This is a genomic window from Chryseobacterium gwangjuense (genome assembly GCF_021311115.1).
In the GTDB taxonomy this organism is placed as follows: domain Bacteria; phylum Bacteroidota; class Bacteroidia; order Flavobacteriales; family Weeksellaceae; genus Chryseobacterium; species Chryseobacterium gwangjuense.
In genome coordinates this window covers 1-57,671 of the sequence record NZ_JAJTNP010000007.1, presented here as the reverse complement: position 1 = coordinate 57,671, position 57,671 = coordinate 1, and the positions used below count along the sequence as shown (strand labels likewise).

Annotated in this window: 57 protein-coding genes and 2 tRNA genes (1 of these 59 running past the window's edge); 47 read left to right on the top strand and 12 right to left on the bottom strand. The window is 34.7% G+C overall.

What is annotated here, in order from left to right; genetic code table 11:
* Both LV842_RS14350 and LV842_RS14345 read right to left on the bottom strand, forming a co-directional pair.
* Positions 1–396 carry the 5' portion of a hypothetical protein gene (locus LV842_RS14350; RefSeq protein WP_233112130.1) on the bottom strand. It extends 252 nt beyond the left edge of the window, so the window shows 396 of its 648 coding nt (coding positions 1–396); it begins with the start codon at positions 394–396; its stop codon lies beyond the left edge, outside the window.
* A gap of 25 nt (positions 397–421) precedes the next feature.
* The gene (locus tag LV842_RS14345) at positions 422–886 is read right to left on the bottom strand and encodes a hypothetical protein (protein ID WP_233112129.1); all 465 of its coding nucleotides are present in this window, start codon (positions 884–886) and stop codon (positions 422–424) included.
* 368 nt (positions 887–1,254) lie between these two features.
* On the opposite strand from LV842_RS14345, the gene LV842_RS14340 reads away from it, so the two are divergent.
* Positions 1,255–1,959, top strand: a complete 705-nt coding sequence (locus LV842_RS14340) for an FKBP-type peptidyl-prolyl cis-trans isomerase (RefSeq protein WP_233112128.1) — start codon at positions 1,255–1,257, stop codon at positions 1,957–1,959.
* A gap of 130 nt (positions 1,960–2,089) precedes the next feature.
* On the opposite strand, the gene clpB is transcribed toward LV842_RS14340, so the two are convergent.
* Positions 2,090–4,684, bottom strand: coding sequence for an ATP-dependent chaperone ClpB (clpB, locus tag LV842_RS14335; protein ID WP_233112127.1), 2,595 nt, complete (start codon positions 4,682–4,684; stop codon positions 2,090–2,092).
* A 579-nt stretch (positions 4,685–5,263) separates the two neighbouring features.
* On the opposite strand from clpB, the gene LV842_RS14330 reads away from it, so the two are divergent.
* The 17 genes from LV842_RS14330 (at position 5,264) to LV842_RS14250 (ending at position 21,354) form a co-directional block, all read left to right on the top strand.
* Complete coding sequence (locus tag LV842_RS14330) at positions 5,264–5,842, top strand: TetR/AcrR family transcriptional regulator (protein ID WP_233112126.1); 579 nt, start codon at positions 5,264–5,266, stop codon at positions 5,840–5,842.
* 413 nt (positions 5,843–6,255) lie between these two features.
* The gene (locus LV842_RS14325) at positions 6,256–7,572 is read left to right on the top strand and encodes a phenylacetate--CoA ligase family protein (RefSeq protein WP_233112125.1); all 1,317 of its coding nucleotides are present in this window, start codon (positions 6,256–6,258) and stop codon (positions 7,570–7,572) included.
* Positions 7,572–8,657 (top strand): 2Fe-2S iron-sulfur cluster-binding protein, encoded by a 1,086-nt coding sequence (locus LV842_RS14320; protein WP_233112124.1) that lies wholly within the window; start codon positions 7,572–7,574, stop codon positions 8,655–8,657. The genes LV842_RS14325 and LV842_RS14320 overlap by 1 nt, the downstream gene beginning before the upstream one ends.
* Positions 8,658–8,732: 75 nt before the next feature.
* Entirely contained in the window at positions 8,733–9,671 is a 939-nt protein-coding gene (paaA, locus tag LV842_RS14315) for a 1,2-phenylacetyl-CoA epoxidase subunit PaaA (protein WP_233112123.1), read from the top strand.
* Positions 9,672–9,750: 79 nt separating this feature from the next.
* A complete protein-coding gene (locus LV842_RS14310; protein ID WP_233112122.1) occupies positions 9,751–10,281 on the top strand; it encodes a hypothetical protein in 531 nt (176 codons plus the stop codon).
* An 18-nt stretch (positions 10,282–10,299) separates the two neighbouring features.
* The gene (gene paaB / locus LV842_RS14305; RefSeq protein ID WP_062672207.1) at positions 10,300–10,581 is read left to right on the top strand and encodes a 1,2-phenylacetyl-CoA epoxidase subunit PaaB; all 282 of its coding nucleotides are present in this window, start codon (positions 10,300–10,302) and stop codon (positions 10,579–10,581) included.
* A gap of 72 nt (positions 10,582–10,653) precedes the next feature.
* A complete protein-coding gene (paaC, locus tag LV842_RS14300; protein ID WP_233112121.1) occupies positions 10,654–11,403 on the top strand; it encodes a 1,2-phenylacetyl-CoA epoxidase subunit PaaC in 750 nt (249 codons plus the stop codon).
* Between the two features lie 113 nt (positions 11,404–11,516).
* Positions 11,517–11,981 carry a 1,2-phenylacetyl-CoA epoxidase subunit PaaD gene (gene paaD / locus LV842_RS14295; RefSeq protein ID WP_233112120.1) on the top strand — a complete coding sequence of 155 codons (465 nt, stop codon included), beginning with the start codon at positions 11,517–11,519 and terminating at the stop codon, positions 11,979–11,981.
* A 61-nt stretch (positions 11,982–12,042) separates the two neighbouring features.
* Positions 12,043–12,843: an enoyl-CoA hydratase-related protein gene (locus LV842_RS14290; RefSeq protein ID WP_233112119.1), complete on the top strand. Its 801-nt coding sequence runs from the start codon at positions 12,043–12,045 to the stop codon at positions 12,841–12,843.
* A 76-nt stretch (positions 12,844–12,919) separates the two neighbouring features.
* A complete protein-coding gene (locus LV842_RS14285; protein ID WP_233112118.1) occupies positions 12,920–14,050 on the top strand; it encodes a 3-hydroxyacyl-CoA dehydrogenase NAD-binding domain-containing protein in 1,131 nt (376 codons plus the stop codon).
* 2 nt (positions 14,051–14,052) lie between these two features.
* Positions 14,053–14,364, top strand: coding sequence for a hypothetical protein (locus LV842_RS14280; protein WP_233112117.1), 312 nt, complete (start codon positions 14,053–14,055; stop codon positions 14,362–14,364).
* A gap of 291 nt (positions 14,365–14,655) precedes the next feature.
* A complete protein-coding gene (locus LV842_RS14275) occupies positions 14,656–15,069 on the top strand; it encodes a PaaI family thioesterase (protein WP_233112116.1) in 414 nt (137 codons plus the stop codon).
* Between the two features lie 91 nt (positions 15,070–15,160).
* Positions 15,161–16,366, top strand: a complete 1,206-nt coding sequence (gene pcaF / locus LV842_RS14270; protein ID WP_233112115.1) for a 3-oxoadipyl-CoA thiolase — start codon at positions 15,161–15,163, stop codon at positions 16,364–16,366.
* Positions 16,367–16,499: 133 nt separating this feature from the next.
* A complete protein-coding gene (locus LV842_RS14265; RefSeq protein WP_233112114.1) occupies positions 16,500–17,093 on the top strand; it encodes an acyltransferase in 594 nt (197 codons plus the stop codon).
* A 22-nt stretch (positions 17,094–17,115) separates the two neighbouring features.
* Positions 17,116–17,943, top strand: coding sequence for an alpha/beta hydrolase (locus LV842_RS14260; protein ID WP_233112113.1), 828 nt, complete (start codon positions 17,116–17,118; stop codon positions 17,941–17,943).
* An 87-nt stretch (positions 17,944–18,030) separates the two neighbouring features.
* Positions 18,031–20,526, top strand: a complete 2,496-nt coding sequence (paaZ, locus tag LV842_RS14255) for a phenylacetic acid degradation bifunctional protein PaaZ (RefSeq protein WP_233112112.1) — start codon at positions 18,031–18,033, stop codon at positions 20,524–20,526.
* Between the two features lie 102 nt (positions 20,527–20,628).
* On the top strand, positions 20,629–21,354 hold the full coding sequence (locus LV842_RS14250) for an XAC2610-related protein (RefSeq protein ID WP_233112111.1): 726 nt from the start codon (positions 20,629–20,631) through the stop codon (positions 21,352–21,354).
* On the opposite strand, the gene LV842_RS14245 is transcribed toward LV842_RS14250, so the two are convergent.
* Complete coding sequence (locus LV842_RS14245; protein ID WP_233112110.1) at positions 21,351–22,034, bottom strand: CPBP family intramembrane glutamic endopeptidase; 684 nt, start codon at positions 22,032–22,034, stop codon at positions 21,351–21,353. The two genes, LV842_RS14250 and LV842_RS14245, sit on opposite strands and share 4 nt — an antisense overlap.
* Before the next feature lie 268 nt (positions 22,035–22,302).
* Here LV842_RS14245 and LV842_RS14240 point away from each other — a divergent pair, with 268 nt between their 5' ends.
* The 4 genes from LV842_RS14240 (at position 22,303) to LV842_RS14225 (ending at position 25,184) form a co-directional block, all read left to right on the top strand.
* Positions 22,303–22,833 (top strand): SMI1/KNR4 family protein, encoded by a 531-nt coding sequence (locus LV842_RS14240; RefSeq protein ID WP_233112109.1) that lies wholly within the window; start codon positions 22,303–22,305, stop codon positions 22,831–22,833.
* 13 nt (positions 22,834–22,846) lie between these two features.
* On the top strand, positions 22,847–23,539 hold the full coding sequence (locus tag LV842_RS14235) for an SMUG2 DNA glycosylase family protein (RefSeq protein ID WP_233112108.1): 693 nt from the start codon (positions 22,847–22,849) through the stop codon (positions 23,537–23,539).
* 21 nt (positions 23,540–23,560) lie between these two features.
* Positions 23,561–24,325 (top strand): methyltransferase domain-containing protein, encoded by a 765-nt coding sequence (locus LV842_RS14230; protein WP_233112107.1) that lies wholly within the window; start codon positions 23,561–23,563, stop codon positions 24,323–24,325.
* 94 nt (positions 24,326–24,419) lie between these two features.
* Entirely contained in the window at positions 24,420–25,184 is a 765-nt protein-coding gene (locus tag LV842_RS14225) for an enoyl-CoA hydratase/isomerase family protein (protein WP_233112106.1), read from the top strand.
* A 66-nt stretch (positions 25,185–25,250) separates the two neighbouring features.
* On the opposite strand, the gene LV842_RS14220 is transcribed toward LV842_RS14225, so the two are convergent.
* On the bottom strand, positions 25,251–26,852 hold the full coding sequence (locus LV842_RS14220; protein WP_233112105.1) for a class I SAM-dependent methyltransferase: 1,602 nt from the start codon (positions 26,850–26,852) through the stop codon (positions 25,251–25,253).
* A gap of 129 nt (positions 26,853–26,981) precedes the next feature.
* Between LV842_RS14220 and LV842_RS14215 the strand changes: the two genes are divergently transcribed.
* From LV842_RS14215 to LV842_RS14175, 9 genes are all read left to right on the top strand, one after another.
* Positions 26,982–27,599, top strand: coding sequence for a hypothetical protein (locus tag LV842_RS14215; protein ID WP_233112104.1), 618 nt, complete (start codon positions 26,982–26,984; stop codon positions 27,597–27,599).
* Positions 27,599–28,237 (top strand): hypothetical protein, encoded by a 639-nt coding sequence (locus LV842_RS14210; protein WP_233112103.1) that lies wholly within the window; start codon positions 27,599–27,601, stop codon positions 28,235–28,237. The genes LV842_RS14215 and LV842_RS14210 overlap by 1 nt, the downstream gene beginning before the upstream one ends.
* Positions 28,238–28,247: 10 nt before the next feature.
* Positions 28,248–28,538 (top strand): winged helix-turn-helix domain-containing protein, encoded by a 291-nt coding sequence (locus LV842_RS14205; protein ID WP_233112102.1) that lies wholly within the window; start codon positions 28,248–28,250, stop codon positions 28,536–28,538.
* A gap of 66 nt (positions 28,539–28,604) precedes the next feature.
* Positions 28,605–28,895 carry a hypothetical protein gene (locus tag LV842_RS14200; protein WP_233112101.1) on the top strand — a complete coding sequence of 97 codons (291 nt, stop codon included), beginning with the start codon at positions 28,605–28,607 and terminating at the stop codon, positions 28,893–28,895.
* 9 nt (positions 28,896–28,904) lie between these two features.
* Positions 28,905–29,189: a hypothetical protein gene (locus LV842_RS14195; RefSeq protein ID WP_233112100.1), complete on the top strand. Its 285-nt coding sequence runs from the start codon at positions 28,905–28,907 to the stop codon at positions 29,187–29,189.
* Positions 29,190–29,200: 11 nt separating this feature from the next.
* Positions 29,201–29,686: a ubiquinone biosynthesis protein COQ4 gene (locus LV842_RS14190; protein WP_233112099.1), complete on the top strand. Its 486-nt coding sequence runs from the start codon at positions 29,201–29,203 to the stop codon at positions 29,684–29,686.
* A 24-nt stretch (positions 29,687–29,710) separates the two neighbouring features.
* Entirely contained in the window at positions 29,711–31,069 is a 1,359-nt protein-coding gene (locus tag LV842_RS14185) for a DUF4153 domain-containing protein (RefSeq protein WP_233112098.1), read from the top strand.
* 3 nt (positions 31,070–31,072) lie between these two features.
* Positions 31,073–31,591 (top strand): hypothetical protein, encoded by a 519-nt coding sequence (locus tag LV842_RS14180; protein WP_233112097.1) that lies wholly within the window; start codon positions 31,073–31,075, stop codon positions 31,589–31,591.
* Positions 31,592–31,633: 42 nt separating this feature from the next.
* Positions 31,634–32,146: a hypothetical protein gene (locus tag LV842_RS14175; RefSeq protein WP_233112096.1), complete on the top strand. Its 513-nt coding sequence runs from the start codon at positions 31,634–31,636 to the stop codon at positions 32,144–32,146.
* 60 nt (positions 32,147–32,206) lie between these two features.
* Here LV842_RS14175 and LV842_RS14170 read toward each other — a convergent pair whose 3' ends face one another.
* Genes LV842_RS14170 through LV842_RS14160 form a run of 3 tightly spaced genes read right to left on the bottom strand, consistent with a single transcriptional unit; the run spans position 32,207 to position 33,828 of the window.
* Positions 32,207–32,890, bottom strand: coding sequence for an FKBP-type peptidyl-prolyl cis-trans isomerase (locus tag LV842_RS14170; protein WP_233112095.1), 684 nt, complete (start codon positions 32,888–32,890; stop codon positions 32,207–32,209).
* 31 nt (positions 32,891–32,921) lie between these two features.
* Complete coding sequence (gene dtd, locus LV842_RS14165; protein WP_233112094.1) at positions 32,922–33,371, bottom strand: D-aminoacyl-tRNA deacylase; 450 nt, start codon at positions 33,369–33,371, stop codon at positions 32,922–32,924.
* A gap of 1 nt (position 33,372) precedes the next feature.
* Complete coding sequence (locus LV842_RS14160; protein ID WP_233112093.1) at positions 33,373–33,828, bottom strand: hypothetical protein; 456 nt, start codon at positions 33,826–33,828, stop codon at positions 33,373–33,375.
* A gap of 108 nt (positions 33,829–33,936) precedes the next feature.
* Between LV842_RS14160 and greA the strand changes: the two genes are divergently transcribed.
* The 8 genes from greA to LV842_RS14120 all read left to right on the top strand — a co-directional run bounded on the left by greA (position 33,937) and on the right by LV842_RS14120 (position 39,916).
* The gene (gene greA, locus LV842_RS14155) at positions 33,937–34,407 is read left to right on the top strand and encodes a transcription elongation factor GreA (RefSeq protein WP_233112092.1); all 471 of its coding nucleotides are present in this window, start codon (positions 33,937–33,939) and stop codon (positions 34,405–34,407) included.
* 21 nt (positions 34,408–34,428) lie between these two features.
* On the top strand, positions 34,429–34,818 hold the full coding sequence (locus LV842_RS14150) for an HIT family protein (protein WP_233112091.1): 390 nt from the start codon (positions 34,429–34,431) through the stop codon (positions 34,816–34,818).
* Between the two features lie 63 nt (positions 34,819–34,881).
* Positions 34,882–36,069 (top strand): ATP-dependent Clp protease ATP-binding subunit ClpX, encoded by a 1,188-nt coding sequence (gene clpX / locus LV842_RS14145; protein WP_233112090.1) that lies wholly within the window; start codon positions 34,882–34,884, stop codon positions 36,067–36,069.
* 79 nt (positions 36,070–36,148) lie between these two features.
* Entirely contained in the window at positions 36,149–38,122 is a 1,974-nt protein-coding gene (locus LV842_RS14140; RefSeq protein ID WP_233112089.1) for a T9SS type A sorting domain-containing protein, read from the top strand.
* 1 nt (position 38,123) lies between these two features.
* The gene (locus LV842_RS14135) at positions 38,124–38,345 is read left to right on the top strand and encodes a signal peptidase (RefSeq protein WP_233112088.1); all 222 of its coding nucleotides are present in this window, start codon (positions 38,124–38,126) and stop codon (positions 38,343–38,345) included.
* 61 nt (positions 38,346–38,406) lie between these two features.
* Entirely contained in the window at positions 38,407–39,690 is a 1,284-nt protein-coding gene (locus tag LV842_RS14130) for a TlpA family protein disulfide reductase (RefSeq protein ID WP_233112087.1), read from the top strand.
* Positions 39,691–39,734: 44 nt separating this feature from the next.
* Positions 39,735–39,808, top strand: a tRNA-Met gene (locus LV842_RS14125).
* A gap of 35 nt (positions 39,809–39,843) precedes the next feature.
* Positions 39,844–39,916: transfer RNA gene (locus tag LV842_RS14120), tRNA-Met, on the top strand.
* A 460-nt stretch (positions 39,917–40,376) separates the two neighbouring features.
* On the opposite strand, the gene LV842_RS14115 is transcribed toward LV842_RS14120, so the two are convergent.
* The 4 genes from LV842_RS14115 to LV842_RS14100 form a co-directional block, all read right to left on the bottom strand.
* Entirely contained in the window at positions 40,377–41,333 is a 957-nt protein-coding gene (locus LV842_RS14115; RefSeq protein ID WP_262909434.1) for a DUF3810 domain-containing protein, read from the bottom strand.
* A gap of 91 nt (positions 41,334–41,424) precedes the next feature.
* Positions 41,425–42,870, bottom strand: a complete 1,446-nt coding sequence (locus LV842_RS14110) for a sugar MFS transporter (RefSeq protein ID WP_233112086.1) — start codon at positions 42,868–42,870, stop codon at positions 41,425–41,427.
* Between the two features lie 48 nt (positions 42,871–42,918).
* Positions 42,919–43,644 carry a lysophospholipid acyltransferase family protein gene (locus LV842_RS14105; RefSeq protein WP_233112085.1) on the bottom strand — a complete coding sequence of 242 codons (726 nt, stop codon included), beginning with the start codon at positions 43,642–43,644 and terminating at the stop codon, positions 42,919–42,921.
* 3 nt (positions 43,645–43,647) lie between these two features.
* Entirely contained in the window at positions 43,648–44,106 is a 459-nt protein-coding gene (locus tag LV842_RS14100; protein ID WP_233112084.1) for a GtrA family protein, read from the bottom strand.
* A 231-nt stretch (positions 44,107–44,337) separates the two neighbouring features.
* On the opposite strand from LV842_RS14100, the gene LV842_RS14095 reads away from it, so the two are divergent.
* The 8 genes from LV842_RS14095 to LV842_RS14060 all read left to right on the top strand — a co-directional run bounded on the left by LV842_RS14095 (position 44,338) and on the right by LV842_RS14060 (position 56,943).
* Positions 44,338–44,601 (top strand): hypothetical protein, encoded by a 264-nt coding sequence (locus tag LV842_RS14095; protein WP_233112083.1) that lies wholly within the window; start codon positions 44,338–44,340, stop codon positions 44,599–44,601.
* Positions 44,602–44,686: 85 nt separating this feature from the next.
* Positions 44,687–45,538, top strand: a complete 852-nt coding sequence (locus tag LV842_RS14090) for an ATPase (protein ID WP_233112082.1) — start codon at positions 44,687–44,689, stop codon at positions 45,536–45,538.
* A gap of 17 nt (positions 45,539–45,555) precedes the next feature.
* Complete coding sequence (locus tag LV842_RS14085) at positions 45,556–47,850, top strand: NADP-dependent malic enzyme (RefSeq protein WP_233112081.1); 2,295 nt, start codon at positions 45,556–45,558, stop codon at positions 47,848–47,850.
* A gap of 80 nt (positions 47,851–47,930) precedes the next feature.
* On the top strand, positions 47,931–48,239 hold the full coding sequence (locus tag LV842_RS14080; RefSeq protein WP_233112080.1) for a hypothetical protein: 309 nt from the start codon (positions 47,931–47,933) through the stop codon (positions 48,237–48,239).
* A 175-nt stretch (positions 48,240–48,414) separates the two neighbouring features.
* Positions 48,415–48,999 (top strand): Holliday junction branch migration protein RuvA, encoded by a 585-nt coding sequence (ruvA, locus tag LV842_RS14075; protein ID WP_233112079.1) that lies wholly within the window; start codon positions 48,415–48,417, stop codon positions 48,997–48,999.
* 6 nt (positions 49,000–49,005) lie between these two features.
* A complete protein-coding gene (sov, locus tag LV842_RS14070) occupies positions 49,006–56,046 on the top strand; it encodes a T9SS outer membrane translocon Sov/SprA (protein WP_449508549.1) in 7,041 nt (2,346 codons plus the stop codon).
* Positions 56,047–56,213: 167 nt separating this feature from the next.
* Positions 56,214–56,591, top strand: a complete 378-nt coding sequence (gcvH, locus tag LV842_RS14065) for a glycine cleavage system protein GcvH (protein ID WP_233112078.1) — start codon at positions 56,214–56,216, stop codon at positions 56,589–56,591.
* Between the two features lie 25 nt (positions 56,592–56,616).
* The gene (locus LV842_RS14060) at positions 56,617–56,943 is read left to right on the top strand and encodes a VanZ family protein (RefSeq protein WP_233112077.1); all 327 of its coding nucleotides are present in this window, start codon (positions 56,617–56,619) and stop codon (positions 56,941–56,943) included.
* Positions 56,944–57,671 lie beyond the last annotated feature (728 nt).

Here is a 57,671-nt window from a genome sequence, read left to right as displayed (position 1 = left end):
CAAAAGCATCAACATGAAACAGCCGAGTGTATAGTTGAATGCAAATACTATTTTACCTCTCGAAAAATATAATTCATTGGGAATGAATGAAAGTAAATATAAAATAGATAATATCCAAAATAGTTTAGGCTTTCCTAAAGACTTTGCTGCATACAGCCAGTAAAAAAATATAAACTGTACTGGCATCATGAAATAGTTAAAATACTGTGCTTTGGTAAAATGGGTAAAGTTGCCCCATTTGCCATATGCCTCTCCTAGAAAAATGAAAATCAGGTAGAACACAAAAAATTTCCAATATTGTTCTTTTAAACGATTGTAATGGAAAAGAGCAATGAGAGCTGCAAATCCTTCAGCCCAAACCATGCTACTTTGTGCAAATTCCTGAAATTCCGTCATATTGTGTTAGTGAGTTGAATTATAATTAAAAAGATTCTCCAAAAGATAGTGATGGTGGAATAAGTGTTCCATTATTCTCTCCAAGACATGTTCCGTCGGTGCTGACTGCGTTAAAGTCATAATCGCAAATTTCACCATTTTCATTTGGCCCTTTTGAGGTTGGTACCATTACCAGCGTGTGTTTCCCTGCGTATTCCATCGGAACAGGATGGGATTCCATAATATTCCAGTCTGCGTTGCTAGGATAAGATGCATAATAGAATCTGATTCCTAAATCTCTTTCTGAACAGTCAGGATTTACTCTTTTAGCTTCTTCTTCAATGGTAGCAATGAAATTTTTCAATTTTGGAAGATCAAACCAAATGGAATGAGCATCATCAATACCTAAAGTGCTATTAATTGCGTTCAGATGATTTTGTCGGTAGTTCTCTATCATTTGTCTGATAAGATCGTTTGACATTTGTGCTGAATTGTTTGATTCTGTATTCATAGCTTAGTTGTTTATAATATACTCCTCAGTTATTATGCAAATTTCGTAAAAAAATGTATTAGAAGAGGCATGGATAAAGCAGGAATTATACTGTTTATTTTACCGTGTATTTACGGATTGTGTGGCATTATCACGAATATATGAAAAATAAGTGCCGCAGATCAGATCTACAGCACTTATTGCAAATATATATTTACAAAATTTCTAAAATTTGATGTCAGAAAAAATAAAAAATAAAATATGGATGATGGATTTTCAACGAATTACAACCTACATGACAATTTGAAAAATTTATACGAGGAAAAACTCTATAATTAATGATAGATTTGCAGCGATTATTTAATCGGTTAAACATAAAAAATTATAAAATGAAAAGACAGACTATTGCATTATTTTGCATAGCAGTATTTAGTATTTCATGTGCTAAGAAAGATGAGACTAAGGTGGATAGCAAATATACGGATGACCAAAAGGCTTCTTATTATATAGGTTTAAGTATTGCTCAAAACATGAAAAAAGAAGGCTTCAAAGTAGATGCAGATCTTTTGGCTCAGGCTATTAAAGAAGAAATGGATGGAGGTGAAAAGTTGATGCCGGCTGAAGAAATGGATGCCTTTATGCAGGAGTTTATGCAGAAGCAACATGAAAAAAAGCAAGCAGCAGCGGGATTACAAGCAGATGAAAATAAGAAAAAAGGTCTGGATTTTCTTACAAAAAATAAAAGTAATCCTAAAGTAAAAACCACAGCTTCAGGTTTACAATATGAAGTGTTGCAGGAAGGCGATGGTAAAACAAAACCAAAAGCGTCGGATGTTGTACAAGTAAAATATACTGGAAAGCTTCTGGATGGAACTGTTTTCGACTCTACTGACAAAAATGGAGGCGCACCAATGGATATCAATCTAGGCGCGGTAATCAAAGGATGGACAGAAGGTATCCAACTCATGAGCAAAGGATCTAAATACAGATTTTACATTCCTTCAGAGCTGGCTTATGGAGATAACGGTGCTGGACCAGCAATTCCTGCAGGCGCTACCATCATTTTTGATGTAGAATTAGTGAGTATAAAATAGAAATATTGTTGATTGTAAGGTCGGCGAAAATGAAATTTGCTTATTTTACAGCTGGATTTATTACAAATAAAATTTCCGCAGATTTTGTCTGCGGAAATTTTTTTAAAATAATATATATGAAAAAAACTACTTATTGCTCAGTAGGTCTGAAAACCAAACCTGTTTCCTCGAAATAGTCTAAAGTGATTCTGTCGCCGTCATTTACCGTTCCTGCCAGAATCTCTCTGGATAATTTATTTAAAACTTCCTGTTGAATAACCCTTTTCAAAGGTCTTGCACCGAAAGCCGGATCGTACCCTTTGTTCATTAGATAATCCACAGCGTCTTGTGTTGCTGTCATAATGATATTTCGTTTTGCTAGCATATCATTGAATCCTCTCAACTGATACGTAACAATTTTTCCGATTTCTTTTTTTCTTAAAGGCTGGAATAATACCACCTCGTCAATTCGGTTTAAGAATTCCGGACGCAATGTCTGTTTCAATAAATCGAAAACTTCATCTTTTGTTTTATCTACAATCTCATCCTGGTTTTCATCTGTAATGTTCTCAAAATTTTCCTGTATCAGGTGTGAACCTAAATTCGAAGTCATAATGATAATCGAGTTTTTAAAATTCACCACTCTGCCTTTGTTGTCCGTCAAACGACCGTCATCCAAAACCTGTAATAAGGTGTTGAAAACATCAGGATGTGCTTTTTCAATTTCATCTAAAAGCACTACAGAATAAGGTCTTCTTCTCACAGCTTCCGTTAATTGTCCGCCTTCATCATATCCAACATATCCGGGAGGCGCACCCATCAATCTTGAAACCGAATGACGTTCTTGATATTCACTCATATCGATTCTCGTCATATTGTTTTCATCATCAAATAAAAACTCAGCCAAAGCTTTTGCCAGCTCGGTTTTTCCGACACCTGTTGTTCCCAGGAATAAGAAAGATCCGATTGGTTTTTTATCGTCGCTCAGTCCCGCTCTATTTCTTCTGATCGCATCTGCAACTGCTTGGATGGCTTCATCTTGTCCGACAACTCTGTGATGGAGCTCGGTTTCAAGATGTAATAACTTCTCTCTTTCGGATTGTAATAGTTTGGTAACAGGAATTCCTGTCCATTTTGCAATGACTTCAGAAATGTTTTCAGAAGTTACTTCTTCTTTAATCAATTCATTCTGATGGTTTTGCATTTCCAGTTCCAGTTTCTGCAAAGCATCCTCCTTCTCTTTTATTTTTCCATACTGAATTTCAGCAACTTTTGCGTAATCTCCTGCTCTTGAAGCTCTTTCAGCTTCCAGTTTCAAAGACTCAATATCTTTTTTAATCTGGGTTAAATCCTCAGATTTTTGTTTCTCTTTCAACCATTTTGCATTAATTTCATTTCTTTCTTCCGAAATTTTTGAAATATCTTCTTTTATATGATCAATTTTTGTTTGATTGCCTTCTCTTGAGATAGCTGCCAATTCAATTTCCAGCTGCATTAACCTTCTGTCTAAAACATCCAGTTCCTCCGGTTTTGAATTGATTTCCATTCTCAATTTAGCGGAAGCTTCATCAATAAGGTCAATTGCTTTATCCGGTAAAAATCTGTCTGAAATATATCGTTGAGACATTTCTACTGCTGCAATGATCGCTTCGTCTTTGATTCTTACCTTATGATGCGCTTCATATTTATCCTTAATTCCACGAAGAATAGAAATTGCGGATTCAGTATCCGGTTCTTCCACCATTACTTTCTGGAAACGTCTTTCTAATGCTTTATCTTTTTCAAAATATTTTTGATATTCATTTAAAGTGGTAGCACCAATTGCTCTTAATTCTCCTCTTGCCAAAGCAGGTTTCAAAATATTGGCTGCATCCATGGCGCCTTCTCCACCTCCGGCTCCCACCAACGTGTGGATTTCATCAATGAAAAGAATGATTTGTCCGTCTGATTTGATCACTTCATTCACCACCGATTTCAAACGCTCTTCAAATTCACCTTTATATTTTGCACCGGCGATCAAAGCACCCATATCCAATGAATACAAAGTTTTATCCATTAAATTCTCCGGAATATCTCCGGAAATGATACGGTGAGCAATTCCTTCTGCAATAGCTGTTTTACCAACTCCCGGTTCACCAATCAGAATCGGGTTGTTTTTCGTTCTTCTTGAAAGGATTTGCAAAACTCTTCTGATTTCCTCATCACGACCGATTACAGGATCTAATTTCCCTTCGGCAGCAAGTTCGTTGAAGTTTTTAGCATATTTATTTAAAGATTGATAAGTCTCTTCCGAGCTTGCAGAAGTTGCCTTGCTTCCTTTTCTTAATTCTTTAATTCCGCCTTCCAAAAGGTTTTTTGTAACCCCCATATCTTTCAGCATCTTTGAAACTTCTGAATTGGTTTCTAAAAGCGAAAGCCATAAATGTTCAATCGTTACAAATTCGTCACCCATTTTTTTTGCGATGTTGGGTGCATCCAACAAAACTTTGTTTGCTGATTGTGAAAGATAAATACTACCTCCTTGTACTTTCGGAAGTTTTTCTAAATTTTCACGGTTACGCTCTCTTAGTAAAGTTGCATCAGCTTCTGATTTTTTTAATAAGAAAGGCGATATATTTTCATCTACTTGAAAAATTCCTTCAAGTAAATGTTGAGGTTCTATTTGTTGATTGCCAAATTCCATAGCTACTTGTTGCGCTGCTTGGATGGCTTCCTGTGATTTTACTGTATATTGATTTAAATTCATATTGTATTTATTTTTGATTTCTTACTCTTTAGTTTTCAGTGTTAGATTTTAGACATCAGATTTCAGACCATAGGAGTCAAATAAATGTTAATTTTTAAATCCGATTTTCTAATTTCTGATGCCTTCAATCTTATTTAATCATTTAATTCTGATTTCTTAATCGCAAAAAGTGTTCAATTGTTGATTTTTTAAAAATAACAGACAAAATTTCCGAAATATGTATTTTTTTGTTGATTTGAAAAAGACAAAATTTCCGATTCAATTGATTTAAATGAAAAATTATGGAAAAACAGTCAGTTGGGTCTACAATCATAAAACTGAGGAGAAGTAAAGTTATATGAGATTTGCCTAAATATTTATGAGCTAAATCAAAATTCCCCTCCTTTGGAGAGGTGTCAAAAATTCAAAGAATTTTTGACGGGGTGGTCTTAAAAAGTAGCATAAATAAGTTTCGGCTAAAGTCAATTGAATGATATGTATATTATAATCGAGCTTAAGCCTCGTTCCTATTGATCGTAAAAAATCATTCCCTCAAAATCAAAATATTAAAATCAAAATAATTACTTTTGCGATTATCAGATGGAGTTAAAAGAAAAACAAAGGAAAATTTTAGATGTTGCTGTAGAACTTTTCAAAGAGAAAGGATATATGGGCAGCTCTGTGAGGGATTTGGCAACAAAACTCAACATTAAGGCGGCATCTTTATATGCGCATATCCGTTCAAAGGAAGAAATTCTGGAATGGATTTGTTTTGGTATTGCGCAGGAATTTTTCGATGAACTTCAGGATGTGAAAAACACCGACATTTCACCTAAGGAAAAACTCAATCTTTTTATTGATAAACATTTATCGGTAGTACTAAAAAACCGTGATGTTACCCATATTTACTCCAACGAATGGAAACATTTGGAAGAAAAGCTTCCCGAATTTGTAGAGCTAAGAAAAAACTATCAGCAGGAAGTTGAAGAATTGATTTCTGAAATTTACAACGCTGAAAACTGGGAACTGAAATCTCCGGCTTTTACAACAAGATTTATTCTTCATACCTTAAATAATTCGTATTTCTGGTTCAAAAGAAATATTGAATCAGGTTCTGAAATTACTGATGAAATCAGAGATAAAGTTCTTTTTGGGCTTTTAGGAAATCAGAAGAAGTAAATATTTTTTGTCACTCTGACGAAGGAAGAATCTCATGATTATTTAATTACATATAATTTAACGATCTATAAACAGTTAGTTGTCATTCCGTAGGAATCTCGGCGATTATAATAATCTTAGATTCCACGCTCCACTGCGTTCCGCTCTGAATGACAATCTTTGTGAATAGTTATTGTGTTTCAAGCTGTCATTTCGACAAAGGAGAAATCTATTAGCCTTAATATGGTAAATTCTTTACTATGCTTTCGCTTTGTTCTGAATGGGAATCAACGTAAAATCGGTCTTAATCTCGAACTTAACCTTAGTCTCAATTATTTAGAATCATTCAAAATGTGATAAAAATCATAAAAATTTTGTCACCTTGTAAAATCTTATTAAATTTACACCTAACAAATGTTAGTTAGTTTATTGATATGGATTTTTCAGTTGAATATTTAAAGCTCGACCAATTGAGACAGCTTCAATCTGAGCGATTGGCTGATTTGGTGGACTATCTTGGAGAGACGTCGGAATTTTATAAAGGAAAATTTAATGAATTGGGAATATCTCCGCAGGATGTCAGGTCGATTGAAGATATTACGAAACTTCCGATTACTTACAAACAGGATTTAAGAGATAATTATCCGTTTGGGTTATTTACCGTTCCAAAAAATGAACTGCAGAGAATTCACTGTTCAAGTGGAACAACAGGAAAACCGACGGTTGTAGGATATACAAAAGAAGATGTTGATTTATTCAGCGAAGTAGTAGCAAGATCTTTGAATGCAGCCGGAGCAAAACCGGGAATGCAGTTGCATAACGCTTACGGATATGGAATTTTTACAGGCGGACTTGGACTTCACTACGGAGCGGAGAAATTAGGAATGAGCGTTCTTCCGATTTCGGGAGGAATGACGACAAGACAGGTGGATTTAATTATGGATTTTAAACCTGAAGTTATCTGTTGCTCACCTTCTTATGCTTTAACGATTGCTGATGAATTTGCTAATCGTGGAATTTCTGCAGATGAGATCAGTTTGAAATATGCTGTCCTAGGTTCTGAGCCATGGACGGAGATTATCAGACATCATATTGAGGAAAGATTAGGTGTTCATGCAACTAATATTTATGGGTTGAGCGAAATTATCGGTCCCGGAGTTTCTATGGAGGATTTTGAAGAGAAAGGAGGATCTTATATTTGGGAAGATCACTTTTATCCTGAAATTTTAGATCCAATTACTAAAGAACCTGTTCCATTTGGTGAAGAAGGCGTTTTAGTTATTACGACTTTAACGAAGAAGGCAATGCCGCTTTTACGTTATTGGACGAACGATATTACAAGTCTTTATTATGATGAAACCGGTAAGAGAACAATGGTTAAAATGAAACCTATTCTCGGAAGAGCTGATGATATGCTGATTGTAAGAGGGGTAAATGTATATCCGAGTCAGATTGAAGAAGCATTTTCACATGTAGAAGGAGTGGTTCCGAATTATTATTTAACACCGATTGAAAAAGAACAAATGTGTGTGGCGTTGGATATTGATCTGGAAATTGATGATGATTTTGTAAAAGCACAAAAACTTGAAATTAATACCGATGATTATGTTATTTTTGTCGGGAACTTTGGAAAAAACATAGAAAACGAAATTAAAAAGAGAGTAGGGATTACTACGAAAGTAAAAATTCATGCTCAGGACAGCCTGCCAAAGTGCGAAGGTGGAAAAATTAATAGAATACTTAAAAAATAATGAATTCATTTTATAAACTTAAAACCGTGAAGGTTCAGAAAGATACTTCCGATGCGGTAAACGTAGCGGTAGAAATTCCTGAAGAACTGAAAGATAAATTCAGGTTCAAGCAGGGGCAGTATCTTAATTTCCGAATGATGATCGACGGGAACGAAGAAAGACGTTCTTATTCGATCTGTAATGCTCCGAGTGAAAAAAGCAATACGTTGGAAGTATTGGTGAAATTATTGGAAAACGGAAAAGTTTCAGGCTATTTCAACGAACATCTTCACATGGATGAAGTTCTTGAAGTAATGCCTCCAATGGGTGGTTTCAATACTTCTTACCATCCAACAAACGTGAAAACGTATGTTGGTTTGGCTGCAGGAAGCGGAATCTCTCCGGTATTGTCAAATATTAAGGAAAGTCTTTACCAGGAACCTAATTCTAATGCTTATTTGTTCTACAGCAACAGAAGCATGAATCATGTGATGAAAAAGGCTGAGATCGATAAATTGGTGGAGCAGTTCAACGGAAGACTGAAAGTTGTTTATTTAGTAAGCCGCGAGCAGCACGAAGACCCTATTTTTGAAGGAAGAATTTCTCCTGAAAAATTAGATCAGCTGTTTGAAAGATATGCAGATATCGATGTTAAAGAATCTACATTTTTCATTTGTGGACCTTCAGAAATGATCAAAGGGATCGCAGATTATTTAAAGAAAGATAAAAAAGTACCTGCAATTCAGGTTTTATTTGAATATTTCACTGCTCCTGACGAAGAAAATACGGAGGAAATGAGTGATGAATTCAAGGCCATTGCCAATATTGAAAGTATGGTAACGGTGATTATCGATGATGATGAATATTCGTTCCACCTGAATTCCAAAAAAGAGAGTATCTTAGATAAAGCATTGAAAGACAATCTTCCTGTGCCTTTTGCATGTAAAGGAGGAGTTTGTTGTACGTGTAAAGCGGAGGTTTTAGAAGGAGAAGTTTTCATGGAGAAAAACTATGCGCTTACCGAAGAAGAAGTAGCCAGAGGTTATGTTCTTACTTGCCAATGTCACCCGACAACGAATGTGGTGATGCTTAATTATGATGTTTAAATTGTATTAACGATTTAATGTAAAACGTATTCATGAATACATAAATACTTTTTACATTTTACAAAAGACAAGAAAATGGATTTAGAAAAATTTGTACAATACGTACACGACGAAAATAAAGTAGAACCAAAAGATGTAATGCCGGATGATTACAGAAAATTGCTGGTTCGTCAGATTTCACAGCACGCACATTCTGAAATTGTAGGAATGTTGCCGGAAGCCAATTGGATTTCAAGAGCTCCTTCATTGAGAAGAAAAATGGCTCTTTTGGCTAAAGTTCAGGATGAAGCGGGTCATGGTTTATACCTTTATTCTGCAACAGAAACTTTAGGAAACGGAACAATCAGGGCTGACAGAGATGCTACTTACGACGATATGTTGGAAGGAAAAGCAAAATATTCAAGTATTTTCAACTATCCGACATTAAGTTGGGCAGATATCGGTGCGATCGGCTGGTTGGTTGATGGTGCTGCGATCATGAACCAGGTAATGTTGATGGGGAATTCTTATGGTCCTTATTCAAGAGCGATGGTGAAAATCTGTAAAGAAGAATCTTTCCACCAAAGACAGGGTTATGAAATTTTGATGGCACTTTGCCGTGGTACAAAACAGCAGAAAGAAATGGCTCAGGCTTCGTTAAACCGTTTCTGGTGGCCGGCTTTAATGATGTTTGGTCCGAATGATGACAGTTCTCCAAACTCTAAAATTTCAATGAATTACAGAGTAAAAAGAGAAAGTAATGATAATCTTCGTCAGAGATTTATTGATGTTACCGTTTCTCAGGCTGAATTCTTAGGACTAACGATTCCGGATAAAGATCTGAAATGGAATGAGGAGAGACAACACTACGATTTCGGGGAACTTCCTTGGGATGAATTCATGGAAATCTTAAAAGGAAACGGACCTGCTAATAAAAAGCGTATCGAAACCAAGAGAAAAGCTCAAAGGGAAAACTCTTGGGTAAAAGAAGCGGCGGCGGCATTTGCAGAAAAACAGAACGAAAAAGTAAACTAAAAAATCTGTGAAAGTCTTATTTCAAATATTATTTCTTCTCAGTATTTCTCTTTTAAAATCACAAGAATTGAGAAAGTTAATGAATATTCCTGATAATATTGATAATGAAAAAGAAATAAGAATTTATAGAGGCAATGGAATTTCTAACAACGGAAAAGTTTTTAGAATTTATCTTAGTGAAAATAGAAAATGGAATGCCGAACTAATACAATGGTTTTTACCAAAAAAAATAAACGAAGATGAATTTCAAATAATTTCTCCTATTGTTACTAAACTTGAGTCTAAAATACCATTAGAACAAGTCTTTTTAAATCTAGAAGCATTAAATATTGAATATCTTCCAAAAGAAGAGCTTTTTCAATACAAGAAATCAACAAATAAGGTGGTTTTTGACGAAGATGAAAAAGAATATGTTATAATGTCGACAGAAAAGAGTGTTTTGGATGGGGTAGATTTTTTAGTGAAATATCAATCAGATACAAGAAAAAACGAATTTCATTATTCTAATCCTCAAAGTTATTTGAATAATTATCCAGGAATTGATGAATATGAAGGCTTCGTTAAAATTTTAAAATATGTTGAAGATAATTTCAACATCAAATTAAATTAAAAAAATAAAAAATAGATAATGAGTCAATTAGATATGTGGGAAGTGTTTATTCAGACTAAACCGGGATTATCTCACAAACACGTTGGAATTGTACAGGCACCAACAGCAGAAATGGCTTTGCAAAATGCAAGAGACGTTTATACAAGAAGAAAAGAAGGGACTTCAGTTTGGGTAGTTCCGAGTAAATATATTGTGACTTCGGAAGGGGTGGATAAAGAAGCATTCTTCGATCCTGCTGATGACAAACTATATCGTCATCCTACTTTCTACGAGATTCCAAACGATGTAAAAAATATGTAATCTTCTGTAAAATGTCAGCTGTAAAAAGTACATTGTACATCTGACTTTTTACATTTTACAAAAAATTAAACAATGAACCCATTATATAATTATTTATTAAAACTTGCAGACGACAGTTTCATTATGGGACAGCGTTTGTCTGCGTGGTGCGGTGAAGGTCCTTATCTGGAGGAAGATATTGCATTAACAAACATAGCTTTGGATGAGCTTGGTCAGGCGAATAACTTTTACGTTTACGCCTCAAGAGTGATTGATAACGGAAAAAGTGAAGACGATTTAGCATTTTTAAGATACGAACACGAATACTTAAATGCACACTGGACAGAGCTTCCGAATGAAGATTATGCTCAGACGATTTTAAAAGTGTATGTTTTTGCGACGTATCAGAAATTGATGTATGAAGCATTGTCAAACTCTGCAAACGAAGAACTTTCGGCGATTGCTCAAAAATCTTTGAAAGAAGTAAGATATCATTATACTCACGCTGCATCTTGGATGAAAATTTTCGCTCAGGGAACAGAGGAGAGTAAAGTTCGTTTGGTAAAAGCGATTGAAGATATTTGGGAATATACAAAAGGTTTATTCGCAAAAACAGAAGGAGAAGATGATTTGATAGCTTTAAATATCGCTCCAAATGCAGATGTGCTTTATGAAGAGTTTTTAGCAATTACACAGAAAGATTTTGCGGATTTCAAATTAGAATATCCTACAAATCCTTTCATGCAGCCAAAATCAAGAACGGGATACCACACAGAATATTTTGGATATATTCTTTGTGAGTTACAATATATGCAGAGAGCATATCCTGGTTGTACTTGGTAATTTATACTTTATTGACTTAGCTGAGTGAAACGCCTTTGCGAACTTAAAAGCAGTTAGCGGTCAAAAAATCTTAGCGCATTTTGCGTTAGACTAAAAAATTTCAGATAAAAAGATTGAAAAATCCTTTAGAAATATTAGAATTAGTTCCCGACCCGGAAATTCCGGTAATCAATATTGTGGAATTAGGCATTGTAAGAGAAGCAAAAGTTACGAGCGAGAATTCTTGTGAAGTAACGATTACGCCTACTTATTCTGCCTGTCCCGCTATGTTTACCATTGAGGAAGACATCATAAAGATTATGAAAGAAAACGGTTGGGAAGCGAAAGTAGTCACCAAAATGTTTCCGATTTGGACAACAGACTGGTTGACGGATGAAGCGAGAGAAAAACTTCGTGTTTACGGAATTACCCCTCCCGAAAAAGGAGCAGATGAGCATCATATCGGGAAACCGAAAAAATGCCCTCGTTGTGGTTCTGAACATACGAAACAGATCAGTAGATTTGGATCTACACTGTGTAAGGCGTCTTATCAATGTTTAGATTGTTTAGAGCCTTTTGACTATTTTAAATGTCATTAAAAATGATTAACTTTATAAAACAATCATTTTAATATTAACCTATTAATAACCAGTATAATATATGTATACACAAATTGACATTGAAACGCATTTTGACGGAAAACTTAAAATTGCTTATCTCAATCAGCCGGAAACTATGAACGCACTTACAAAACCTTCTTTATCAGATCTAAAAGATTTTATTAAAGATTGTAGCGAAGATGAAATGGTAAGATGTGTGGCAATTTCAGGAAGAGGAAGAGCTTTCTGCTCCGGTCAAAATTTGGATGATGCTTTTGTACAAGGGAATGAACATCATGATAATGACATTATCAGAAAAATTGTGGTAGACTATTACAATCCTCTGGTTAAAGAAATTACACGTTGCAAAAAACCTGTGGTAGCATTGGTAAACGGTCCTGCAGTAGGAGCCGGAGCAATGTTAGCATTAATTTCTGACTTTGTTTTAGCAGTCGATAAATCATATTTTGCCCAAGCATTTTCAAATATTGGTTTAATTCCTGATACGGGCGGAACGTATTTCTTACCAAAATTATTAGGAAGACAATTGGCAAATTACTTAGCATTTACAGGTAAAAAACTTTCTGCTGAAGAAGCAAAATCTTACGGTTTGGTTGCAGAAGTTTTCAACGAAGAAGAATTTGCTCCGAAATCAATGGGAATCCTTGAGAAAATGTCAAATATGCCGACTGCAGCTATTAAATTAACTAAAAAAGCTTTCGCTGCGTCTTATAATAATACATTGAAAGAGCAATTGGAGCTGGAAGGAGATTTACAGCAGGAAGCTGCAGAAACAGAAGATTTTAAAGAAGGTGTAAGTGCCTTTTTAGAAAAAAGAAAACCTAATTATAAAGGAAAATAAGAATTAATATAACAATGTACCAATGTAGCAGTTTAACAGTGATTGTTACATTGTTACATTGATACACTGTTACATTATGGAAGTAGGAATTATCGGTGCCGGAACAATGGGAATTGGCATCGCGCAAGTAGCCGCAACGAACGGATGCAAAGTTTGGGTTTATGACGCCAACGCAAAACAAGTAGAAACGGCAACTGTAGGTTTGGAAAAAACATTGACCAAATTGGTTGATAAACAAAAAATTTCAGCAGAGAAAATGACTGAAATTTTAGCTAACATTTCCATTGCTACAGAATTAAAAGACTTCAAAGATTGTGAATTAATCATTGAAGCGATCATCGAAAACAAAGAAATTAAAACCAAAGTTTTCACAGAATTAGAAAAACATGTTTCTGAAAACTGTGTGATTGGTTCCAATACATCCTCTATTTCCATCACCTCTCTTGGTGCGGAATTACAAAAACCGGAGCGTTTCATCGGAATTCACTTTTTCAATCCGGCTCCATTGATGCCTTTAGTTGAGGTTATTCCCTCTTTACTTACAGAAAAATCTTTAGCGGAAAAAATCTACAATCTCATGAAAGATTGGGGCAAAACTCCAGTGATTGCTAAAGATATTCCAGGTTTTATCGTAAACAGAATCGCTCGTCCTTACTATGGGGAAGGATTGAGAATTGTTGAAGAAAATATCGCAACAGTAGAACAAGTTGATGAAGCCATGAAAACAATAGGAAACTTTAAAATGGGACCTTTTGAATTAATGGATTTAATTGGAGTTGATGTGAATTTTTCCGTAACAAAAACGGTTTACAACGAATATTTCTACGATCCTAAATACAAACCATCTTTACTTCAGCAAAGAATGTCGGAAGCTAAACTTCACGGCAGAAAAACTGGAAAAGGTTTCTACGACTATTCTGAAGGCGCAGAAAAACCTGTTGCAGAAAAAGACGATGCTCTTTATCAATATATATTCTTGAGAATCATCTCTATGTTGATTAATGAAGCAGTTGAAGCAAAAAGATTAGGGGTTGCCAATGATGAAGACTTAGAATTGGCAATGCAGAAAGGCGTAAATTATCCAAAAGGATTATTAGCTTGGGGAAAAGAAATCGGATTTGCGAAAATCTCTGAAACCTTACAAAATCTTTACGAAGAATATCAGGAAGAAAGATACAGACAAAGCCCGTTGCTACGCAAATTATAAGTATGGATATAGAAGGTTTCAGAACCGAATTGGAAACAAGGCTTATCATTGAAAAAGACTACATCATTCAGGAGCTTTCTTCAATTGATGATGATCAAGAGAAATTGGGGTTATTAGGAAAATTCAATGAAAAATATAAAGAGTTAATTAAAAGATTAGCCAATGAAGACGGTATTGATCTCAATGCTCCTTATCAAACTGAAAATCCATCAAACTCAGAAAACCTTTCATACGAACAGATAATTCTTGGTAAAACCATGAGTATTTATGACAAATTGGTTGATGAATTATATGAAGAAATAACACAAATCTGAAAATTATTATTTTTTAGAATCTATTGTTAAATAAAGTAGTAAAACTATGCTTAAAAGAATTTTTACAAAGAAAAACTTTCTGAGATCCCTCGTAAGCGCAATTATTTTTAGTGTTGCTTTTTTTCTTATTAGAATTCTATTTTATTATTTTGAGTGGGATGATGAAAAAAGCATAAATATATACGGTCTTGTATTTTATTTCGTCTTTGTGTTTTTAGCTTTATTCATTTTAGATGGCAGAGATTACACTTGGAAGGATGTTATAAAATTTAAAAATTTAAATAAAAATAAATGAACCCGAGACAGGTTGCAGAATATATGTTCGATCAGGATTATTTTTCCCAATGGATGAATATCAAAATGATCGAAGTAAAAGAAAATTATTGTTTACTGGAAATGCCCATCAAAAAGGAAATGATTAATGGGCTGAAAACGGTTCACGGAGGAGTTACATTTGCTTTTGCAGATTCTGCATTGGCATTTTCGTCTAACAATTCCGGAGATGCTGCCGTTGCATTGAATTGCATCATCAATTTTACCAAAGCAGGAAAAGAAGGAGATGTCTTCAGAGCAGAAAGCACCTTGGTAAACGAAACCAGAAAAACGGCTGTTTATGACATTAAAATTACCAATCAAAACGAAGAGCTGATTGCAAAATTTGTCGGAACGGTTTATAAAATTGGAAAAAAAGTAACAGAATTATAAATAAGCGATAAGCTTCGGACAATAGGCAGTAAGCTTTTTTTGAAGCTGGTAAAGCCTACTGCATATAGCTTCTAGCCTAAAGTAAATAAAAATGAAAAACGTATACATTATAGACTATGTTAGAACTCCCATTTCAAAATTACAGGGAGGTTTATCCGAAGTAAGAGCGGATGATTTAGCAGCTGTTGTTATCAAAGAAGTAGTAGCGAGAAACCCTGAAGTTCCTGTTGAAGAAATTGAAGATGTTATTTTCGGATGTGCGAATCAGGCAGGTGAAGATAACAGAAACGTAGCAAGAATGGGACTTTTATTGGCTGGACTTCCTTACAAAATCGGAGGTGAAACCGTAAACAGATTGTGCGCTTCGGGAATGTCGGCGGTGGCAAATGCTTTCCGTTCTATTGCAGCAGGAGAAGGAGAACTTTATATTGCGGGTGGAGTAGAACACATGACACGTTCACCTTATGTAATGTCAAAACCAAGTGCTGCTTTTGGTAGAGACAGCCAGATGTTTGATACGACTTTCGGATGGAGATTTATTAACCCGAAAATGAAAGAATTGTACGGTGTTGACGGAATGGGAGACACTGCTGAAAACTTAGCGGATATGCATAATATCAGCCGTGAAGATCAGGATAAATTTGCGCTTTGGTCTCAGCAAAAAGCTACGAAAGCTCAGCAAAGCGGAAGATTGGCAGAAGAAATTGTAAAAGTTGAAATTCCTCAAAGAAAAGGAGAACCAAAAATCTTCGATACAGACGAATTCATCAAGCCGACTTCTTCAATGGAAGGATTAGGAAAACTTCGTCCGGCTTTCAGAAAAGAGGGAACCGTAACAGCAGGAAATGCTTCAGGAATGAATGACGGAGCAGCTGCTTTAATTCTTGCAAGTGAAGAAGCGGTAAAAAAATATGGTTTGAAACCGAAAGCTAAGATTTTAGGATCATCTGTTGCTGGTGTTGAACCAAGAATTATGGGAATCGGACCTGTGGAAGCGACTCAGAAACTATTAAAAAGACTGAATCTTTCATTAGATGATATGGACATCATCGAATTGAATGAGGCTTTTGCAGCTCAGGCTTTAGCAGTAACGAGAACATTAGGATTAAAAGATGACGACTCAAGAATTAATCCAAACGGAGGAGCTATTGCCATTGGTCATCCACTGGGAGTTTCAGGAGCAAGAATCGTTGGTTCTGCTGCTATGGAACTTCAGAAACAAGATAAAAAATATGCATTATGTACCCTTTGTATCGGTGTCGGACAAGGTTATGCAATGGTGATTGAAAAAGTATAACTTTTTCAATAATATAACAATCTAAAAATGTATCAATGTAACAATTCCTGTCATGCTGAGCTTGTCGAAGCATTTCAATTGGTAAACTGTTAGATTGATACATTCTTACATTAATTTTTTTAATAAAAAATTTATGAATATTTACTCATATCACGGAATTCGCCCTATCATTAAACCATCTGCTTACATTCATCCGCAAGCGGTGATTATCGGAAATGTGGAAATCGGCGAAGAAGTTTATATCGGTCCGAATGCGGTAATTCGTGGCGACTGGGGTAAAATTATCATCAAAGACGGTGCAAATGTTCAGGAAAACTGTACGTTGCACGTTTTTCCCGGGATTGAAACTATTTTGGAAGAATCTGCACACATTGGTCATGGAGCGATTATCCATTCCGGACACATCGGTAGAAACTGTCTGGTTGGAATGAATTCAGTGGTGATGGATAAAGCCGTTATTGGTGATGAATGTATTATCGGGGCATTAGCTTTTGTTCCTGCCAATTTCAAATGTGAACCAAGAAAATTAATCGTTGGAAGTCCTGCAAAAATCATTCGTGATGTTTCTGATGAAATGATCAAATGGAAAACAGAAGGAACAAAATTATATCAGGAACTGGCAAGAGAAGGAAAGGATGCAATTTTACCTTGTGAACCTTTTACGGAATATATTCAGCAGATTCCAACCAAAATTGTGGATTACAGTATTTGGGATGATGTGAAATAATTTTTACCACACAAAATTTAATATGATCAAAAAACTTCTTATTTTCTGCGGTATTCTGTTTATATTTCAATTCATGGTTTTTGCCCAGAGTTCAAATGTAAAACCATTAACTATTGGAGAAATCAGAACCGTAAAGTCTAAAATTTTAAATGAAGAAAGAACTCTGAACATCTATCTTCCGCAAAATTTTGATAAAAAGAAATCCTACCCAATCATTTATCTTCTGGATGGAAGTATGAATGAGGATTTTATTCACGTTACAGGATTGATTCAATTCTTTAATCAAATGTATTCCATGCCGGAAACGATCGTGGTAGGAATTGCCAATATCGACAGAAAAAGAGATTTCACATTTCACACCGATTTAAAAGACTTACAGAAAGATTATCCTACAACAGGACACTCAGATAAATTCATCAGTTTTCTTGAAAAAGAATTAAAGCCTTATATCGATAGCCAGTTTAAAACAACCGATAATTATTTATTCGGACAATCGCTAGGTGGACTTTTAGCAACAGAAATTTTGCTGAAAAAACCTGAAATGTTTACGAACTATTTTATTATTAGTCCAAGTTTGTGGTGGGATGATGAAAGTCTTTTAAAACAGGCTAATCAGTTACTGACCAAGATTCAGGATATCAAGAAATTTGTTTATGTTTCTGTCGGAAAAGGAGAACATCCGGTGATGGTAAAAGATGCAGAAGATTTGTATGATGTATTGAAAAAATCGGGTAAGAAAAACTGGACGGTAGAATATAAAATGATGGAAACAGATAATCATGCAACGATTCTTCACAGAAGTTTGTATGAAGGATTGGTGAAATTGTTTCCTTATAAAGAACCGAAATAAAATAAAAAATATAACAATCTAAAAATGTGTCACTATAACAATCATTGGTAAACTGTTAAATTGATACATTGTTAAATTAAAAACTATATGGAAAAATTAAAAAACTATATCTACGGTGAATGGGTAGAAGGAAACGGAAACGGAATTCCTTTGTACAATGCTGTAAACGGAGAGCAGGTTGCCATTTCCGATACGGAAGGTCTGAATTTTGAACAGGCACTTGACTATGGAAGAACAGTAGGATACAAAAACCTTTCATCCATGACGTTCTATGATCGTGGAGAAATGTTGAAAAAAGTAGCCCTTTATTTATTAGAAAGAAAGAAAAAATATTACGAATTATCTTATAAAACAGGAGCAACTCACGTCGATTCTTGGGTAGATATCGAAGGAGGTTTTGGTACTTTCTTTACCTATTCTGGATTGGCAAAAAGGATGCTTCCGAATACTCCGTTTTGGGTAGATGGAGAAACTCAGAAAATTTCTGCTAACGGAACTTTCTTGGGAACTCATATTCTGACTCCAAGTGAAGGAGTTTCAGTACAGATTAATGCTTACAACTTTCCGGTTTGGGGAATGTTGGAAAAATTATCAACCTCTTTATTAGCAGGTGTTCCATCAATTGTAAAACCGTCTCCGTTTGGTTCTTATTTAACAAACGCCGTTTTTCAGGATATGATTGAAAGCGGAATTCTTCCTGAAGGAGCTGTTCAGTTGGTTTGTGGAGAACCTGGAAATATTCTGGATTATGTTCAGGATGGAGATTCTGTGTTGTTCACAGGTTCTGCAACAACAGGTAGAAAATTAAAATCTTTACCGTCAGTTGCAGGAAATGCAGTTCGTTTCAATATGGAAGCAGATTCTTTGAACTGTTCAATTCTTGGATTGGATGCAAAACCGGGAACTCCTGAATTTGATTTATTCATCAAAGAAGTTCGTAACGAAATGATAACGAAAGCCGGACAAAAATGTACGGCGATCAGAAGAATCATCGTTCCGGAAAACTTAATCGGGGATGTTCAGAATGCATTGTCTAAAGCTTTAGACCAGACAAAAATCGGAAACCCGTTAAGCAGAGAGACAAGAATGGGTTCTTTGGTTGGAAAACAGCAGTACGATGAAGTTCTAAGAAAAGTTAACTTGTTAAAAGCTGAAACGGAACTTGTTTATGACGGGAAACACGAATTGGTAGATGCCAACTACGAAAATGGAGCATTTATGAGTCCGAAATTGTTCTTAAACGATTCTCCATTTACAAAAAACATCTCTCATGATGTTGAAGCTTTCGGTCCGGTTTCTACGTTAATGCCTTACAAAGACGCAGAAGAAGCGGCAGCGTTGGCAAAAAGAGGAAAAGGAAGTTTAGTGGGATCTATCATTTCTCATGACGATCAATTTGTAGCAGAAACTTCTTGGAAAATGGCATCTCAGCACGGAAGAATTTTTGTATTGAACAGAGATAACGCAAAAGAAAGTACAGGTCACGGTTCTCCGCTTCCTACTTTGATGCATGGTGGTCCTGGTAGAGCAGGAGGTGGTGAGGAAATGGGCGGACTGAATGGTCTTCATTTCTTCCTTCAGAAAACAGCAATTCAGGGTTCTCCGGATACTTTGACAGCAATTACTAAAATTTATCAGCAGGGAGCTGAGAAAAAATATTCAGATAAACATCCTTTCCAGAAATATTTTGAAGATGTTGAGGTTGGAGATTCTCTGGAAACAGCAGGAAGAACGGTAACCGATGCAGATATCGTAAACTTCTCTAACGTTTCTTGGGATCATTTCTATGCTCACACAGATGCAACGAGTTTAACGGGAACTATCTTTGATAAAACGGTTGCTCACGGATATTTTATCCTTTCTGCAGCAGCGGGATTGTTCGTTTCAGGTAAAAAAGGACCAGTTATTGCAAATTACGGATTAGAAAACTGTTCATTCTTTAAACCTGTGTATGCAGGAGATACCATTACGGTGTATTTAACGGCCAAAGAAAAAATTAACAGAGGGGTTAAAGGAAGAAATATTCCTTCCGGTGTTGTGAAATGGTTGGTTGAAGTAGTGAATCAAAGAGATGAGGTCGTTTGTATGGCTACAATTTTAACGTTGGTAGCGAAACATTCTCCTTTTATCGATTTAAACTTAAAGAGTATTCAAAAAACATTGAATGGATTAACAGAATCTACTCAGCCAAGCTGGGGTAAAATGTCTCCTCAGCAAATGATTGAGCATTTAGAGCATGGCGTTTTGGTAAGCTTAGGTGAGCCGGAAGCAGACAAATGCTTTACTCCTGAAGAACAGCTGGAAAAATGGCAGGATTCTTTGTACAATCACAGAAAAATGCCGAAAGATTTCCCTGCACCATTCTTGTCAGAAGATGAAAAGCTATTGGAACTAAGACATAAAAATCTGGAAGCTGCTAAAATTTCTTTCATGGATAATCTGAAAAGATTCTCTATTTACTACAAAGAAAATCCACAGACAGAACACATGAATTTCGTGTTCGGAAAATTAAATAAAGAAATGTGGGAACTGATGCATAAAAAACATTTTACGCATCATTTTGAACAGTTTGGATTGATTTAATTCAGAATCATTATAAAAAATATCCCCTTCAATACTAACTTGAAGGGTTTTTTTATTTCAAGTATGACAGGAAATACATAAATTCAGAAATATTCTTTAGTCATGAAATTTTTAAAAACTTCTATTAAAATTGTCTTTTGTTCTTTTTCACTTTTATTTGTTTTTTCCTGTTCTGGAAATCCTAAACCAGATAAAGAAGGCTATTTTTCTGAAGAGAAATTTGTTGATAGTCTAAATATCGGAGCAAAAGGGAAAACTAAAATCGAAATTGAGAAATATAGGCATACTGGCCATGGAGATGTATTTGTATCAATTAATTTTTATAAATCAAAAAAGAAGTGGGCGAAAGGTCAAAAAACAGATGTCGATTTCTGGTATCGTACAAACAGTTTTAAATTTGACAAAGACGGAGTTACTAGTTTAGATGTTCAAATCAGCGATTTCAACAATGATGGATTCAATGATGTAACTTATCAGAGTGGGGTCGCAGGAAGAGGAGGAAATATAGTGATGACATTATTTGTTTATGATCCAATCAATAAGAACTTTATTCACATCAGAAACTCAGAGGATTACCCAAATCTGAGTTATAATTCCAAATTAAACTGTATCAATTCTTTAATTTTAACTGGCTCTACTATAACTGCATTTATGAAAATCAAAAAAGATTCTCTAGACGAATTTGCAAGAGTAGATGTTTCCAATAAAATAGTGGTGGAAGAGAAAGACTCTACAGGCAAGTTTAAAATTATTGAAGAAAAACCATTCAAAGGAAATGATTATGATTTTTATAGAACTTTTACAAACTATAAGCCTTTAGAATATTAGCTGTTTTTACGGTTCTTAGACCTAAAATATCCATACATTAAAAGAGGTAAAGCGAATATCTGGAAAAGAAAAACAAACAATGAAGGAATCCCTTCAAGATGGCTCTCATTAGCTTTCATAAAAATTTGTTTGCCTAACGGACCGTTCGAGAATATCACAATATTAAATAAATTCCAGCCGAGATGGAGTCCTATAGGAAGATATAAGGATTTTGTTTTAGCAAAGGATACCGCCAACATCCATCCAAAAATAGAGGTCATCACAAAAATAATTCCCATCTGAAAAGGATTTCCAAAGGCATTATAAGAGAACCAGTGATAGACACCAAAGCAGATGGCGGAAAAAATGCAGGCTTTAGTTTTTCCCCATTTTTCAATAGCAAGATAAAGTAAAGCGCCTCTGAAAATTAACTCTTCAAACAAAACAGACTTTACAACCCACCAGAAACTCATTAATATTGCTGAGAATGTTAATTGTTTATTCAGTATCCAGTTGTTATTGATAAACGCTGTTGTCATGATATGGTAAAGACTGCAAATTGCCGCAGCCAAAAGAAATCCAATGCTCCACTGAATCAATCTTTTTAAGTTGGGTTTAAACCCTAAAACAGAAAGATCTTTTTTTATCGTGAATTTAAGGAGGAGCCATGAAATGATAAATTCAATAATGATTCCTATCATTGGTTAACAGTTTTTAATTGAATGAAAGTGCTATTTTGTTGAAAACGAATATAATAAAAAAATGGATACTTATGTAGAGTTGGAAATATAATCATTCACTTCCCTTTGGTAAATGATTCATTTAAATTGATAATTAATCAACTATTACCAAACAAATAAAAAATTGCTGTATTTGGGAATTCTAAACCTTTAGAATGTTAAAAAAAACGATTTTAATTCAAAATAAATATAGATATTTGATGAAGCTACTTTTAATAAATAAAATACTATGGAATTAAGGTTTTTCAAAGATTTTGACTTTGCAAATTTTTGGAGTGAGTGCAGCTATTCATCAAAAGATTATATCGAAGATTTTCCGAATGATGAAACAATTACTGCAATCGAAAGTGAATTGGGATATCAACTTCCCGGATCTTATATCGAATTGATGAAACTACAAAATGGTGGATTGGTGAATAAATCATGTTTTTCTATTACTGAAAGTGTTTCTTGGGCTGAAGATCACGTTGCCATTACCGGAATTATGGGGATTGGAAGAGTGAAATCACATGCAGTTTGCGGAGAACTTGGAAGTCAGTTTATGATGAAGGAATGGGGATACCCAGCTGATGGTATTTATATTTGCGATTGTCCTTCTGCAGGGCACGATATGATTTTACTTGATTATTCCTCTTGTGGTAAAGACGGAGAACCGGAAGTGGTGCACGTGGATCAGGAAAACAACTTTAAAAAAACATTTTTAGCAAAAGATTTTGAAACATTCATCCGAGGATTAAGGAATGAAGAAGAACTGGACTAATTAGTGCAATTCAATGAATAATAAAACTTTTGCAGATAAGGTCATTGAGTTTAATAAAAACTTACACTATTCTGGAAAATTACCGGAAGATTTTCAGGTGCTCAATCCATACTTGGATAACCCTGAAACAATGATTGTCATGCAAAAGTTTTATCATAAATATTATAACGACTCAAATAGAAGAAAATTTATTATTGGGATCAATCCAAGCCGTCACGGAGCAGGAGTTACAGGAGTTCCTTTTACAGATACCAAACGTCTGGAAAGTGTTTGCGGAATTAAAATGAAATCCGCGCACACCCATGAAGTTTCTTCGGTTTTTATGTATGATATGATTGCGGAATATGGAGGCGCAGAAGAATTTTATAAAAACATTTACATCAACTCTCCGTTTCCTTTGGCGATTGTAAGAAGATCGAAAAACAGTTGGTTGAATGCCAACTATTATGATGATAAAGCACTTTTTAATGATGTAAAAGATTTCATAATTGATGCTTTGCAGAAACATATCAGTTTAAATCTGGTTACCTCAGAAGTCTTTGTTTTAGGAAAGAAAAATGCCGATTTTATTTCAAAATTAAACCAGGAGGCTCATCTTTTCGAAAAAATGACCGTTTTGGAACATCCAAGATATATACAGCAATATAAATCAAAAGAAAAACAGCTCTATATTGATAAATACATTTTGGTCCTGAATAAAAATTAAGTCTATCTAATACAATTAAATATGCCTTGGAATCCTGAAGTTTACAATCAGTTTAAAAATATCCGTTACCAACCTTTTTTTGATTTGATGGAAAACATTTCTTCAGATGGTTTAAAAAAAGCCATTGATATTGGTTGCGGAACGGGAGAACAAACCAAGATTCTTTCAGAGAAATTTTCAGATGCTGTCTTTTTAGGAATTGATTCTTCTGAGGAAATGCTTGCCCAATCGGATGCATTTAATCATGAACGATTAAGTTTTCAGCAAAAAACAGTTGAGGAACTCTATGGTTCTACTGATCAATGGGATTTGATTTTCAGTAATGCAGCTTTACAATGGTCAGATAACCATGAGAAGCTATTTCCAAAGTTACTTTCTTTACTGAGTGAAAACGGACAGTTTGCAGTGCAAATGCCGGTTCAGTCAGAAAATATCCTTAATCAGATTCTGTTTCAGCTTGCTTCTGAAGAACCTTATAAAACCGATCTTCAACATTGGAACAGAGTTTCTCCGGTGCTAAGCGTGGATGAATATACAAAGATGATGTTTGAATATGGATTGAAAGACTTACAGGTTTCTATTAAAGTATACCCCATCATTGCTGAAGATGCTGAAAAACTCTTTCAGTTTATTTCCGGATCAGCATTGATTCCTTATCTGGAAAGATTAGATGAAAATGCTCAGGAAAAATTTATTGAAGAATATAAAAAACGGATTGCAAAAAAGTTTGACAGGTTTCCCGCTATCTATGCATTTAAAAGAATATTATTGTACGGGAGAAAATAAAAAAATAAGGTTTTAAAATCGTAAAATATCCGGTTTTAGTTTTCCTAAAAGCCCTTTATTTAGTATTTTTGTACAAATCCAATAGATACTAAAAATGAGTGATTTTGTAAGATCAGAAATTAAAAATAATATTGCCGAGATTACATTCGGAACCGCAAAAAGTAATGCTCTTCCGGGAGCTATTCTTGAAAAACTGGCTCAGACAATTCTTGACGAAGGAGCTAAAGCTGAAGTAAAAGCAATTCTTGTAAAAAGTGAGGGTGAAAAAGCGTTCTGCGCAGGAGCTAGTTTTGACGAATTACTGGCGATTGAAGAATTGGAAGCTTCTACCCGGTTTTTTGGAGGATTTGCCAAAGTGTTGAACGCGATGAGGAATTGCGGAAAAATTGTTGTGGTAAGAGTTCAGGGGAAAACAACCGGAGGTGGAGTAGGATTGGCTTGTGGAGCAGATTATTGCTTTGCTACAAAAGATTCGGCGTTGGCTTTAACGGAAATTAATCTTGGAATTGGTCCTTTCGTTATTGGTCCTTATGTAGAAAGAAAGATCGGGAAATCTCAATTTTCAGCGATGGCGATTGATGCAGACTTCAGATCTGCAGCATGGGCAGAACAGCACAATGTCTACCATTCGGTTTCTGAAACGATAGAAGAAATGGACGCTAAACTTGAGAAATTTTTAAATACATTGTCCTCAAGAAGTGAAGAAGCTTTGTCTTTAATTAAAAAAGTGTCTTGGGAAGGAACAGATCATTTTAATGAATTGATGCCTGCAAGAATTCATATGAGTGCAAGCCTTATTCTGGAAGATTCTGCAAAGAAAAATATTGAAGCAATCAAAGAAAGATTGAGAGTAAAATAATTTTTGACAATTTTGAAATAAAAAAGCGTTGCTAGACTTTCTAACAACGCTTTTTTTATTGAGATTTTAAGCTTTCAGCAAATTAATGGAAACGGTAGCCAGCTCAGAATTCGGGAATTTTCTAAAAAGTTCTTTGTCGATTTTTAAACCGGTTTCTTCGCAGATTTTTCTGAAAACATCAATTTCCAAAATATATTGATCTGAAAAACCATGAGTAGCTTCATAAGCGGTAGCAGCCGTTTTTCCCAGATTTTCACGGGTGAGTTTTGGAGCTAAAGAATGAAGTTCTATGATAAGAAGTCCATTCTTTTGAATGTAAGGAAGCCAAAGCTCAAGATGTTCTTTTAAACTTTCTTCTACCAATGCATTTGGAAGTCTTTCCCCTCGATATGCAAATGCTCCTGTTGAAGTACTTATTCTTTGAGGGTTTTTATTGTAGGGAGTTTGCCAAATTCTGTTATGGTCTAAAAATGTTCTGATATTGAGAAGTTCAGAAAGCTCAATTTCATAATTATCTTTTAAATCTTCTGCCAGTTTTTTCGGGTTCCCGATGTCACCCCAGATTACTTTAGCCCAAATATCATTATTAATCAGGTTGGCTCTTGTTACTTTCAATGCAGCCGGATTATAATCTGCACCTACCAGAAATAAAGGATATTCTTCAAGCATCTTTCCCCGTAACGTATATCTTTCTATGGTTTCAAAAATATGTTGGATGAAGGCTCCGTTTCCGCAACCCATATCCAAAACACCTTTGGGTTGTAAATGAATAGGCTGATTAAAAATCTGAATAATAAAATCATTGGCGACTTTAAAATAATTAGAATGAGCGCCTCCGCTTCCCCAAACGTTCATCGCTCTGTCTACGTGTATTTCATCTTCTCCTTCTTCAACATCTCTTATTTTACCGGCATTTCCGAATAAAAGTTCATCCATTTTATTCATGAGCGGTAGGTAAGAAACGGTAACTCCGTAAGAAGCGGCTCTTTTGGCAAAATAAATTCCTGTTTCTGTAAATTTATAGGTGTCTCCGGATTTTTTAAACCATTGTAAATGAGTAAGAAAGTCTAAAATAATTTCAAAATTCTCAGAGTTTTTATGAAATTCTGCTGCCTGAAAAGAGGTTTCCATAAAATACTTGTGAAACATTCCGGTCATTCCAAGATAGACAATCAAAGGCCCGATTACACAGCCTTCAATATGTTTTAAGATCTGTTCCTGAATATTTTTTTCTTCAGGATCTTCAGAAAAAGCAATCCCAAAATTATCTTTAATAGAATGGGTGAGTTTCCCAAATTCTTCGATAAACAAAGCATCTGTAACCTGATTTTTAATATCAACAGATTTTTTTTGAAACGAAATTACTTTGAGATAGAGCGGAGAATATTTTTGGAGAAATTGTGTATGGTTATTTTCTGAAATGATAACGTTGTCAGTGGTATTGTCGAGTTCATATTCTAAAAAGCCTTGTGAAGCCAAGCTACGTAAAGCAATATTTAGGTATCCTTCGTTGGCTTTATATATTTCGGTCAGTTCCGATAAGGAAATGCTTTTTTTATCGATGATATAGCTTAAGATTTCTTGCTTGATCAACGAAGCTACAATTGGAGCTGTAACAATCCCATCCAAGTGTCTGAAAATTAGCGAACGTAAAATTTCTTTATCCATAATTTTCAAGTGTTTGTTTTTCTAAAGTTAAGAATTAGTTTAAAGCTTAACGAAAATGGCGTGAAAATTTTAAAAAAATATTTTGATGTTTAAAATTTAATTATAACTTTGTATTTCAAAGTTCTTTATATGGAATCAAAAAACTATCACGAAGACTTATCACATATTCGTTCTATGATGGAACGATCTTCAAGATTTATTTCTCTGAGCGGATTGTCTGGAGTCTTTGCCGGATTGGCAGCTATTTTAGGGGCTATATATGTGTACTTTGCTTTTCAACGCGAAGGAATTGACTATTTTGCAGGACAACGAAATGTTTTCAAAGTCGGTTTGGTAAATGAGCTAATTATTACCGGAATTGTTATTCTTGCTGTAGCTCTTTTAAGTGGATACATTTTTACAGCCAATAAAAGTCGTAGAAAAGGATTGAAAATTTGGGATGCTACCACTAAGAGACTTTTGATTACCTTTGCGATCCCCTTAATTTCAGGAGGAATCTTTTGTTTAGGACTTTTGTATCATCATCTTTTTGTGTTCATCGCTCCGGCTACTCTTATTTTTTATGGATTGGCTTTAGTGAGTGCTGAACGATATACATTAACTGATGTTAAATATTTAGGATATTGCCAGATTGCATTAGGGTTATTTTCCCTTTTCTTTCTTGGATGGGGATTGGTGACATGGACGATTGGTTTCGGGGTACTTCATGTGGTGTATGGATTGATTATGCATAAGAAGTATAAGTAGTGAGCCACTTATTTGTTATATTAATTCATTTTGTTGCAATCTTTATTCTGAGCTTGATCATTGGGATTATAGCTGTTATTGTAACAAGTTTTATAGTTGACAAGCAAAAGAAAACACGCAAATTATTTTTTGCTTTTTGTGCACCATTTATAGGTCTTTATACTTTGTATATTTGCGCATTTATTGGTGGTACAATTATTTCGGAAATAAAAGATGTTGATATAGGAATTGGAGATGCATGGTATGTTCCCATAAAAGATAATTACGAGTTATTATTTATTGATATCCCGGATTATGGAGCTATTTCAAATAAGGAAACCGGAGAAACATATTTATCAGATATTTCTGAGATAGAGCAAAGAGGTGATTTAATTCTAGGTAAAAAGTCTTCCAATGAATATTTTTCATTTAATACTAAAAACGAGGAATTAAATGAGTTTGAAAATGAAAAAGTATTGATTTCTTCAAACGGAAATGAGAAGTTAAATTTTAAAAAAGTATATGATTTTTATTTAGAAAGAAAAAATGAAGCTATGGGGTATTGGCTTTATTTAATAGGAGCACTTTCTTTATTGTTTTCTTTTGGAAATCTCTGGATAGTACGTTATATAATGCTTTTCAGCTTTAGTAAAGATTAATTAAATTAAAATGATCAAAATAAATCAACTCAACAAAGAATTTGAAAGTCGTGTAAGATTGGGAATTATGTCTGTTCTTATGGTGAACGATTGGGTTGATTTCTCAGAAATGAAAAGCCTTTTGGAAATTACTGACGGTAATTTGGCAAGTCATAGCAGTGCATTGGAAAAGTCTAATTACATTGAAGTAAAAAAAGAGTTTGTGGGGAAAAAACCCAAAACGTCTTATCGTGTAACACAAGCCGGAAGATTGGCATTTACTGAACATTTAAATGCACTGGAAAAATTATTGGGTAGATAAGAGTCAATTTTTTTTGAATTTAAACTTTGTATTTCAAAGTGCTTTATAAATTAAAATAATGATATTATGAAAACACTAAAACAAACCAACATTCTGATTTTCGCTGTCCCTGCATTGCTTTTGGCCGCGGCTTTTTTCTGCAATCTTTTTGTGGAAGGATTTAACTGGTCTTTACCGGACTTTATCATTGCCGGACTTTTACTTTTTGGAACGGCATTCGTCATCAACCTTGTTGCCCATTCTCAAAAAACACTTCTGTTTAAATTAATCATTTGTGGAATCGTTCTTTTGGTGCTTCTTTTAATTTGGATAGAATTAGCGGTTGGGATTTTCGGAAGTCCGTTTGCCGGAAGCTAAAAGGAAGTGATGAGTGATAAAGATATTTTAAGTATTGGAAAATCAGTATTTGGATTTTCGTTTTTGGGAGGAAGTATTGTGTTCTTTAGCTTGTTTTCAGGATTAATGGTTGAATTTGTCGTTTTCAGCGGTTTGATTTTATGCTTCTTCATGTTAATTAATACAATTGTATTTTCTTTGATGATTTATGGATTTCTGGATCAATCTAAATTCGTGATTTGTCTCAAATCTGCTTCAATACTTTTGATCAATATTCCTGTAACATTTATTTATGGATGTCTAATTGATTACTAAAAATATAAACTATGAAAAAACTACGCGTCAAATTCTTACTCTTCGTTTATGATAAAACACAAAAACTCTATAGAACGTACTTTAAAAAGAAAAAAAGACAATGGCAGTTTAATGAAAACCAATTGCTGGAGTTTCATAAAGATTCTTTAGGGAGAAAGCTGGGTGAGTTTTATAAAAAGTATGGATTTTCAATGATTCCAAAAATGGAAAATCATGATGTCCATCATTTAATCACCGGTATCGGAACCCAGTTTGAAGAAGAAATCGCCATGCAATATCTCTTGTTGGGAAACGGAAAACTGAACGCTCATCTTTTGGCAGCAATTGTCTTGGGAACAATGATTCTCCCTGAATATTCTAGGATGTACATCAATGCATACAGAAAAGGACAAAGTATGAGAAAGTTTCATCATTTGAATTTCGAAGAACTGCTTTGGCAAAATTTTGAACATGTGAAGGATTTTATTCTGCAAAAAGAAAATCCTGTTTTGTATTAATTTAACTTTATTAAAATTTTCCTCATGAAAACTCATCACCTTATCATTCTTACCACCGTACTTTTTGTCGTACTTTTTTATGGTGAAACTCCTGGAATCAACCTCGGAATCCTCGGAATTGTATATGCAGTATTCACTTTTTTTAAGACCCCTAAAAAAAACAAAACACAAACTTTCTATATTTTATGGGCTGCTTCCATTCTGTCCAGTCTAGCATTTGCCTGGTATCGTGATTTTCCGTCACTCTTAGCAGTTGCTTCTTCACTTTTATTTTTGGGGCTAAAATCAAAAACAAGAAAGCTGAAATCCCTTTTTATTGTTCCTGTTTTTGTAACGAATATCTTTACTTTTTTTTGCAGGTTTTTCAGTTTCGAAAAATGGCTTCCTAAATTCAATACCTCAGGAATGCTGCAAAAGGCGATTGCTATTATTCTTATTCCGTCCATTTTTATTATTGTATTCTTCTGTATTTATACCTATGGAAGTGATCACTTTGCAACCCTTTTTGAAAATATTGAGTTTGATTTTAATTTTCTTGATTTTTTCGGACTTGCTATCCTGGGATTTTTCATTGCATTCAACTTCTGGAATTTTTCGGTGGAAAGATTTATTTATAAACAGAATCATTATTTAAACAATACTTTTTCTGCTCAGGAAAGATCTCAGAAAGCCACTTTTAGCTTTATGACTTTCGATTTGGAAAGAACAAGCGGAATCATGACATTTCTGGTATTAAATGTTATGCTTCTATTCTTTATTTTCACTTATAATTACGAGCAGTTTTATGAATTACCGAAAACGCCGTCTCAACTCTCCGATGAAACACACGAAAGGGTAATTGCTGTTATTTTCAGTATCATTATGGCCATTACAGTTATTATGTTTTATTTCAAAGGCGCTTTTAATTTTGATAAAAATGCCGGAATATTAAAAACGTTGGCTAAAATATGGGTCGTTCTTAATGCTGTTTTAGTATTTTCTGCGATGGCTAAAAATACAGAATATGTTCATAATTTAGGCTTAACGTATAAGAGATTGGGAGTGTATGCATTTTTACTATTGAGCATCATTGGTTTGGTTGTTACCTTCCTTAAAATTCAGAAGCAAAAAACAAATGCTTTTCTCTTCAATCAAATGCTATGGTATTTCTATGGAATGATTTTGGTTTGCAGTTATTTCAATTGGGGTGGAATGGCAACAAAATATAATATCCAAAACCGTAAAGGAAATTTCGAATTTCTGCACTCGCTGAATTATAATGATGAAGTGTTGGAGGATGCTTTTCCGAAAGAGATGAAAACAAAAATTAATGAAGACAGAGCGACAAGTGATAAAGCTACATTCCTTTCCAAGATTTTATATTACGAATCCATTAAAAAATAAGATATGAAAAAGCTGCTGTTCATTATTCCTATTGTTATATTGTCTTGTAAAAAAGAGACAAAAGATATCGAAATAAAAACTTTTGATTCTGTAACGGTACAACAGAAGTCTGAGAATACAACTGATTCGGTGGGGATGAAAGAAGATTCAAAAATCATGGATACTATAACTTCTGAAAATAAAACAACAACCGAGGAAAATGGCAGAGTTCTGGTGAAAACTGCAGACGGAAGTCACTTCCCAATTGTTTTGCAGGAAGAATTCACGAAAGAACATGATAAGCTTATTCTTAAAATTTTAAATTATTCAAAACCTCAGTTGAAAGCTAAAATTACCACCAAGCAAAATGATTTCAACATAAGATTCAACCAGATCAAACTTCCGGACGGAATGATGGATGGCCCTTTCGGAAGAGAAATTACTTACGATATCCCAACAAAAGGCGAAGTCTGGCTCATCATTGGGAAAAATAACATGGCAGACGGTAAAATTACCGGGATGTTTTCTGTGAACATAGAATAGATTTGGTATAGTTTATGCAAGTGAAACTTAAAATAAATTATTATGAAAAATATTTTTTCAGCAGCAATAATCGCTTCTACAGCTTTGGTGAGTTGTGGAACGGTACAGTCTATTGTTCAGAATACATTTCCATATACTGCAAATGTGTTGATTTCTACAGGAGTGCCTACCAATAAAGAAGTTTCTTCTACGGCAACGGCATCCAATGTTCAGACATGGTTCGGAGGAAATAATAATGCTAAAATAAAAGATGTAAGAATTTCTGATGCGAAAATATCAGTGGTGAGTCCTTCCGGAGGTAATCTTAGCGATTTTAAATCAGTAAAAGTATATGTTTCTTCAAGTGGAACCGGAGAAAAACTGGTGGCTTCAAGATCTGATATTTCGACGAGTTCATCAAGTATCAATTTAGACTTAAATGATACAGGATATCTAGATGAGGTGGTGAAAAGCTCAGGTCTTACCGTAAGAACCGTTTATGAATTGAGAAATCAGACAAGCTCTGATATGAACATCAAAGTAGCGCTTAATTTCAGCAGTATCCCTGCTCAATAATAAACTAAAAACCGCCTTTCAAAAATTTTGAAAGGCGGTTTTTTATTTTGATCGAAAATTTTATTTAAAATCTACCAATTCAATATCGAAAATAAGGGTTGCTCCCGGAGGAATGACTCCACCTGCTCCGCTGTCTCCGTATGCTAAATCTGAAGGAATATAGAATCTGTATTTTGCACCTTTTGTCATTAACTGAATTCCTTCTGTCCAACCTCTGATGACACCCGAAAGACTCAACTCCATTGGTTTTCCGCCATGACTGTCTGTGCTGTCAAAAATAGTTCCGTCCATCAGTTTTCCTGTATACATTACATTGGCTGTACTGGAAGCGGTAGGTTTTGTTTTTCCGTCTCCAGGTTTCAGAACTTCATATTGTAAACCACTTGCTGTAGTTGTTATTTTTTTATTCAATTTGTTTTTAGCTAAGAATTCTGATCCTTTCTTCTTGTTTTCTTCAGCTTTTACTTGTGCCTCAGCTTGTTTTTTTTCATTTTGCTTCTGCATAAAACCTTGTAAAAAAGTACCCATTTCTTCTTTTGGGAACAATTTCGTTTTATCCGAGAATTCATCTTTTAAAGCTTGAGCCATAAGATCAGGATCTACAGAAAATCCTTGTCTTTTCATATTTTGAGCAATATCAAGACCTATATAATAAGAAGCTTTTTGCTCATCAGTATAAGATTTTTGAGCGAAAGAAGCAGTAAATCCGGCAAAAATAGCTACAGTAGCTAACGTTTTTTTCATGTGTTGAGATAAATTATATTTTGTTGTAAAATTAAGCCTTCGTAACGGAATCCATCATAATGGTTACAGGTCCGTCGTTGATTAAGGATACTTTCATGTCTGCACCAAAAATTCCACTTTCAGTCTTTAATCCTGATTTTGAGATCTGGTCTTTAAAATAATCAAAAAGAGGGATGGCTTTATCCGGTTTTGCCGCTTTAATGAAAGAAGGGCGATTTCCTTTTTTATAATCCGCAATTAATGTAAATTGACTTATACAAAGAATTTCACCTTTTATATCCTGTACAGAAAGATTGAGTTTGTCATCTTCATCCCCAAAAATCCTAAGATTTAAGATTTTCTGAACCAGCCAGTCGGCATCAGTTTTCTCATCATTTTCATCAATTCCGATCAAAAGCATTAATCCTTTTCCGATTTCACCTACCATCTTTCCTTCTACTTTTACACTGGATTCAGAAACCCTCTGTATAACAACTTTCATATTAATAGTAAATAGTTAAAATATTTGATGAAGCATCGTAGTTATAAGCATAGGTTTTGGGAGGTAGTCCGGTCACCTGATTGGCGGGTTGTCCGCTAAGAAGAATCCATTTCGCATTATCTTTAGGACATATGATACTGATGTCATCTTTTACTTCAAGAGTCGTGTTGCTATCCGGACAAAGATGAGGTGCATTTCGATCGTAAACTTTGAAACCGTTGCCACCTGCATTAACAACAATCAGACCTCTTGTTCCGGACTGTTGTTCATCGATATATTTCCATCCACCAGTATTATTTAGTTCATAGTAAGCCGGAAGGTTTAAATTGAGTGTTACATTGATTGGGCTGCTTGGGAAGCAGCTAACTGTATCTTGAGTTCTTCCGCAAGAGTTTAGGTTTAAATTACTGAAAATCAGCAATATTGAAATAATTAAGATTGAAAAATTTTTTTTCATTTCAATTTAAATTTTTATATATTTGTAAAAATAAACGATTATTACACGAAAACATTGTCCGGCAAATGTCGGATTATTTTTTTATACTAAAACTAAATTTTGAAAATTATGGCAAGCTATGTTACAAAGGAGGGATTAGACAAAATGAAAGCTGAGCTAGAACAGTTGGAAACGATTGAAAGACCTAAAATTACCCAGCAGATTGCAGAAGCCAGAGATAAAGGAGATCTGTCAGAAAATGCTGAATATGATGCTGCTAAAGAAGCACAAGGTATGCTTGAAATGAGGATTTCTAAATTAAAAGACGTTATTTCTACTTCTAAAATTATAGATGAAAGCCAGTTAGATACTTCTAAAGTTTCAATTTTGACTACAGTGAAGCTTAAAAATAACGGCACAAAGCAAGAGCAGATATTTAAATTAGTTCCTGATAATGAAAGTGATCTTAAATCAGGAAAGATTTCTGTAAATACTCCTATTGCTAAAGGTCTTTTGGGTAAAGTAGTAGGAGAAACTGCTGAAATTACGTTGCCAAACGGAAACAAACTGTCTTTCGAAGTATTGGAAATCACTCTGTAAGAAACTAAATCCTTAGAAATAATGAGCACAATATTCACTAAAATAATTAACGGAGAAATACCGGCTTACAAAATTGCTGAAGATGAAAATTTTATTGCATTTTTAGATGCAATGCCTTTGGTAAAAGGGCATACTTTGGTAGTTCCGAAGAAAGAAGTTGATTTGATTTTTGATTTGGATAGTGAAGCGTATAAAAATCTTTGGGGATTTGCTCAGGAAGTGGCTAAGAAAGTGAAAAATGCAATTCCATGTATAAGAGTGGGTGTTGCTGTAGTAGGACTGGAAGTTCCCCATGCTCATATCCATTTGATTCCTTTAAATAAAATGGAAGACATGAACTTCAGAAATGAAAGACTGAAATTATCTGTAGAAGAATATACAGAGATTCAAAATTCAATTATTAATTCTTAACAAATAACAGAGATCGTAAAAAAGCAATTTTTTACGATTTTCTTTAATAATATTTTATATAAAATGAACTCAAATCAATGTTCATTCTGCGGCAGAAAAAGAAATGAAGTACAGATGCTGATTTCAGGGCAGAATGGTTTTATTTGTGAAAACTGTATTGAGCAGGCGCATTCAATTGTAAAAGACAGTAATTCTAAAACAGGATATTCTCCTGCTGAAAATATAGATGAACTGAAAAAACCGAAAGAGATTAAAAGCTTTTTAGATCATTATGTAATCGGGCAGGATCAGGCAAAAAAGCAGCTTTCGATAGCGGTTTATAATCATTACAAAAGACTACTTCATGCCAAAGATGAAAATAGAGAAGTAGAACTTGAGAAGTCGAACATCATCATGATTGGTGAAACCGGAACGGGGAAAACGTTGTTGGCGAAAACCATTGCACGTGAGTTGAATGTGCCGTTTTGTATTGTAGATGCAACCATTCTTACAGAAGCAGGTTATGTGGGAGAAGATGTGGAAAGTATTTTGTCAAGACTTCTAATGGTGGCGGATTATGATGTTGAGAAAGCAGAGAAAGGGATTGTTTTTATAGATGAGATTGATAAAATTGCGAGAAAATCTGATAATCCTAGTATTACAAGAGACGTTTCCGGAGAAGGAGTACAGCAAGGTTTATTGAAACTATTGGAAGGAAGCATTGTGAATGTTCCGCCACAAGGAGGAAGAAAGCATCCTGATCAAAAATATATTCAGGTAAACACTCAGAATATTTTGTTTATTGCGGGAGGAGCTTTTGACGGAATTAAGGAAATTATTGAGCGAAGAATGAATAAACAGGCTATTGGTTTCAGCTCAGAAAAAATCAATAAAGTTGATGAAAATGAATATGTGTTAAGAAATATTAATGCAATAGATTTGAGGTCTTTCGGTTTGATTCCCGAACTTTTGGGGAGATTTCCGATCATTACGTATCTGGAAAAACTTACACAAGAGACCATGGTGCGAATTATGAAAGAACCTAAAAATTCTATTGTAAACCAATTTGTTGAGCTTTTCAAAATGGATGGTATTCAGCTGACTTTTACTGATGGTGCGATCGAAAAGATTGTAGAAGAGACTATGGAAAAGGGATTAGGAGCAAGAGGACTTAGAGGGACAACCGAGAAAGTACTTGAGGACTATATGTTTGACATAGGAGAGCAAAACGAAATCATATTAACTGCTGATAATATTTTGGTAACTAAATGATTTTTATAGTTTTTTGTTAAAAAAAATTATATATTTGCATAGAGTATTTTATTATATTAACACATAAAAATAATATACAATGAAAAAAAATTTATTTACTATAGCACTTTTGGCCACGATGTGTTCTGTTCAGGCGCAGCTATTACACATCGATAATTCGGCAAATGTTTATGTAAGTCAAGGTACTTTGGTGTATAGTGGAGGTGGTGTACAAACGAAGGGGACTGGTGTAGTTGAGAACCACGGAAACTTTATGATCCAAGGAACAACAACTGATGTTTTCAGAAATTTAGATGCATCAGGTACTGAAATTACTACAGGAAATACAGGCGGATCTTTTATTAATAAATTGAATCAGCCTACAGCTTACGCTTCTGTTAATACCAATTCTTCTAGTGCAACTCCGGTTTATACTTATGGACAGCTATTCATTTCAGGTTTACCTCAAACTAAAATAACAGGGGTGGTTAATCAGGAATATAGAGCCGTTAAGCACGGAGATTATCAGCAAATGGGTATGCCTTTCTACGGAAAGACGATTGCTTCTTTAAACGCGAATAGCGGTGCTGAGCTAGGAAAGACCTTTACAACAACAAGAGGTTCTAAAAATGAAATCCTTTTTTGGGATAATACGAATGTGTATTTCCCAAATCTACCTTCCGGACTGAGTACTACGATGGGAGTTGATACCAATCCTTACGCTTATTATATTATGGGTGGAAACGGATTAGATGTGTCAGCGAATACTCGTACACTGGTTGGAAGACCTGTTTCTGATGCTAATATGACTGTTTCTTTAGCAAACGCAGGAGCAAGTGTAAATTTCGGAACAGGAGGAAGTAATTTAAATCCTTTAAACGAAAAGTATTATACTTATCTACAAGATGGTTTTAGTGCATCTGCTGGTCTTTGGACAGGAAACTTCGGTAAAAATATTTATCAGTTTGGTAACCCGTTCATGACGAACTTAGATTTAAGCAATCTTGGTGTTAATCAAGTTAACTCAGATGGTAACTTTTTAAGTAACATTTACGGAGTTAGATTAGAATATCAAGGAGTACAATATTCAACCGGAGGTGGTGGTGGAGCTTCTGCTTATAAATTCATTACATTTGGTGGAGGATCTTTAGCCGGAGATGTTGACTATGCTATGATTAGACCTTACGGAACATTTGTTGTTAAATTGAATGACAATGTTACGCAGCCTAATTTAAACTTGGCCAACCTTCGTAGATTTAACTACTATTCTAGAAACGCTGCTACAACTCCATATTCTGTAAGTGCCAATAAAAATGGTGCAAGCGGTACTTTGAAACAATTAGGAGTAATTGGTTTAGATGCTAACGGAAAAGAAGTAGCAAGAACATATTATATTGTATCTCCAACTACTGTTTCTGGACATTCATCTACTGTTAAAGCACAGGTAATTACATCAAGTAGCTCTTTAGGAACTTTTGAGGAAGATCCTGTAAACGGAGGTTACGACATGAATAATGTTAATTACTGGATGTATATTAACGAAGCGAATGAAGTTAATTTTAAAGGAAAGAATATCAAATTGGTAAATTACGATCCAAGTATTGTTTCTTATAAATTTGAGATAAGAGAAAATGCAGCTTTAGTTGCAAACGGAACTCATATTCTTTCTGCAGGTGAAGGGTTCTATTATAAAAAATCTACTGACGCCAATGTAACGGCAGCTTCACAAGGAGCAACAGTTACAGCAAACGGTGCTGCAAATGGAGTAGAGTACGACTTATATTATGGGGTTCCTAACTCTGGAACTTTAGCCACTTCAGAAACGAATAAGTCTGCAAAAACAATGGTTATTTATAATCCTGATAATGACGGATATTTCGTAAGATTTGACGGTTCTTGGAAAACAGCAGATATAAACGTGTTTGATATGAGCGGTAAATTAGTTTTCTCTCAAAAAGGAGTAAACGCGAAAAAAGACTATGATTTGAGTTTAGATAAGAAACTTAATGTAGGCTATGTTGTTAACGTTGTGTCTGAAAAAGGAGAAAGAGTAACCTCAAAAATTGTAAGATAATATGAAAAAGATTTATTTAAAAATAGTATTCCCATTATGTCTGCTAATGCATACAATTTTTTACGCGCAGGCACCATCAAATCCAACTCCTCCGGGAGGGGTAGGTGGAGGTACTCCGGGAGCTCAGGCTTCGCCTATTGATATGTATGTTTATGTGCTAGGAATTGTAGCAATGTTACTTATCGTATTCTTTACAAAAAAATACAAAAGTCAAAAAATATAAAATTTTATTAAAATAATAGTAAACTCTCTGATTAGTCGGGGAGTTTTTTTATTTTTACGATATGAAAAAGATACTTTTATTGTCTGGGATGATGGCAGGGTTGTCTATCCACGCTCAGTTTTCAATCACGATTCAAGGACCGGAAGGATTCAAAGAGCAAGATGCTATTTTATATACACTTAATGGATCTAAAGATATAATTGTCACCAAAGAACAGAAAAAGAATAATGTATGGACATTCAAGTATCCCAAAGCTTATTCCGGGATGATGAAGGCGTATTTTCCTACTACGAATAATACGGTTACTTTTATTTCGGAGAACAAGAATGTGAATATCAAGCTTGATGCAGATGGCAGTAAAGTAAAAGATATCATTTATCTTGATGAAGCCAATGCTTTAATGAGCAGTATTCAGGAATCATCTCAAAAGAAAGAAGTAATACTTCCTGCACTCTCACAAATAAAAGAATATTATAAAGACAATACGGAGTTTGGAAAAGCTTTAAAAGCGGAAATAGGTAGGCTGTCTGGAAATGATGTTTCGGACGCTTCTAAATTTCCTTTTGTAAATTATTATAATTCGAATTATAACAAATATTTATCTGCTGAAAATACCAAAAAGCTTTCTCAGGATGATATCATTAACTTTATTGATAAGTCAAATGATATGCTGGAAACTTCTTCTTTGCTGAGACCATTATTGGTGGCTTATTTGAACAATGGCGGAAATACTAATGTTGCAGCTTCTGTAGATAAATTATTAGATCGTTTAAAGGTAGAAACTCCCCGCGGACAAACTGTATTGTCAGAGCTTATTGATATTTTTGATGTCTATGATATGGCAGAGTATAAAAATAAGTATTTAGGGCTTGCAAAGAACCTTAAATGTACCATTACCGATCGTTTGGCATCTACCTTAAAGTCTAATGCCAATGTAGAATTAGGAGCGGTTTTCCCTAACTATAAGTTTCAGTCTGTTGTTAATACAGATGCAAAGTCTATTCATGATGTAAAAGCAGATAAAAAGGTTATTGTTTTCTGGTCGTCTACTTGTTCACACTGTGAAACTGAACTTCCGCAGCTGCTGGCAAAATACAAAGAATTACAAACTAAAAAGGTTCAGATTATAGGATTGTCTTTGGATACTGATAAAAGCTCATATACAAGTAAAATTGCAGCATTTCCTTGGATTAATGATTCGGAATTGAGAGGATGGAACAGTTCGTACTCGGAAACGTACAATGTACATGCTACACCGACGTATTTTATTTTAGATGCTAACAATAAGATTATCAGTAAGCCAGAGCACGTGGGAGATGTTTTAGAATATTTTAATGCAAAATAATTTTGGAGGGAAAGAAATAATTTATATATTTGCACCACGAAAAAGGCGAGGTAGCTCAGTTGGTTAGAGCGCAGGATTCATAACCCTGAGGTCACGGGTTCAATTCCCGTCTTCGCTACAAATTGTACCTTCGGTAGGTGCTTAAAAATATACCGCGGGATGGAGCAGTAGGTAGCTCGTCGGGCTCATAACCCGAAGGTCATCGGTTCGAGTCCGGTTCCCGCTACTAAAATCGCAACTAGAAATAGTTGCGATTTTTTATTTTAGGAATACTCAATTTTTTATAAACTCTGGAGAATTTGATTTTATAGATTCTTGTTTGATGTTTTGAATGTATTTATCTTTAATTGGAATCTAGCTATTATAAAATTTATAAATAAAATAGATCTATAATTTCTTTCGGAAAAAAAATGTTATTAGAAGGAAAAATGTTATGATTTTGGCAAGATAAATAAGTATCTTTATAGTGAATTATTTGAAATTCTAAAAAATTCTTAAAATAAATTCAACAAATCTTAAAGTTTTCATAAAACTTGATAAAAGGAAGAAATAAATTTTTTATTTATAAATATTGTTGTATTTTTACAACGCCTTGAATGAGGGAACAAGTCAAGGTAATAAATTTTTTTTCATCATTTGTGTTTTTAGAATCGTATCGCCTGATACGATTCTTTTTTTTATGTATGTTATTTTTCGTAATTCAAAAGTAAATCGATAAAGTAAGAATAGGTAACGGAACCTTCCTGCTGATTGCTTTTAAGAAATAAATTATTGGTAAATCCAAAAAAATCATCCAGCCAGCTTTGATGTTCAAGAATGAAAGCTTTTTCAAATGCTCTGTCTCTTTTCATTCCTTCAGAATAGCTGTTTTGAACCGATTCTACGAATTCGGGATCACTTTCTATAATAAACCTCAAAAGGCTTCTTAAAGTGAAGTATTCGGTGCTGTAGCGTAATTCTGTGTTTGATGATGTACTGCCGATCAGATAGCCGATAAAATTAGCCTCCTGTTCCCTGGCAAAACCTAATTGATGAGAACTTTCATGAGCCATTGTAAAAGGGATTGAAGTAGAGGGGAGCTGAGAATTATACTGTGCTTCTGCGGTGAATGGATTGTAATATCCGAGAATTCCCGTAAAACTCATTATGTTTTTAAAAAGGCTGGGTTTAAAAGAATTGAATTCCGGAGCTTCTTTAGTTGTAATGAATCGAGGAATTGCTTTCTGTCTGCATAGGATTTCCACTTGAACAGCATTGAGATCAGAAATGATGAAGACTCCGTTTCGGTCTTCTTTTACCATTTTTCGGCTGGCTTTGCACTTTTCAAGATATTTCAGAGCCAATGTTTTTGCTTTGTTGATTTCAGGCTCCTTTTGGCTTGATAATTTTTGGAGAATCGGTGTTTGGAAATATAACATTCCCCAGAATATTTGATAACAGAAGTAAATGGTATTAATGATGAAAAGAAACCTTACCATGGATTTGTTTCTTTCTCTCTTTTTAAAAAGCTGAATAAAAGAATATAAAATAAAGATGCCTAAGAATACATATAAAATATCGCCCAGAGAAAAAGGGATCCATGAAAAAAGAAGCTGATGAATTTTTTTCTGGATTTCAAAAAAGCTTTCAAAAAAAGAAACCATAAATTCTGATTTCGAGAAAACAAAAAATAAAAGAAATTGGGCAAGTAATAAACCCGCCCAACATCTTTTCTTCGTATATATTTTTCTATTATTAATGACCACTTCCTTTTGTGAGTTTGTCAAGATCTATCCCTTGAGATTTTAAAATACCGGTTACTCGGATCGCGTAGAAAGCTAAATAAGCAAAACAAATAACTCCTACGATATAACTAGTATGTATTGTTGTTAAATCTGCAATATATCCCTGGATAAGACTTACAATTCCTCCTCCCATAATCATCATGATCAATAAACCGGAACCTTGGTTGGTGTGTTTTCCAAGACCATTGATAGCAAGAGCAAAAATACAAGGCCATAATGTAGAACAGAATAAACCTACACTTGTGAATGCATATACAGAAACCATTCCGTTCGTAAACATTCCGGTAAGTAGGGCTAAGATTCCTGCAGTAGAGAAAATAAGCAGCATTCTTGCCGGATTTCCTTTACTCATGATATCACAGATAATCATTACGATAATAATTAAACCATATACATAAAAAGGAGTTAGATCATGTTTTGCAATGGCATTCACTAATAAGAATACCCCAAAAGCTAAATATGGTGCTAAAAATCTTAATATCTTTTTGAATCCTGCACTAAAATCAAAAGCATCAACAGCTCCTGTCCAACGTCCAATCATCATAGAAGCCCAGTAAAGAGAAATATAAGGGGCTACATCTTTAGTTTCAAAGTTCAGGCTTTTTTCCATATATGCAGGTAAATTACTTGCGGTAGATACTTCTACTCCTACATAAACAAAGATGGCAATCATCCCCATAATAAGTTGAGGATATTGTAACGCTGATTTTTTGTGTTCTCCCGATGTAGAATCGTCAGTGTTTTCAGTATTGGTGGGAGTAACCGTAGGAAGTGATGAAAACTTTAACATAATAGCTACCAAAACAAATGCGGCGCCTAAAATAAGATAAGGAATTTTTACACTTTCTATACTGATCTCAGAACTTGCAGCTGTAGCAGAACCAAAAATGGCAAAAGAAACAATCAGCGGTCCGATTGTTGTTCCCAAATTGTTAATTCCACCTGCCATCGTTAATCTTTGAGAGCCTGTTTCTACAGGACCTACTTCAATAGCAAGAGGATTGGCAACGATTTGCTGTAAGGAAAATCCTAAACCTACAATAAATAATCCGGAAATCATTAAAGGGAAAGATCCCATGTTGGCAGCAGGGTAAAATAATAATGTTCCCGCAGCTGAAATCAATAGTCCGGAAATTAATCCGTTTTTATAACCTATTTTATTGATTAAATCTTGTTTTAGCCCTTTCGAAATAAACATATAAATTAATGAACCTACCGTATATGCTACGTAAAAACAGATTTGTACGAGCATACTTTCGGTTTGCGTTAAATTAAATGCTTTTTTGAAAACCGGGATTAGGATATCATTACTGGCTGCAACAAAACCCCAGAAAAAAAATACTGTAACTAATGGAATGAACTGTCCCCAGTTAGTTTGTTTAGAATAATTCGACATATTTGTTAATAAAAAATTCGCAATAACAAATATAGATTATTTCTTTGATTAAGAGTATTTAACTAAAGTTTTTTTTATTGTCTCAAAAGAAGACAATTTTAAGTCTTTTGGAGAATCTGAAGAAGCTAAAATCCCATTGTAAAAAACCTTTACCTTGCCGGGATGGCCTTTTGAATTCTCGAACGGAAAAATTTCTTTTAAACCGACGAAGGTATGGACCACAATAGGCGAATTATGTTTGGAAGACAAAGTAAATGCTCCGTCCTTGAATTCATCTAAAATAATAGAAGTATCATCAGGAACTCCACCTTCAGGAAAAATCACGATGCTACAGCCTTCCTCCATTTTTTCGGCACATCTTCGGTAAACGTCTGCGCGGCTTCTTGCGCTGCTTCTGTCTACCATTACACAGATTCTTTTATAGATGGTTCCGAAAATAGGAATTTTCACCAGTTCTTTTTTTCCGACAAAACAAATAGGATGATGTGGAAACAGAATGCAGGTAAGCATAATATCCATAATGGAAGTATGATTAGAGATAATCACATACTGCTTTCCTTTTTCAAGCTGTTGGTTGGAGAGTTTGGTGACCTCATGTCTCAATCCCATTCCGTAGAACATTCCGTAGCTCCAAACTCGGATAAACTTATACGCATATTTATAATGTTTTTTGCTAAAGGATAAAATAAAAACAGGAATCCCGAAAGATATTGTTAAAAAAAATGCCAATAGCAAAAGCCAAAATCTCCAGAGATAATTTAAAATCTTTCCCACAAGTTATCCATTAAAAATTACTTTTTTCTTTATTGAGTAATTAAGTATCGAAACTAATAAAATTGCAGCAATTTTACTAATCATTTCCGGACTTAAAGTATAGAAAATTAAACTGATATTATCTTTGAAGATGAAACTGTAAAATAATTGAAAAAAACTAAGACTTAATAAGGTCGAGAGAAAGGATACGACCATGAAATATGCAAACTCTTTATTTTTGGAATGTTTTCCCCTTTCAAAAACGAACCAGATGCTCAGAAAATAATTGGTGATGATACCACAGCTGGTAGAAAAAATATTACTTAAAGGATAATGGATGCCATGAAAGTTGGTTTCCTGAGGAAATATGTTGGGAAGATGGGTGTTGAAAATCTTAAAACTTCCAATTTCTACAATAGCGCTTAGTCCTCCAGCTATGATGAAGAATAAAATTTGTTTTTGGCGTAGGAGTAATTCTCTCATTCGGTTATTCTGAACTGCAAATTTATAACTATATGTTAAACAGTAAAAAAAGTTGTTAAATATTTTTTTTGAATCAAAAATATTTTTAATTTTAATATTCAGAACCATGTAAAAATAACCTGATACTAAATTCATTTTCAATAGTTTGTGTTGAAAGTCTTTTCTATCTTGTAATGCGGGTTTGATCGCATTTTATCAACTTTTTTTGTCAAAAATTTTAATAATATTTGTATGAAAGGTCAAAACAAATACAGAAAATTCCAGCTTCAACAGAAAAATATTGAGGCTCTCGAGAGAGAGAACTCTCGCTTCAAAAGAGTGTATACCGAGTACGAAAATATGTCTGATGAGTTATGGAATCTTGAGAATTCTAACGGAGAACCCGTTCCTGATGATTTTATTAATGCGATGATATTACAGACGTCTTATTTGGAAGACGAAATTGAAGATTGGTTATTGCATTTTAATGAGAAAAAAACTGATATAAAACAGTAATGATTTTTAATAAGCTTCTGTCTCGTTTGTAAGACTGTTTAAAGATAAATTCATAATTTAGCACCCTTAAACTAAAATGTAATATATGGTTGCTATTGTTGATAGTGGTTCTACCAAATCCGATTGGGTAATCCTGGATGACTTCAAAAACGTTTTCTTAAAGACCGAAACCATTGGTTTTAATCCCAATTTTATCAGCAAAGAGCTTATCGTACCCGAAATTGAAAATAATAAAAGCCTGACATCGGTTAAAAACTCAATCACCAAGATTTATTTCTATGGTTCAGGTTGTGGTGTGAAACAGAATTGCGAAATCATAGAAGAAGAAGTAGGAAAAGTCTTTACCAATGCAGAAGTTATCGTAAAAGAAGATCTTACCGCTGCTGCTTATGCTGCGTATAATGGCAAACCGACTATTGTCTGTATTTTAGGTACAGGCTCAAATTCTTGTTATTTCGACGGAGAAAATATAAAAATAAAACTTCCTTCTTTAGGCTATTTGATGGGAGACGAAGGCAGTGGAAGTGCTATTGGAAAACAATTGGTACGAAGATTCTTTATGCAGAAACTTCCTCAGGATTTACATCTTGAGTTTAAAAATACATATGATTTAACCATTGATGAGGCGTTGAAAAATATGTATCATACAACAAGACCCAATGCATATTTAGCCAATTTTAATAAATTTGTTGTAGAAAGGAAAGATCATCCTTACTTTCAGAAAATGATTTTCGAAGAAATGATGAGTTTTTTTGATTATCAGGTTCTGCCTTATGAAGAATCAAAAGAAGCTGAGATCAGCTTTATCGGTTCTATAGCTTATTACTATGAAAATATCTTACGTTCTGCAGCAGCAGAGCTTCATTTAAATGTGGGACAAATCGTACAAAAACCTATTGAGAGTTTAGTAGATTACCACATTAAATATATACTATAAATAAAAAATAAAATTCTATGTCAAGTAAAAATAATCGCGACGAGAAGAACTTTAACCAGGCCGCGTTAGACTATCATAAAATCGAACCTAAAGGAAAAATTGAAGTAATCCCTTCAAAACCACACTCCTCACAGAGAGATCTGTCATTGGCGTATTCGCCCGGAGTTGCTGTTCCTTGTATGGAAATTCATGAAAAACCGGAGACTGTATACGATTATACAGGAAAAGGAAATCTTGTAGCTGTTATTTCTAATGGTACTGCAGTTTTAGGTTTAGGGGATATTGGAGCAGAAGCTTCAAAACCGGTAATGGAAGGGAAGGGACTTCTATTCAAGATTTTTGCAGATATCAACGTTTTCGATATTGAAATCGACGAAAAAGATCCTGATAAATTTATCCAAATTGTAAAAGGGATTGCTCCTACTTTTGGAGGGATCAACCTGGAAGATATTAAAGCTCCTGAAGCTTTCTATATTGAACAAAGATTAAAAGAAGAGCTGGATATTCCGTTGATGCACGATGATCAGCATGGAACAGCGATTATTTCTGCGGCAGCATTAATTAACTCTTTGCAAATTGCCAACAAAAAGATTGAAGAAGTAAAAATGGTGGTGAACGGAGCGGGAGCAGCAGCAATTGCTTGTACCAACCTGTATATTTCTTTAGGACTGAAAAGAGAAAACGTTTTGATGTGCGACAGTAAAGGAGTAATTAATCATAAAAGAGAAAACCTTACTCCTGAAAAATTGGATTTCATTGCCAATACTGATATTGAAACTTTAGAAGATGCCGTAAAAGGTTCTGACGTTTTTGTAGGATTATCAAAAGGAAACGTAATGACTCCTGAAATGTTGCTAAGCATGAACGAAAATCCTATCGTTTTCGCATTGGCAAATCCGGATCCGGAAATTGCTTACGATTTAGCATTGGAAACCCGTAAAGATGTGATCATGGCGACAGGTAGAAGTGATTATCCTAATCAGGTTAATAACGTTCTTGGTTTCCCTTACATTTTCCGTGGTGCTTTAGATGTTCAGGCAAAAGGAATTAATGAAGAAATGAAATTAGCTGCAGTTCATGCAATTGCTAATCTGGCAAAAGAACCTGTTCCTGAAGCAGTAATCTTGGCTTATAATGTTCAGAACTTACAATTTGGAAGAGAATATTTTATTCCAAAACCGTTTGATAACAGATTAATTACTAAAGTATCAAGTGCGGTAGCAAAAGCAGCCATTGAAAGTGGTGTGGCAAGAAAAACGATTACTGATTTCGAAGAATACGAGCATCATCTTCTTGACAGAATGGGAAGAGATGAAAAATTGGTAAGAATGATGCAAAGCCGTGCAAAAGCGAATCCAAAGAGAATTACTTTAGGGAATGCTGAAGAATATAATGTATTGAAGGCGGCTCAGATTCTTTATGAAGAAGGAATTGCATACCCAAGTCTTTTAGGAGATAAGCAGTACATCAAAGAACAAATGGAGCGTTTCGGAATCAATCTTGATGTTCCGATTATCGATCCAAGTGATGACGATCAGAAAGAAAACAGACAGAAGTACAGAGAAACCCTTTGGAAACTTCGTCAGAGAAAAGGAATGAACGAATACAAAGCAAAAAGATTCGTTCGTCAGAGAGACTATTTCGGTCCGTTGATGTTGAAACATGGTGATACAGATGGTTTGATTATTGGTTTCTCTAAAAATTATACTTCGGTACTAAGACCGGTTTTAGAAATTATTGAAAAAGAAAAAGGAGTTGATAAAGTAGCGGCAATGATGATGATTTTGTCTGAAAAGAAACCGATTTTCTTTGCAGATACCTCTATCAATCAGAACCCGACAGCAGATGATCTGGTAAATATTGCTAAAATGGCTGAATTTACTGTGAAATCTTTTGCTATCGAACCGAGAATTGCTATGCTTGGATTTGAAAACTTTGCGGCGATTTCCGATACTTCTAAAAAAGTAGCAAAAGCAGTAAGTATTCTTCATGAGAAATATCCTAAAATGATCGTGGATGGAGAAATTCAACCGGATTTTGCCATGAATGCAGATCATTTGAGTGATTATCCTTTCTCAAAACTGGAAACGACTCCTGCCAATACTTTTATTTTCCCGAATCTAGAATCTGCAAATCTATCTTATAAGATTATCAGAGGAATGAAAGTAGCACAAGTAATCGGACCAATCCTGATGGGACTAAAACAGCCGGTTCACGTGTTGCAGATGCGTTCAAGCGTAGATGAAATAGTAAACCTGGCTACCGTTGCAGTTTTGGATGCACAGAGAAGAGAGAAAAAAGATAAAAAATAATAGTGAAATATTGTGAAACCGACTGAAAAGTCGGTTTTTTATTTAGTTTATATTTACCGGAAATTTAACTAAGACTTTAAATGGCAGAAGAACAAGAATTTTATATTAAAATCGGACAAAGCTTAAAAGATGCCGAACAAAGTCAAATGTTTGGAAAACCTTGTTTTAAGATAAATGGGAAAGCTTTTATATGTTTTTTTCAGAATGAAATGGTTTTTAAATTATCAGGTGATCGCCATAATGAAGCATTAAGTTTGGATGATGCTCAATTATTTGATCCTTCAGGAAAAAAAAGACCAATGAAAGAATGGGTCCAGATTCCATATAAATATAAAGATATGTGGGAAAAATATGCAGAGGAAGCAATGAAATATGTCGATGCAAAGTAAACTCTCCTTCTTATTCTCAATAAAATTTTACAAGGGACTTCAAAATATTGAAGTCTTTTTTTATTTGTACATTCCATTGGTTTTTTGATAAAAGAATAAGATAAAGTCATTAGCCTGTGAAATGAAAACATTACTTAGTTTAATTTGCTATATTTGGGAGTTTTAAAAATTAATCATGATATTTTCTTTACAAGGAACTGTTCAGGAGCTAACCCCAACTTATGCTGTAATTAATGTGCAAGGTGTTGGGTATTACGTGGGAATCAGTTTGATGACTTCTCAAAAACTTCTCCTGAATCAGGAAACTTTTCTCTTTATCCAACAAATTATCCGGGAAGATGCCCATTTGCTTTTTGGCTTTAACACCCGTTCTGAAAAAGAGATGTTTAATTTGTTAATAAGCGTTAATGGAGTCGGAGCGGTATCCGCATTGATTTTACTTTCTACTTTTAGCCTTAATGAGGTAGCTAATGCAGTGCTTTCAGGGAACAGTGCATTGATTCAAAAAGCAAAAGGAATAGGAGCCAAAACTGCAGAAAGAATTATTGTTGATTTGAAAGATAAAGTCCAAAAATTCAACACTTCAGAAGAAAATATTTCTACATTTGTAAATAATAAAATTAAGGAAGAATCGTTATCTGCATTAGAAGTTTTGGGGATTCCTAAACGAATGAGCGAGAAGATTGCGGATAAAATAATTAAACAAAATCCAAGTATTTCGGTAGAAGAATTGGTAAAACAAATTTTAAAAAACATTTAACATTTGGTGACAACTCATAAATATCTCAATATATTCTTGTTCCTGTCTTTTCTGTGTATTTCCATGAATGCATTCGGACAAGAAAAACCTGCGACGGGTGTTTCTATAAAAACGGATTACGAATTGCCGGATCCTACACAATATGAAGCATTTTACGATATAAAAACAGGGATGTATTTGGTATATCCTAAAATTGGAAATATTGTAACAGGAGTTCCAACGGCGATGTCTCCGGAAGAATATAAAGAATTTACACTCGCAACGCAGGCAAAGGCTTATTATAAAGATAAATCAGACCGATATAGCCTGCTTTTCAGAAAGGATAAAAACGATGCTCTAAAGAAAGGACTGATTCCAGCCCTAACGATTAGAAACAGGCTTTTTGAAACGATTTTCGGAAGTAATAAAATAGAAATCATTCCATCCGGATTTGCCTCTTTTGATTTTGGAGGATTGTACCAAAAAATTGACAATCCGCTGATTTTACCACAAAACAGAACCAGTTTTACCTTTGATATCAACCAGAGAATTCAGTTGGGACTTTTAGGGAAAGTGGGGGAAAACCTGCAACTGAAAGCCAATTATGATACACAAAGCGGTTTTGCTTTTGAAAACAGAATGAATTTGGTGTGGCAGGCAAAAGGAAGCTGGAAAGATCTGCAGAGTAAAGGTCTTGGAGATATCAATTCTCCTGGAGCAGGTGGTGAAGATAAGATTATAAAAAGAGTAGAGTTCGGTAACGTAAATATGCCATTGTCTACCAGTTTAATACGTGGTTCGGAGTCTTTATTCGGGGTGAAAACAGAATTTCAGCTTGGTAAAACATACGGAACCGTAGTCCTTTCTCAACAGCAGGGCGAAGCCCGCAATATTGTCGTTCAGGGAGGTGGGGTAATGAATACCTTTAAAATGAATGCAATAGACTATGAGGATAATCAGCATTACTTTTTAGGACATTATTTCTTAGATGGTTATGACAATGCATTGCTTAATTATCCTCAGATTAATTCCAGAATCAATATCACAAGATTGGAAGTTTGGGTATTGGATCAAGGGAACAGTAATCTTGCCTATCAAAAAAGTTTGGTAGGAATTCGAGATTTGGGAGAAGGGGCCGGAACACCAGACAACTCTCAAAACGGATTGTACAATGCAATCTCTACAACGATGGGAACCAGAGATCCCGGAACCAATTATGGAGATGTTTTACAAGGAGGAACATTTCCGGGCAGTCCGCAACCCTATAGTAACGGAGAACATTTTATTTTTAATAAAAAAGCAAGAAGATTAAATGCCAACGAATATACCTTCCAGCCGCAATTAGGATATATTTCATTAAACCAGAAGCTGAACGATCAGCAATTATTGGCAGTTTCATATTCTTATACCGTAAATGGAACCAATCAGGTTTATAAAGTAGGGGAGTTTTCCGAAGAAAGCCCGGTTTTAATTGCTAAACTTTTGAAATCAAATACTACGGTAAATGTAGAATCTCCTATGTGGGATTTGATGATGAAGAATATCTATGCAATGGATGCAGGGCAGGTAAGCCAGGATGGATTTATCTTAAATGTTTACTATAGAGATGCTCAAACCGGAGGTAAGGTTAATTACCTTCCTAATACCAATGTTCAGGACATTAACTTATTAAAATTACTAAACTGGGACCGTCTGAACACTAATGGTGACCTTCAGTCGAACAGTGGAGGAGTAAAAGGAGACGGTATTTTTGACTTTGTAAACGGAATTACCATCAGACCGGAAACCGGAAAAGTGATCTTTACCAAAGTACAGCCGTTTGGAGGCTATATACAGAGTGTTTTAGGAAGTAATAATCCTCAGTATGTGTTTAGTGACCTGTACGATAAGCAGAAACAGGCTGCGACATTCAGTAATTTGGCGCAACGATATACGATGGAAGGTCGTTACAAAGGGACTACCGGACAAGGAATTTCACTGGGAGCAGTAAACGTTCCTCAAGGATCTGTAAAAGTTTCGGCAAACGGAGTGCAATTGACAGAAGGAGTTGACTATACCGTAGATTATATGCTGGGAACCGTTACCATCATCAACGAGCAGGTGAAGCAATCCGGTCAGGCCATCAACATTGCTTTAGAAAATCAATTAACATTCAATACGCAGAGAAAAAGATTTTTAGGATTAAATTTAGAAAGAAGATTTAATGAAAATTTCATTTTAGGAGGTACGGTTGTTAATTATTCTGAATCGCCGCTTACTCAAAAAGTAAATTACGGACAAGAAGCCGTAAATAATACAATGGCGGGAATCAATTTGATGTATAATAATCAATTGCCGTTCCTGACAAGATTAACAGATAAAATTCCTTTGGTAAACACTGAAGCGCCTTCCAATTTAAATTTCAAAATGGAAGCTGCCTATTTATTGCCGGGATTGAATAAAGGAACGAATGATCAATCTTATATTGATGATTTTGAACAAACCACTTCAAAAATTTCATTAAAAGAACCGGCTGCCTGGAGTTTGGCTTCAAAACCTGAAAAAAACACACAGGTTCCATTCAACATCGCTCCGCCGAATGATGATATTACAAGTGGATATGGAAGAGGATTGTTGTCTTGGTATAATATTGATCCGAGATTCTGGGGAGTAGGAGGAAAAGCTCCTGCGGGAATTACTGCTCAATCTATTTCTAACCACGCATCGAGAAGAGTACAGCTTTCTGAGATTTATAATAACAGAGATTTTGTGGCAGGTGAGCAAACATTTACCAATACATTTGATATCTCTTATTATCCGGCAGATAAAGGACCTTACAACGTAAATCCAAATACAGAAAGTACACAGCAAAGATGGGGAGGAATCATGAGACCGATCAGTGTTTCCAACTTTGTGAATTCCAATATCGAATATGTTGAATTTTGGTTAATGGACCCTTATGCTGACGGAAAGCCGTTGAGTAATCCGGGGAATACGCCTAAACTATTATTGCATTTAGGAAACGTATCGGAAGATATCCTGAAAGATGGTTTGATGCAGTATGAAAACGGACTTCCTACGCCTTCTTCAACATCTACTACAACGAATTCAAATTGGGGGATCCAGCCAAAGCAGCCTCCTGTTTTATATGCATTCTCCAGCGAAGGTACGGACAGAACGATACAGGATGCGGGATACGACGGATTAACATCTGATCAGGAAGCAGCAAGATTTGGAAATACGTTTATCAACCCAGTTACTAACTTATCTGATCCTGCTGTAGATGACTTCTTATTCTACATGTCGGATAAATTTACAGGAACGCAGGCTTCTTCAATCATCGAACGTTATAAATATTTCAGAGGTCCGGAAGGAAACTCAAGAAGCAATTCTTTGGAAGTTTCGTCACAAACTCCGGATGCAGAAGATATCAATAAAGACTACAATTTAGATCAAAGTGAAAATTACAATCAGTATGAAGTAAACTTAGATCAGACAAGCCTTGCTTTAGGGCAAAATAATATCGTGGATGTAAAAACGGTAAAAGCCACTTTCCAAAATGGGCAGTCATCTGATGTGAAGTGGTATTTATTTAGAATTCCGGTTTCACAATATTCGGCTACAGAAGGAGATCATTCACCGTCTGTTCTTAATAATGTAAGATTTGCAAGATTATTATTGACAGGATTTGATAACACTTCTACCTTAAGATTCGGAACAATGGATCTTGTGCGTTCGGACTGGAGAAGATACCCGAACAAAATTGCCAGTGAAACAGTAGATTCACAAAATGAAGGTACATCGGGAAGCCCTACGATGAATGATAATTTTGAGGTAGGAAGTGTAAATATTGAAGAAAATGGATTAAACCAACCTCCGTATGTATTGCCTCCCGGAATCGACAGACAGGTGTTGAGCGGAAATGCAGGAGCTCAGAGACAGAATGAAGCTTCATTATATATGAAGGTAAAAAACATGGATCAAGAAGCCAGAGGAGTTTTCAAAAATACGACTCTTGATATGAGAAGATATAAAAAGCTAAAACTTTTTATGCATGCCGAGAACTTAGATAATCCGATTTCTTCAAACCTTGATAAAAATTTGAAATTCTTTATCCGTTTCGGAAGTGATGCTACGGATAACTACTATGAATACGAATCTGCAGTAAAATATACTGCAAATACGGCAACGACTCCTTTAGAGATCTGGCCTATAGAAAATGATGTGGATTTTGAGATTCAGGATTTTGTAAATGCAAAAATCAGAAGAGATAAACAATCTCCGAATAATATTACAGAAAGAACCAGAGATGCGCAGTTTAGCCATGATAATAAAGATATCTATATCAAAGGTAGACCTTCGTTAGGAAACATTACCACCATTATGATTGGGGTAAGAAACTTACAGAGAGGAGATATTAATGGTAAAGGTAGAGTGATCTGGGTAAATGAAATTCGTCTTTCTGAAATTGAAAACGATGGAGGATATGCAGGAAATGCAAGTCTTAATTTCAATCTTGGAGATTTTGCCACGATCAATACAAGTGCTTCATACAGCTCTGTAGGTTTTGGTAATATAGATTCTAAACCTGCCGAAAGAAGCCAGTCTTCACAATCTGCATTCAGTATCAACACAGCGATTAATGTAGATAAACTTTTACCTGAAAAAAGCGGAGTGAAAATCCCGTTGAATTATTCATATTCTCAAACGATCGAAGATCCAAAATACAATCCGTTGGATACCGATGTGGAATTTAATAAAGCAGCAAATAAGGAAGAACTTAAGAAAGTAGCAAGAACTTATACACAACAAAGAAGTATCGGAGTTGTGAATATGCATAAGGAAAGAGTAAACCAAAACAAAAAACCGAAATTCTATGATATAGAAAACGTTTCCATGACTGCGGTTTATAATGACGACTATTACAGAGATATTTATACTAAGAAGAATTACAGACAATACTTCAGAGGATACATAGATTATAATTATACCTTTAAACCTTGGGTGATTAGACCGTTCAATAAAATGATTAGCGATACTGCAAAATCAACAAAATATCTGAGATGGGTGAAGGAGTTTAATTTTAATCCGGTTCCTACAAGATTGTCTTTCAGAACGGAAATTGACAGAAATTACAACGAGCTTGAATTTAGAGATATAGAATCTATTCTTTCAGGAAGCTTCGGAAGTAATTTTGATGTGATAAAAAATAGAAACTTCTATTTTGGTTGGCAGTATGGTTTAGAGTTCGGTCTTACAAAATCATTAAAACTTCAAGTTAATTCATTGACGAGAACCCTGAATGATAATATTGATGTGAACACGATGGATAACAGTTCAATTTTCGGAAATGTTTTCAGAGCCGGAAGACCAGTTTTATATAATCATAAAGTACAGCTGAGTTATAAACTGCCATTCCAGTATCTTCCGTATATGGATTTCATTGATGGAGAATTAGGGTACGGATTTACCTATAACTGGAACTCGAGATCTACGGCTTTACTTTCAAACCCTGAAGGAAGTTTAGGATCTATTGGTCAAAATACAAATGTGATAACAGCTAAAGCAAGTGCTGATATTCCTAAATTCTTCAGTCAGTTCAAATACTTCCAGAAAATCACAGCTAAAATGCAGAAAAGAAAAAGAGAAATCGATTCTTTAAATAATGCATATACATTGGCTTGGGATAAGAAGAAATACAAATACAAAGGCTATAAATTTAAAAACAAACTGACTCCTTTACAGAGTGTAGCCAATTTCATGACTTCATTCAAACAATTGAATGTTGATTATACAGAAAATAACGGATCTGTTATTCCGGGACTTATTTCTGCACCGAATTGGTATGGGTACGGACAAACGGTAGGAGGGCCAACAGCAGGATTCTTGTTAGGATCACAGTCGGATATCAGAAGAATCGCAGTAGAGAATGGCTGGGTAAGCGGTTCCTCATTGATGAATGATCCTTACATTCAGATGTCGACAAAAGAATTAAGAGGAGACTTACAGTTTGTTCCTATTAATGACTTTAGAATAGATTTTAACGTTCTTCATACCTATAATCGAAACTTTTCACAGTCAGGATTTAATGATCGTCAGAATTTGGCCTATCCAAATCATGATTTCTCTTTTGGAAATGATTTTGTAACGTATTCGAATACGGTAGTAGCGATTAATACAGCTTTCAAAGACGGAGCAGCAATTTACCAGGCAATTAGAGCAAATGCAATGGCGATTTCTCAGCAAATGGGAGGAACAATAAATGCGGATGGCTTTACAGACGGGCATAGTATTTCTAATGCTTATGTGTTAATTCCTGCCTTTAGAGCTGCGGTAGAAGGAAAATCTCCAAAAACAATAGGAAATGCTAAAAAAGCAGGACTCCCAATTCCAAACTGGAAAATCATATATTCAGGATTGAGAAATATTCCTGTAATTAACGGACAGTTTACTAAATTTGATCTCTTACATGCCTATAGCGCGACTTACACCGCAACAGGTATTCAATCGAGTATTGATTATTACAACGTTCCTCTTTCAGGTAAAGATAAAGATGTAAATGGAGACTACATTAATCCTTATACTTTCTCCCAAGCCACTTATATAGAATCTTTCTCACCGCTTATTGGAATAGATGTTACAATGAGAAACAATATGCAGTTTGGATTACAATACAACAAAAATAGAATGTTGCTGTTAGGGCTGGTAAACCATACCCTTACAGAAGAAGCAAATACCGAATATGTAGTAAGATTGGGGTATATTATTAGAAACTTCAGATTAGGAATGGCAAATACGAGAGGCTCTAGATCTAAAGGAAGTGATCTTAATATAAGAGGAGATATTTCATTAAGAGACGGTCAGACAAGTATTATGAATATTCTATTGAATGACTCTCAGGTTACAGGTGGTCAAAAAGTAATGAATATCAAGCTTTCCGCAGATTATAACGTTTCGGAAAATCTGAACCTAAGATTATTCTATGAACAATTAACTTCAAAATATAAAATATCCACGGCATTCCCGTTATCGACTATTCGAGCAGGTATTTCTGCAACGTTTACATTTGGAGATTCAGGTGGATTCTAAATTTATAAAACTCTCTTTTTTAGAGAGTTTTTTTATGAGGTTGATGCAGATGATAAAAATAATTCCATTTTTTGAAGACATGATTTCTAAAGACTGCAAATAATTTTTTTATTTTCTTTTGAGTATATCTCTATTTTGAATAAATTTGTTGACATAAAAAAATAAAAATGAACACACCATCAGAATTAAAGTACACTAAAGATCACGAATGGATTAAGATTGAAGGTAACGTAGCTACAATCGGTATTACAGACTTCGCACAAGGAGAGCTTGGAGATATCGTATACGTAGATGTAGATACTGTAGATGACGAGCTTAATGGAGGTGACGTTTTCGGAAGTGTAGAAGCTGTAAAAACAGTTTCAGACTTATTCTTGCCTATCTCAGGAAAAGTAATTGAGTTTAACTCAGACTTAGAAGATCAGCCGGAATTATTAAATTCAGATCCTTACGGAAATGGATGGATTATTAAATTAGAAGTTACTGAAGGTGCAGATCATTCAGAATTGCTTTCTGCAGAAGAATATCAAGCTATCATTGGATAGGATTTCAAAAATATTTAGTAAGATTTTGCCCATTTATTGGGCATTTCTTACTTATATGCTCCTGAAGCCGGGAGAAGAGAATCATGAATACTGGTTCATGTTCAGCGGTATCGACAAGGCTTTGCACCTAAGCATATTTGCAATGTTGGGTTTTTGTTTCATGGCAGCCTTCCCTAAAATCAGGTTTTCTTACTTTTTTCAAATCATTCTTATTTACGCATTCCTTACAGAAACCCTCCAGGAAGAAATGGGACTGGGAAGATCCATGGAGACTTTGGATGTCGTTGCAGATACTATAGGATGTCTTATCGGATACTATATATATAAGATACTTATCAAACATTTTTTCTGATCAGGAAGAAAAATCTTGTTGCTGTCATTCCGACAAAAGAGCTCTTATCTTTATTATATAGAATCCTTCGCTCTTATTAATTAATCCTTTATTTTCTTTTTAGAAGCTTAATCCCGCTCTTCGCACTCGCTATTTTCTTTTGAAAAGAAAATGAGCTCAGACAAATGCTGCGATCGGGGCTATGATATACTATATAATATAAAAGATAGTTTATAGAATTAATCTTTCCTAATCGATAAAGCTTTCTTTACCTATGAATGAGCAAAATTGTAGGCTCAAAACATCTCAAATATCTATATGTTTAGTGTTAAAACGAATCCTAGCCATTGTTGTAACTATAATCTACAAATGATTTCATTATTGTGGATAAGTGTTTTATTTTTTTTAATCATTTGTTTATTAATAATTTAATGGAAATAGTTTCCCACAATAATAGCTCGGTTTAAATTTTATGTTACAAAAGTTTGGATTGTAAGGAGATGTTGTTCTATCTTTGCCCCACTGAAAACGAGAGTATCTCAGTAAGCGCAGAAGAGCCTTTGAATGGGCATAGAGATTAGAGAATCACTTTTGGAAGAACAGAAAAAGACAAGTAAAATTTTTAGAAATAAAAGTTGCGTGAGTTAAAATTTTTTGTATCTTTGCAGTCCGGTAAAACGGGAAGCGCAGGAGTGAGATTGAAGGTTTAGAGAGGGGTTAAGGTTAATAAAAAAAACTTTAAAATTTTC

What these genes read in the sequence shown, in the direction of transcription:
- LV842_RS14345 (WP_233112129.1), bottom strand. Translation starts at nt 886, where the DNA reads ATGAATACAGAATCAAACAATTCAGCACAAATGTCAAACGATCTTATC.
- LV842_RS14340 (WP_233112128.1), top strand. Translation starts at nt 1,255, where the DNA reads ATGAAAAGACAGACTATTGCATTATTTTGCATAGCAGTATTTAGTATT.
- clpB (WP_233112127.1), bottom strand. Translation starts at nt 4,684, where the DNA reads ATGAATTTAAATCAATATACAGTAAAATCACAGGAAGCCATCCAAGCA.
- LV842_RS14330 (WP_233112126.1), top strand. Translation starts at nt 5,264, where the DNA reads ATGGAGTTAAAAGAAAAACAAAGGAAAATTTTAGATGTTGCTGTAGAA.
- LV842_RS14325 (WP_233112125.1), top strand. Translation starts at nt 6,256, where the DNA reads ATGGATTTTTCAGTTGAATATTTAAAGCTCGACCAATTGAGACAGCTT.
- LV842_RS14320 (WP_233112124.1), top strand. Translation starts at nt 7,572, where the DNA reads ATGAATTCATTTTATAAACTTAAAACCGTGAAGGTTCAGAAAGATACT.
- paaA (WP_233112123.1), top strand. Translation starts at nt 8,733, where the DNA reads ATGGATTTAGAAAAATTTGTACAATACGTACACGACGAAAATAAAGTA.
- LV842_RS14310 (WP_233112122.1), top strand. Translation starts at nt 9,751, where the DNA reads ATGAATATTCCTGATAATATTGATAATGAAAAAGAAATAAGAATTTAT.
- paaB (WP_062672207.1), top strand. Translation starts at nt 10,300, where the DNA reads ATGAGTCAATTAGATATGTGGGAAGTGTTTATTCAGACTAAACCGGGA.
- paaC (WP_233112121.1), top strand. Translation starts at nt 10,654, where the DNA reads ATGAACCCATTATATAATTATTTATTAAAACTTGCAGACGACAGTTTC.
- LV842_RS14290 (WP_233112119.1), top strand. Translation starts at nt 12,043, where the DNA reads ATGTATACACAAATTGACATTGAAACGCATTTTGACGGAAAACTTAAA.
- LV842_RS14285 (WP_233112118.1), top strand. Translation starts at nt 12,920, where the DNA reads ATGGAAGTAGGAATTATCGGTGCCGGAACAATGGGAATTGGCATCGCG.
- LV842_RS14280 (WP_233112117.1), top strand. Translation starts at nt 14,053, where the DNA reads ATGGATATAGAAGGTTTCAGAACCGAATTGGAAACAAGGCTTATCATT.
- LV842_RS14275 (WP_233112116.1), top strand. Translation starts at nt 14,656, where the DNA reads ATGAACCCGAGACAGGTTGCAGAATATATGTTCGATCAGGATTATTTT.
- pcaF (WP_233112115.1), top strand. Translation starts at nt 15,161, where the DNA reads ATGAAAAACGTATACATTATAGACTATGTTAGAACTCCCATTTCAAAA.
- LV842_RS14265 (WP_233112114.1), top strand. Translation starts at nt 16,500, where the DNA reads ATGAATATTTACTCATATCACGGAATTCGCCCTATCATTAAACCATCT.
- LV842_RS14260 (WP_233112113.1), top strand. Translation starts at nt 17,116, where the DNA reads ATGATCAAAAAACTTCTTATTTTCTGCGGTATTCTGTTTATATTTCAA.
- paaZ (WP_233112112.1), top strand. Translation starts at nt 18,031, where the DNA reads ATGGAAAAATTAAAAAACTATATCTACGGTGAATGGGTAGAAGGAAAC.
- LV842_RS14250 (WP_233112111.1), top strand. Translation starts at nt 20,629, where the DNA reads ATGAAATTTTTAAAAACTTCTATTAAAATTGTCTTTTGTTCTTTTTCA.
- LV842_RS14245 (WP_233112110.1), bottom strand. Translation starts at nt 22,034, where the DNA reads ATGATAGGAATCATTATTGAATTTATCATTTCATGGCTCCTCCTTAAA.
- LV842_RS14240 (WP_233112109.1), top strand. Translation starts at nt 22,303, where the DNA reads ATGGAATTAAGGTTTTTCAAAGATTTTGACTTTGCAAATTTTTGGAGT.
- LV842_RS14235 (WP_233112108.1), top strand. Translation starts at nt 22,847, where the DNA reads ATGAATAATAAAACTTTTGCAGATAAGGTCATTGAGTTTAATAAAAAC.
- LV842_RS14230 (WP_233112107.1), top strand. Translation starts at nt 23,561, where the DNA reads ATGCCTTGGAATCCTGAAGTTTACAATCAGTTTAAAAATATCCGTTAC.
- LV842_RS14225 (WP_233112106.1), top strand. Translation starts at nt 24,420, where the DNA reads ATGAGTGATTTTGTAAGATCAGAAATTAAAAATAATATTGCCGAGATT.
- LV842_RS14220 (WP_233112105.1), bottom strand. Translation starts at nt 26,852, where the DNA reads ATGGATAAAGAAATTTTACGTTCGCTAATTTTCAGACACTTGGATGGG.
- LV842_RS14215 (WP_233112104.1), top strand. Translation starts at nt 26,982, where the DNA reads ATGGAATCAAAAAACTATCACGAAGACTTATCACATATTCGTTCTATG.
- LV842_RS14205 (WP_233112102.1), top strand. Translation starts at nt 28,248, where the DNA reads ATGATCAAAATAAATCAACTCAACAAAGAATTTGAAAGTCGTGTAAGA.
- LV842_RS14200 (WP_233112101.1), top strand. Translation starts at nt 28,605, where the DNA reads ATGAAAACACTAAAACAAACCAACATTCTGATTTTCGCTGTCCCTGCA.
- LV842_RS14195 (WP_233112100.1), top strand. Translation starts at nt 28,905, where the DNA reads ATGAGTGATAAAGATATTTTAAGTATTGGAAAATCAGTATTTGGATTT.
- LV842_RS14190 (WP_233112099.1), top strand. Translation starts at nt 29,201, where the DNA reads ATGAAAAAACTACGCGTCAAATTCTTACTCTTCGTTTATGATAAAACA.
- LV842_RS14185 (WP_233112098.1), top strand. Translation starts at nt 29,711, where the DNA reads ATGAAAACTCATCACCTTATCATTCTTACCACCGTACTTTTTGTCGTA.
- LV842_RS14180 (WP_233112097.1), top strand. Translation starts at nt 31,073, where the DNA reads ATGAAAAAGCTGCTGTTCATTATTCCTATTGTTATATTGTCTTGTAAA.
- LV842_RS14175 (WP_233112096.1), top strand. Translation starts at nt 31,634, where the DNA reads ATGAAAAATATTTTTTCAGCAGCAATAATCGCTTCTACAGCTTTGGTG.
- LV842_RS14170 (WP_233112095.1), bottom strand. Translation starts at nt 32,890, where the DNA reads ATGAAAAAAACGTTAGCTACTGTAGCTATTTTTGCCGGATTTACTGCT.
- dtd (WP_233112094.1), bottom strand. Translation starts at nt 33,371, where the DNA reads ATGAAAGTTGTTATACAGAGGGTTTCTGAATCCAGTGTAAAAGTAGAA.
- LV842_RS14160 (WP_233112093.1), bottom strand. Translation starts at nt 33,828, where the DNA reads ATGAAAAAAAATTTTTCAATCTTAATTATTTCAATATTGCTGATTTTC.
- greA (WP_233112092.1), top strand. Translation starts at nt 33,937, where the DNA reads ATGGCAAGCTATGTTACAAAGGAGGGATTAGACAAAATGAAAGCTGAG.
- LV842_RS14150 (WP_233112091.1), top strand. Translation starts at nt 34,429, where the DNA reads ATGAGCACAATATTCACTAAAATAATTAACGGAGAAATACCGGCTTAC.
- clpX (WP_233112090.1), top strand. Translation starts at nt 34,882, where the DNA reads ATGAACTCAAATCAATGTTCATTCTGCGGCAGAAAAAGAAATGAAGTA.
- LV842_RS14140 (WP_233112089.1), top strand. Translation starts at nt 36,149, where the DNA reads ATGAAAAAAAATTTATTTACTATAGCACTTTTGGCCACGATGTGTTCT.
- LV842_RS14135 (WP_233112088.1), top strand. Translation starts at nt 38,124, where the DNA reads ATGAAAAAGATTTATTTAAAAATAGTATTCCCATTATGTCTGCTAATG.
- LV842_RS14130 (WP_233112087.1), top strand. Translation starts at nt 38,407, where the DNA reads ATGAAAAAGATACTTTTATTGTCTGGGATGATGGCAGGGTTGTCTATC.
- LV842_RS14115 (WP_262909434.1), bottom strand. Translation starts at nt 41,333, where the DNA reads ATGGTTTCTTTTTTTGAAAGCTTTTTTGAAATCCAGAAAAAAATTCAT.
- LV842_RS14110 (WP_233112086.1), bottom strand. Translation starts at nt 42,870, where the DNA reads ATGTCGAATTATTCTAAACAAACTAACTGGGGACAGTTCATTCCATTA.
- LV842_RS14100 (WP_233112084.1), bottom strand. Translation starts at nt 44,106, where the DNA reads ATGAGAGAATTACTCCTACGCCAAAAACAAATTTTATTCTTCATCATA.
- LV842_RS14095 (WP_233112083.1), top strand. Translation starts at nt 44,338, where the DNA reads ATGAAAGGTCAAAACAAATACAGAAAATTCCAGCTTCAACAGAAAAAT.
- LV842_RS14090 (WP_233112082.1), top strand. Translation starts at nt 44,687, where the DNA reads ATGGTTGCTATTGTTGATAGTGGTTCTACCAAATCCGATTGGGTAATC.
- LV842_RS14085 (WP_233112081.1), top strand. Translation starts at nt 45,556, where the DNA reads ATGTCAAGTAAAAATAATCGCGACGAGAAGAACTTTAACCAGGCCGCG.
- LV842_RS14080 (WP_233112080.1), top strand. Translation starts at nt 47,931, where the DNA reads ATGGCAGAAGAACAAGAATTTTATATTAAAATCGGACAAAGCTTAAAA.
- ruvA (WP_233112079.1), top strand. Translation starts at nt 48,415, where the DNA reads ATGATATTTTCTTTACAAGGAACTGTTCAGGAGCTAACCCCAACTTAT.
- gcvH (WP_233112078.1), top strand. Translation starts at nt 56,214, where the DNA reads ATGAACACACCATCAGAATTAAAGTACACTAAAGATCACGAATGGATT.